Source organism: Acinetobacter indicus CIP 110367 (genome assembly GCF_000488255.1).
Taxonomy (GTDB): Bacteria; Pseudomonadota; Gammaproteobacteria; order Pseudomonadales; family Moraxellaceae; genus Acinetobacter; species Acinetobacter indicus.
In genome coordinates, this window is record NZ_KI530756.1 from 57,672 (window position 1) to 115,342 (window position 57,671).

The 57,671-nt window shown below is 47.6% G+C and carries 55 protein-coding genes, 2 tRNA genes and 1 pseudogene (2 of these 58 cut by a window edge); 27 read left to right on the top strand and 31 right to left on the bottom strand.

All coding sequences use genetic code 11. From position 1 onward, the window contains the following. On the bottom strand, window positions 1-158 hold the 5' end (the start) of the coding sequence (leuC, locus tag P253_RS11580; RefSeq protein ID WP_005182046.1) for a 3-isopropylmalate dehydratase large subunit. It extends 1,276 nt beyond the left edge of the window; 158 of the gene's 1,434 nt are visible here — the first part of the coding sequence; its start codon is at window positions 156-158; its stop codon lies beyond the left edge, outside the window. A gap of 257 nt (window positions 159-415) precedes the next feature. Between leuC and P253_RS11585 the strand changes: the two genes are divergently transcribed. The 3 genes from P253_RS11585 (at window position 416) to ovoA (ending at window position 4,036) form a co-directional block, all read left to right on the top strand. Next, entirely contained in the window at window positions 416-652 is a 237-nt protein-coding gene (locus P253_RS11585; RefSeq protein ID WP_005182043.1) for a DUF2061 domain-containing protein, read from the top strand. Between the two features lie 205 nt (window positions 653-857). Next, window positions 858-1,724: a LysR family transcriptional regulator gene (locus P253_RS11590; RefSeq protein ID WP_005182039.1), complete on the top strand. Its 867-nt coding sequence runs from the start codon at window positions 858-860 to the stop codon at window positions 1,722-1,724. Window positions 1,725-1,861: 137 nt separating this feature from the next. Then, window positions 1,862-4,036, top strand: a complete 2,175-nt coding sequence (gene ovoA / locus P253_RS11595; RefSeq protein WP_016659594.1) for a 5-histidylcysteine sulfoxide synthase — start codon at window positions 1,862-1,864, stop codon at window positions 4,034-4,036. A gap of 76 nt (window positions 4,037-4,112) precedes the next feature. Here ovoA and P253_RS11600 read toward each other — a convergent pair whose 3' ends face one another. Then, entirely contained in the window at window positions 4,113-4,361 is a 249-nt protein-coding gene (locus P253_RS11600) for a DUF2789 family protein (RefSeq protein ID WP_005182035.1), read from the bottom strand. A 183-nt stretch (window positions 4,362-4,544) separates the two neighbouring features. Then, window positions 4,545-5,204, bottom strand: coding sequence for an HAD family hydrolase (locus tag P253_RS11605; protein WP_005182034.1), 660 nt, complete (start codon window positions 5,202-5,204; stop codon window positions 4,545-4,547). A 183-nt stretch (window positions 5,205-5,387) separates the two neighbouring features. Here P253_RS11605 and P253_RS11610 point away from each other — a divergent pair, with 183 nt between their 5' ends. Continuing rightward, complete coding sequence (locus P253_RS11610; protein ID WP_005182032.1) at window positions 5,388-5,870, top strand: RNA pyrophosphohydrolase; 483 nt, start codon at window positions 5,388-5,390, stop codon at window positions 5,868-5,870. A gap of 85 nt (window positions 5,871-5,955) precedes the next feature. Beyond that, on the top strand, window positions 5,956-8,253 hold the full coding sequence (ptsP, locus tag P253_RS11615) for a phosphoenolpyruvate--protein phosphotransferase (protein WP_005182028.1): 2,298 nt from the start codon (window positions 5,956-5,958) through the stop codon (window positions 8,251-8,253). Window positions 8,254-8,266: 13 nt separating this feature from the next. Here ptsP and P253_RS11620 read toward each other — a convergent pair whose 3' ends face one another. After that, window positions 8,267-8,446 (bottom strand): DUF7230 family protein, encoded by a 180-nt coding sequence (locus P253_RS11620; protein ID WP_005182025.1) that lies wholly within the window; start codon window positions 8,444-8,446, stop codon window positions 8,267-8,269. 428 nt (window positions 8,447-8,874) lie between these two features. On the opposite strand from P253_RS11620, the gene P253_RS11625 reads away from it, so the two are divergent. Beyond that, a complete protein-coding gene (locus P253_RS11625) occupies window positions 8,875-9,366 on the top strand; it encodes a macro domain-containing protein (protein ID WP_016659595.1) in 492 nt (163 codons plus the stop codon). A 151-nt stretch (window positions 9,367-9,517) separates the two neighbouring features. Here P253_RS11625 and P253_RS11630 read toward each other — a convergent pair whose 3' ends face one another. Then, on the bottom strand, window positions 9,518-11,170 hold the full coding sequence (locus P253_RS11630) for an acyl-CoA dehydrogenase family protein (protein WP_016659596.1): 1,653 nt from the start codon (window positions 11,168-11,170) through the stop codon (window positions 9,518-9,520). A gap of 80 nt (window positions 11,171-11,250) precedes the next feature. Here P253_RS11630 and P253_RS11635 point away from each other — a divergent pair, with 80 nt between their 5' ends. Beyond that, complete coding sequence (locus tag P253_RS11635; protein WP_016659597.1) at window positions 11,251-11,916, top strand: TetR/AcrR family transcriptional regulator; 666 nt, start codon at window positions 11,251-11,253, stop codon at window positions 11,914-11,916. A 274-nt stretch (window positions 11,917-12,190) separates the two neighbouring features. Beyond that, complete coding sequence (locus tag P253_RS11640; RefSeq protein ID WP_016659598.1) at window positions 12,191-13,711, top strand: catalase; 1,521 nt, start codon at window positions 12,191-12,193, stop codon at window positions 13,709-13,711. 69 nt (window positions 13,712-13,780) lie between these two features. Here the strand turns inward: P253_RS11640 and P253_RS11645 are convergent, their stop codons facing one another. The 8 genes from P253_RS11645 to hcaE all read right to left on the bottom strand — a co-directional run bounded on the left by P253_RS11645 (window position 13,781) and on the right by hcaE (window position 21,528). Further along, a complete protein-coding gene (locus P253_RS11645) occupies window positions 13,781-14,830 on the bottom strand; it encodes an MBL fold metallo-hydrolase (RefSeq protein ID WP_005182011.1) in 1,050 nt (349 codons plus the stop codon). Window positions 14,831-15,013: 183 nt separating this feature from the next. Then, complete coding sequence (locus P253_RS11650) at window positions 15,014-15,922, bottom strand: DMT family transporter (protein ID WP_016659599.1); 909 nt, start codon at window positions 15,920-15,922, stop codon at window positions 15,014-15,016. Window positions 15,923-16,234: 312 nt separating this feature from the next. Next, window positions 16,235-17,464: a 3-phenylpropionate/cinnamic acid dioxygenase ferredoxin--NAD(+) reductase subunit gene (gene hcaD / locus P253_RS11655; protein WP_016659600.1), complete on the bottom strand. Its 1,230-nt coding sequence runs from the start codon at window positions 17,462-17,464 to the stop codon at window positions 16,235-16,237. Window positions 17,465-17,468: 4 nt separating this feature from the next. Further along, the gene (locus P253_RS11660) at window positions 17,469-18,434 is read right to left on the bottom strand and encodes a 3-carboxyethylcatechol 2,3-dioxygenase (RefSeq protein ID WP_005182005.1); all 966 of its coding nucleotides are present in this window, start codon (window positions 18,432-18,434) and stop codon (window positions 17,469-17,471) included. A gap of 67 nt (window positions 18,435-18,501) precedes the next feature. Then, complete coding sequence (gene hcaB, locus P253_RS11665; RefSeq protein ID WP_005182001.1) at window positions 18,502-19,317, bottom strand: 3-phenylpropionate-dihydrodiol/cinnamic acid-dihydrodiol dehydrogenase; 816 nt, start codon at window positions 19,315-19,317, stop codon at window positions 18,502-18,504. A gap of 2 nt (window positions 19,318-19,319) precedes the next feature. Then, a complete protein-coding gene (hcaC, locus tag P253_RS11670; RefSeq protein ID WP_005181999.1) occupies window positions 19,320-19,646 on the bottom strand; it encodes a 3-phenylpropionate/cinnamic acid dioxygenase ferredoxin subunit in 327 nt (108 codons plus the stop codon). Further along, window positions 19,646-20,164, bottom strand: a complete 519-nt coding sequence (gene hcaF / locus P253_RS11675; RefSeq protein ID WP_005181997.1) for a 3-phenylpropionate/cinnamic acid dioxygenase subunit beta — start codon at window positions 20,162-20,164, stop codon at window positions 19,646-19,648. Before hcaF ends, hcaC begins: the two co-directional genes overlap by 1 nt. Continuing rightward, a complete protein-coding gene (gene hcaE / locus P253_RS11680) occupies window positions 20,161-21,528 on the bottom strand; it encodes a 3-phenylpropionate/cinnamic acid dioxygenase subunit alpha (RefSeq protein ID WP_005181982.1) in 1,368 nt (455 codons plus the stop codon). The genes hcaF and hcaE overlap by 4 nt, the downstream gene beginning before the upstream one ends. A 284-nt stretch (window positions 21,529-21,812) precedes the next feature. Between hcaE and hcaR the strand changes: the two genes are divergently transcribed. Further along, on the top strand, window positions 21,813-22,712 hold the full coding sequence (hcaR, locus tag P253_RS11685) for a DNA-binding transcriptional regulator HcaR (protein WP_005181980.1): 900 nt from the start codon (window positions 21,813-21,815) through the stop codon (window positions 22,710-22,712). Between the two features lie 306 nt (window positions 22,713-23,018). Continuing rightward, window positions 23,019-23,695: pseudogene (locus P253_RS11690) on the top strand (DUF1345 domain-containing protein). A 75-nt stretch (window positions 23,696-23,770) separates the two neighbouring features. Here P253_RS11690 and P253_RS11695 read toward each other — a convergent pair. From P253_RS11695 to P253_RS11730, 8 genes are all read right to left on the bottom strand, one after another. Next, window positions 23,771-24,631 (bottom strand): alpha/beta fold hydrolase, encoded by an 861-nt coding sequence (locus P253_RS11695; protein ID WP_005181976.1) that lies wholly within the window; start codon window positions 24,629-24,631, stop codon window positions 23,771-23,773. Window positions 24,632-24,913: 282 nt separating this feature from the next. After that, on the bottom strand, window positions 24,914-26,185 hold the full coding sequence (locus P253_RS11700) for an OprD family outer membrane porin (protein ID WP_016659602.1): 1,272 nt from the start codon (window positions 26,183-26,185) through the stop codon (window positions 24,914-24,916). A gap of 300 nt (window positions 26,186-26,485) precedes the next feature. Further along, window positions 26,486-27,511: an IS30-like element ISAba125 family transposase gene (locus P253_RS11705; RefSeq protein WP_016659603.1), complete on the bottom strand. Its 1,026-nt coding sequence runs from the start codon at window positions 27,509-27,511 to the stop codon at window positions 26,486-26,488. A 350-nt stretch (window positions 27,512-27,861) separates the two neighbouring features. Further along, window positions 27,862-28,881: a 4-hydroxy-2-oxovalerate aldolase gene (gene dmpG, locus P253_RS11710; RefSeq protein WP_005181971.1), complete on the bottom strand. Its 1,020-nt coding sequence runs from the start codon at window positions 28,879-28,881 to the stop codon at window positions 27,862-27,864. Between the two features lie 11 nt (window positions 28,882-28,892). After that, window positions 28,893-29,789 carry an acetaldehyde dehydrogenase (acetylating) gene (locus tag P253_RS11715; protein WP_005181969.1) on the bottom strand — a complete coding sequence of 299 codons (897 nt, stop codon included), beginning with the start codon at window positions 29,787-29,789 and terminating at the stop codon, window positions 28,893-28,895. A gap of 36 nt (window positions 29,790-29,825) precedes the next feature. Beyond that, window positions 29,826-30,623, bottom strand: a complete 798-nt coding sequence (locus tag P253_RS11720; protein ID WP_016659604.1) for a 2-keto-4-pentenoate hydratase — start codon at window positions 30,621-30,623, stop codon at window positions 29,826-29,828. Window positions 30,624-31,160: 537 nt separating this feature from the next. After that, window positions 31,161-31,829, bottom strand: coding sequence for an HAD-IA family hydrolase (locus P253_RS11725; protein ID WP_016659605.1), 669 nt, complete (start codon window positions 31,827-31,829; stop codon window positions 31,161-31,163). Between the two features lie 336 nt (window positions 31,830-32,165). After that, the gene (locus tag P253_RS11730) at window positions 32,166-33,134 is read right to left on the bottom strand and encodes an RluA family pseudouridine synthase (protein ID WP_016659606.1); all 969 of its coding nucleotides are present in this window, start codon (window positions 33,132-33,134) and stop codon (window positions 32,166-32,168) included. Window positions 33,135-33,887: 753 nt separating this feature from the next. Between P253_RS11730 and P253_RS11735 the strand changes: the two genes are divergently transcribed. From P253_RS11735 to P253_RS11750, 4 genes are all read left to right on the top strand, one after another. Further along, a complete protein-coding gene (locus tag P253_RS11735) occupies window positions 33,888-37,286 on the top strand; it encodes an Rne/Rng family ribonuclease (protein ID WP_016659607.1) in 3,399 nt (1,132 codons plus the stop codon). A gap of 170 nt (window positions 37,287-37,456) precedes the next feature. Further along, the gene (locus P253_RS11740; protein ID WP_016659608.1) at window positions 37,457-39,298 is read left to right on the top strand and encodes a long-chain-acyl-CoA synthetase; all 1,842 of its coding nucleotides are present in this window, start codon (window positions 37,457-37,459) and stop codon (window positions 39,296-39,298) included. A 130-nt stretch (window positions 39,299-39,428) separates the two neighbouring features. Beyond that, window positions 39,429-39,504 (top strand) — tRNA-Lys (locus tag P253_RS11745). Between the two features lie 74 nt (window positions 39,505-39,578). After that, window positions 39,579-39,654, top strand: a tRNA-Lys gene (locus tag P253_RS11750). Window positions 39,655-39,780: 126 nt separating this feature from the next. Here P253_RS11750 and P253_RS11755 read toward each other — a convergent pair. Next, window positions 39,781-40,377: a hypothetical protein gene (locus P253_RS11755; RefSeq protein WP_228127902.1), complete on the bottom strand. Its 597-nt coding sequence runs from the start codon at window positions 40,375-40,377 to the stop codon at window positions 39,781-39,783. 288 nt (window positions 40,378-40,665) lie between these two features. Here P253_RS11755 and P253_RS11760 point away from each other — a divergent pair, with 288 nt between their 5' ends. Next, a complete protein-coding gene (locus P253_RS11760; RefSeq protein WP_005181954.1) occupies window positions 40,666-40,932 on the top strand; it encodes a PspC domain-containing protein in 267 nt (88 codons plus the stop codon). 68 nt (window positions 40,933-41,000) lie between these two features. On the opposite strand, the gene P253_RS11765 is transcribed toward P253_RS11760, so the two are convergent. Next, window positions 41,001-42,131 (bottom strand): HPP family protein, encoded by a 1,131-nt coding sequence (locus P253_RS11765; RefSeq protein WP_005181952.1) that lies wholly within the window; start codon window positions 42,129-42,131, stop codon window positions 41,001-41,003. A 480-nt stretch (window positions 42,132-42,611) separates the two neighbouring features. Between P253_RS11765 and glyQ the strand changes: the two genes are divergently transcribed. The 8 genes from glyQ (at window position 42,612) to P253_RS11795 (ending at window position 48,599) form a co-directional block, all read left to right on the top strand. Then, a complete protein-coding gene (gene glyQ, locus P253_RS11770) occupies window positions 42,612-43,601 on the top strand; it encodes a glycine--tRNA ligase subunit alpha (protein WP_005181950.1) in 990 nt (329 codons plus the stop codon). Further along, window positions 43,601-45,670 carry a glycine--tRNA ligase subunit beta gene (gene glyS / locus P253_RS11775; protein WP_016659609.1) on the top strand — a complete coding sequence of 690 codons (2,070 nt, stop codon included), beginning with the start codon at window positions 43,601-43,603 and terminating at the stop codon, window positions 45,668-45,670. Before glyQ ends, glyS begins: the two co-directional genes overlap by 1 nt. Window positions 45,671-45,672: 2 nt before the next feature. Then, on the top strand, window positions 45,673-45,912 hold the full coding sequence (locus tag P253_RS16005) for a hypothetical protein (protein ID WP_228128878.1): 240 nt from the start codon (window positions 45,673-45,675) through the stop codon (window positions 45,910-45,912). Between the two features lie 161 nt (window positions 45,913-46,073). Further along, window positions 46,074-46,268: a DUF6036 family nucleotidyltransferase gene (locus tag P253_RS16010; RefSeq protein ID WP_255209523.1), complete on the top strand. Its 195-nt coding sequence runs from the start codon at window positions 46,074-46,076 to the stop codon at window positions 46,266-46,268. Window positions 46,269-46,272: 4 nt separating this feature from the next. Then, window positions 46,273-46,662, top strand: coding sequence for a hypothetical protein (locus P253_RS15545; protein WP_005181943.1), 390 nt, complete (start codon window positions 46,273-46,275; stop codon window positions 46,660-46,662). A 108-nt stretch (window positions 46,663-46,770) separates the two neighbouring features. Continuing rightward, window positions 46,771-47,160: a hypothetical protein gene (locus P253_RS11785; RefSeq protein WP_005181941.1), complete on the top strand. Its 390-nt coding sequence runs from the start codon at window positions 46,771-46,773 to the stop codon at window positions 47,158-47,160. Between the two features lie 284 nt (window positions 47,161-47,444). Beyond that, entirely contained in the window at window positions 47,445-47,969 is a 525-nt protein-coding gene (locus tag P253_RS11790; RefSeq protein WP_016659610.1) for a hypothetical protein, read from the top strand. Between the two features lie 204 nt (window positions 47,970-48,173). Further along, entirely contained in the window at window positions 48,174-48,599 is a 426-nt protein-coding gene (locus P253_RS11795; protein WP_104470692.1) for a hypothetical protein, read from the top strand. Between the two features lie 98 nt (window positions 48,600-48,697). On the opposite strand, the gene P253_RS11800 is transcribed toward P253_RS11795, so the two are convergent. The 3 genes from P253_RS11800 to P253_RS11810 form a co-directional block, all read right to left on the bottom strand. Beyond that, complete coding sequence (locus tag P253_RS11800) at window positions 48,698-49,654, bottom strand: 2-hydroxyacid dehydrogenase (protein ID WP_016659612.1); 957 nt, start codon at window positions 49,652-49,654, stop codon at window positions 48,698-48,700. A 100-nt stretch (window positions 49,655-49,754) separates the two neighbouring features. Then, a complete protein-coding gene (locus P253_RS11805; RefSeq protein WP_005181929.1) occupies window positions 49,755-49,952 on the bottom strand; it encodes a hypothetical protein in 198 nt (65 codons plus the stop codon). Window positions 49,953-50,052: 100 nt separating this feature from the next. Next, entirely contained in the window at window positions 50,053-51,327 is a 1,275-nt protein-coding gene (locus tag P253_RS11810; protein ID WP_016659613.1) for a hypothetical protein, read from the bottom strand. Window positions 51,328-51,448: 121 nt separating this feature from the next. Between P253_RS11810 and P253_RS11815 the strand changes: the two genes are divergently transcribed. Next, window positions 51,449-52,231: a class I SAM-dependent methyltransferase gene (locus P253_RS11815; protein WP_035363498.1), complete on the top strand. Its 783-nt coding sequence runs from the start codon at window positions 51,449-51,451 to the stop codon at window positions 52,229-52,231. A 13-nt stretch (window positions 52,232-52,244) separates the two neighbouring features. Next, the gene (locus P253_RS11820) at window positions 52,245-52,793 is read left to right on the top strand and encodes a hypothetical protein (RefSeq protein WP_016659615.1); all 549 of its coding nucleotides are present in this window, start codon (window positions 52,245-52,247) and stop codon (window positions 52,791-52,793) included. A gap of 63 nt (window positions 52,794-52,856) precedes the next feature. Here P253_RS11820 and P253_RS11825 read toward each other — a convergent pair whose 3' ends face one another. Further along, window positions 52,857-54,059 (bottom strand): TIGR03862 family flavoprotein, encoded by a 1,203-nt coding sequence (locus tag P253_RS11825; RefSeq protein WP_016659616.1) that lies wholly within the window; start codon window positions 54,057-54,059, stop codon window positions 52,857-52,859. Between the two features lie 2 nt (window positions 54,060-54,061). After that, window positions 54,062-54,712 (bottom strand): class I SAM-dependent methyltransferase, encoded by a 651-nt coding sequence (locus P253_RS11830; RefSeq protein ID WP_171066723.1) that lies wholly within the window; start codon window positions 54,710-54,712, stop codon window positions 54,062-54,064. 84 nt (window positions 54,713-54,796) lie between these two features. Here P253_RS11830 and P253_RS11835 point away from each other — a divergent pair, with 84 nt between their 5' ends. Both P253_RS11835 and P253_RS11840 read left to right on the top strand, forming a co-directional pair. Continuing rightward, window positions 54,797-54,970 carry a DNA gyrase inhibitor YacG gene (locus P253_RS11835; RefSeq protein WP_016659618.1) on the top strand — a complete coding sequence of 58 codons (174 nt, stop codon included), beginning with the start codon at window positions 54,797-54,799 and terminating at the stop codon, window positions 54,968-54,970. A 181-nt stretch (window positions 54,971-55,151) separates the two neighbouring features. After that, window positions 55,152-55,331, top strand: coding sequence for a hypothetical protein (locus P253_RS11840; RefSeq protein WP_005181916.1), 180 nt, complete (start codon window positions 55,152-55,154; stop codon window positions 55,329-55,331). A 69-nt stretch (window positions 55,332-55,400) separates the two neighbouring features. Here the strand turns inward: P253_RS11840 and P253_RS11845 are convergent, their stop codons facing one another. From P253_RS11845 to P253_RS11855, 3 genes are all read right to left on the bottom strand, one after another. Continuing rightward, window positions 55,401-56,045: an MBL fold metallo-hydrolase gene (locus tag P253_RS11845; protein WP_016659619.1), complete on the bottom strand. Its 645-nt coding sequence runs from the start codon at window positions 56,043-56,045 to the stop codon at window positions 55,401-55,403. Window positions 56,046-56,048: 3 nt separating this feature from the next. Next, complete coding sequence (gene hemH, locus P253_RS11850) at window positions 56,049-57,077, bottom strand: ferrochelatase (RefSeq protein ID WP_016659620.1); 1,029 nt, start codon at window positions 57,075-57,077, stop codon at window positions 56,049-56,051. Window positions 57,078-57,143: 66 nt separating this feature from the next. Continuing rightward, window positions 57,144-57,671: the 3' portion of a DUF4062 domain-containing protein gene (locus P253_RS11855; protein ID WP_016659621.1), read on the bottom strand. Its footprint extends 501 nt past the window's final position; the window shows 528 of its 1,029 coding nt (coding positions 502-1,029); its start codon lies off the right edge, out of view; it ends in the stop codon at window positions 57,144-57,146.

The following is a 57,671-nucleotide window of genomic DNA, read 5'->3' on the forward strand; positions in this document are numbered from 1 at the left end:
GCCAGTTGCAAACCTTCAAAGGCCTGTGGAGAGGTAACTTCATGCAACAAATGACGGTCGATGTACAATAAAGCCGAACCATCATCACGCTGTTTTACCAAGTGGTCATCCCACAATTTGTCATATAATGTTTTTGCTTTTTGGGTTTCGCCTGCCATGTCGATGTGCTCCACTGGACTGGGTAATTCTGTCATTAATTTCGATTATAACCACACAATTACATAAATCTAATTTATCATTTTTATTAGTTAAAAAACTTTATGGAATAAATATAATTGATTTTTGCTCAGATTAACATCTGATTAAAAATTCAATTTTCCGATTGAATTTTACAAAATATTCGTTTTTACAAATTAATTCGTACTGACTATGATGATGTTATCAGCACTGAATTGTAGATACGAGGAACATCATCATGGCGCATATTCAAAACTTTGTCGCAAACAACCAGCGAATGTTTAAAAAGACTTTTAGCTACTATGTGATGCACATTACGGTGGCCATGCTTGTCGGCTATTTCGTTACCGGCAGTCTGTGGATGGCCATTACCTTAAGCTTATTGGAACCAACAGTACAGGCGGTGGCCTATTTTATTCATGAACGCATGTGGGAAAAGAAAGCACAAGACGGCACAGAGGAAATCACCGCCTAGCCTATTTTTCGCCCGGTGTTCCTCCCAAAAGATCATCTTCAGGATGATCTTTTTTATTTTAATATAACTTAAATTACTGTTTTTAAAATATTTATATTCAAGTTATGGTTGTTGAACTTCAATTTATAGAAAAATAATCTTTGATTAATTCTAAAAATTTCTAAATAATAATTTTAAGCATAAAAAATCTTTATAGGTGATTGCGATGAATCTTGCAGCATTTGAAGCTTTTGTAAAAGTCATGGAAACCGGTTCGATTTCTCTGGCCGCCGATCAGCTGTTTATTACCCAGCCCGCAGTCACCAAACGGATTCATAGCCTGGAAGAATATTTTGGGGTCAAGCTGTTTGAGTCGGCCGGCCGTGGCGTGCAGGCAACCCATGCTGCGCATTCGCTGTTACCCAAAGTCAAAAACTGGCTAAATGAACTGGGCGATATTCATCATACTTTAAGCCATGAACAGGGCCAGGTGCAGGGTCGCCTGAAAATTGGCACCAGTCATCATATTGGCCTGCATCATCTGCCCGATCATTTGCGTCGCTATGTCCAAGATTTCCCCGATGTCACCTTAGATGTGCATTTTGTCGATTCGGAACAGGCGCATGAACAGGTGCTGGCCGGTGATCTGGAACTGGCCTTTTTAACCCTGCCACCGCAAGGTGATGACCGGCTGCAATATGTCACCATCTGGAATGATCCGCTGGTGTTTGTGGCTGCGCCTTTTCATCCGCTGGCCCAGCAGAAAAGACTGAAACTGGAAGATTTAACCCAGTTCCCGAGCCTGCTACCAGCAGCACAGACCTATACCAGCCAGATTACCCTGGCCGAGTTTGAAAAACAGGGCGTGAAGCCAAAAATCACCATGAGCAATAACCCGCTGGAATCCATCCGCATGCTGGTGTCGATTGGACTGGGCTGGTCAGTGTTACCGAAAACCCTGATTAATCAGGACTTGCAACAGCTGGATATTAATCTGGAAATGAACCGCCAGCTGGGCATGGTCTGGCATCCGGGACGCACACAGTCCAAAGCGGCGCAGGCGCTGGTTAACTTTATGCAGCAGCCGGACTAGGTTCATCGACCGGCCGCATCCTTCTGTACAGTTACTGAACAAAACAGCACGCTGCTCCAAATTGGCGTAATTTGAAAAGACAAGGTGCCCGTACAAGACACCAGGATCTTTATAAAAAATGATGCAGGAGCAGAGCGATGAACCAGACCACTTCCCCGCTTGCCTATTCCCCTTCGTTCAGTTCAGCCCAGGCGCTCCAGCAGCGCCTAGCCGGCAGTGCACAGCCTTTACAGCCCAGTCCACGGCTGGATGTCACACAAGCCGATACGCTACGTGCCACCCTCAAGCAGTATTTTCTGCAAACCTTTGACTGTTATGAATCATTGTTTAGCTGCCTCAACGGCGATGAGGCCTTTTATCACAAGCCGATTGTGCTGCGCCATCCGCTGATTTTTTACTATGGCCATACCGCGACATTTTTCATCAACAAACTGCTGCTCAGCAAACTGATTGAACAGCGTATCAATCCACATTTTGAATCCATCTTTGCGGTGGGTGTGGATGAGATGAGCTGGGATGACCTGGATGACAGCCGTTATGACTGGCCGACACCCGCGCAGGTCAAACACTACCGCGATCAGGTGCGTGCCACGGGGCTGGAAATTATTGAAAAGGCACCGCTGAGCACGCCAATTGACTGGCAGCATTCGTGGTGGTCGATTCTGATGGGCATTGAACACGAGCGGATTCATCTAGAAACCTCCTCCGTGCTGATTCGCCAGCATGCCCTTGACTATGTCCAGACACAGCCACCATGGCGGCCAAATATCCTGACTAACACCGCACCAGAGAATGCGTTGCTTCCAGTGGCAGCCGGCCGGGTACAGCTCGGTAAGGAGCGGCACGACCCGGTTTACGGCTGGGACAATGAATATGGCCAATATCAGGCAGAGGTAGCGGCGTTTGCGGCCAGCCGCTATCTGGTCAGCAATCAGGAATTTCTGGCCTTTGTTGAAGATGCCGGCTATCAGAACGCAAACTATTGGGAAGATGAAGGCTGGCAATGGCGCAGCTTTGCCCAGGCCAAATATCCGACCTTCTGGCGTAAACACGGGCCGGACTGGTCACTCCGGCTGCTGACCGAAGAAGTACCAATGCCGTGGGACTGGCCGGCGGAGGTGAATTATCATGAGGCCAAAGCCTTTTGCCACTGGAAAGCGAAGCAAACTGGTCAGCCAGTACGACTGCCCACCGAAGAGGAATGGTATCGGCTGGTACAGCTGGCTGGCGTAAATGAGCCGTCTGCACCTGCCAATCTGGCGCTGGCCTATGGTGCTTCCTCCTGTCCGGTCAATACCTTCCCGCATGGCGATTTTTATGACCTGCGCGGCAATGTCTGGCAATGGACCGAAACCCCGATTTATCCATTTCCGGGTTTTGTGGTGCATCCGATTTATGATGATTTCAGCACCCCGACCTTTGATGGCCGGCATAATCTGCTCAAAGGCGGTTCCTGGATTTCTGCCGGCAATGAAGCCGAACTGGCCTCACGCTATGCCTTTCGCCGGCATTTTTTCCAGCATGCCGGTTTCCGTTATGTGGTTTCTGATCAGGAGCCGCTGGCGATTCAATCACAATATGAAACCGACCGGCTGGTGTCTGAATATCTGGAATTTCAGTATGGCCGTGAATATTTTGGCGTGGCCAATTTTGCCCAGACACTGGTGCAACTGGCCCTGACCCAGCTGGCCGACAGACCACGACGTAAAGCACTGGATATTGGCTGTGCTACCGGCCGCGCCAGCTTTGAACTGGCCCGTTATTTTGATGAAGTGGTCGGGATTGATTTTTCAGCGCGCTTTATCCAGAACGGCGTCAAACTGGCACAGGGCGAAACTCTGCATTACAGCATCTGCACCGAAGGTGAACTGGTAGGCTATCATGCCTGTGATTTAGCCCAGCTTGGACTGGCGGAGGTCCGGGACAAAGTCCAGTTTTACCAGGGTGATGCCTGTAATCTTAAAGCGATTTTCAGAGGCTATGATTTTATTCTGGCAGCCAACTTAATTGACCGGCTGCATCATCCGGCGCAGTTTTTAAGCCAGATTCATACACGGCTGAATATGGGCGGCATTCTGATGCTCAGCTCACCCTATACCTGGATGGAAGAACACACTGTCCGCAGTGAATGGCTGGGTGGCTTTAAAAAAGATGGCGAGAACTGGAGCAGTCTGGATGGCTTAACAGCCTTGCTAGAGCCGCATTTCCGTTTAATGACTGAACCGCAGGACATCCCTTTTGTGATTCGGGAAACCCAGCGCAAGTTTCAGCATACCTATGCGCAGGTCAGCTTCTGGGAACGGATTGCCTAAATGGATAGAAAAGAAAGTGAGGGATCAGGCCAAATTCCGGATTTGGCCTGATGATCTGGAGATTTGAACGAACGATTTAACGGCGAGGCACAGAGTCTTCATGCAGCGCTTCATTCAGCTGGTCGACCGTAATGGCCCACTCCCCATCCGAGGCAATTTTTTCAGCTAAAAACTGACGTTGACCATCACTCCAGAATTCTGCATCCATAATATGAATTTCCGCCGCCAGTTGATGCTGGCCGATAAAATCTTGAATCGCCTGCTCGCTGGAGTCCAGGCCCAGTTGTTCAAACAGATTGGTCATTCTTGGTCGGGTTTGGCGCATGCGTGAATCTCCCTGTTGTTGTTCTTGTCTTCACCATAGCATATAAAACTGCAAATCCTAGTGCTGTTAAAAAAAATTCACCTTTTCATAAATTTGCAAGATAGATGACAACCAGCTCAGACAAAAAACAGGGCCAGTTATAGCGGCCCTGTCTGCTGATCTTGGTGTAGATGAACTGCGCTTTTATTCAGCAGCAATCGACCAGTCCTGAATCTCCCAGCCCTGCTCGACCGCCAAGGCCCGCAGACGATCATCCGGATTCACCGCAATAGCGTGGTCTGCATATTCTAGCAAGAAACGGTCATTGATTGAATCTGAATAAGCCCAGGATTCGGTCACCTCACGTCCGGCCAGCCACTGTTCCAGACGTACCAGTTTGCCCTGCTGATAACAGGCAGTATTGATGACCTTACCGGTATATTTGCCATCGACCACTTCGGCATTGGTGGCAATGATTTCGCTAATGCCAAATTCACGGAAAATTGGCGCAGTAATAAAATCCGAAGTCGCGGTAATGCCGACCAGTGCATGTCCGGCCTCACGATGACGCTGAATCGCCTTAAAACCTTCCGGGCGCATTTGTGGACGAATCACTTTTTGCATAAACAACTCATGCAGTTCGGTCAGGTAGTGTGACTCGTGCTGGGTCAGAAATTCGAATACAAATTCGTTATAGGCAATCGGGTCAAGCTGGCCAGCTTTGTAATCTTCATAAAATTTATCATTCATGGCGCGGTGATGAACCGGATCGACCAGACCTTCATTGACTAAAAACTCACCCCAGGAATGATCCGAATCTGTATTTAACAAGGTGTGATCGAGATCAAATAGCGCCAATTTCATGAAAATACTCGTAAAAACTGAAATTTAAGAAAAAATTTGTAAATCTATCTCCGCTAGTCGATAGAAATTCGTTAAGATCATAGCAATTTTAACATTTTTAAACTTTGCTTTTTTTCGTGTTGGATACAGAAATAAAAATCCCCGGAAGCAAAGGCATAATTTACAGAATATTTAGGTAGCCAAATGATCGACTCAGAAGGTTTCCGACCCAATGTCGGGATCATTTTGGCAAACGACTTTGGACAGGTTTTATGGGCAAAACGCATTGGACACAATGCATGGCAATTTCCACAAGGAGGTATCCAGCATGGAGAAACCCCTGAGCAGGCACTTTATCGTGAGCTGAGAGAAGAAGTTGGCTTACTGCCCGAACACGTTCAAATTATCGCACAAACGAAAGGTTGGCTGCGTTACCGTTTGCCGCACCGTTACATCCGGCCCGATTCCGATCCGGTATGTATTGGTCAAAAACAGAAATGGTTTTTACTCAAACTCACGGCCTCGGCCCAGTTGATTCAGCTCAACCTGTCCGATCCGCCCGAGTTTGATCAATGGCAGTGGGTCAGTTACTGGTACCCACTGGGTCAGGTCGTGAATTTCAAACGCGATGTGTACCGCAAGGCGATGGTGGAATTATGTCATCAATTGCCATCTAAGAAAGCCTGAAAAAAGCTGTATGATCATGCAGATTTTTTAAACGACTCTTGCTATAAAGAGAACAGAACTGGAACGCTGATTTGGAGCAGACTTTATGTCGAATATGCAACTGGATACTCTAAGACGCATTGTGCAGGAAATTAATGCGTCCACCAGTTTGCATGAATCGCTCGACATTATGGTCAATCAGGTTGCTGAAGCTATGCATGTCGATGTCTGCTCCATTTACCTGCTTGACGAGCGCAACCAGCGTTATCTGCTGATGGCCTCTAAGGGCTTGAATCCTGAAGCGGTCGGCCATGTGTCTCTGCATACCGGTGAAGGTCTGGTGGGGCTGGTCGGCCAGCGTGAAGAAATCGTCAACCTGGACGATGCACCGAAACATGAACGCTTCCTGTATTTACCGGAAACCGGCGAAGAAATTTATAATTCCTTCCTCGGCGTGCCGGTCATGTACCGTCGTAAGGTCATGGGCGTACTGGTGGTGCAGAACAAGGAATGTCAGGACTTTAGCGAAGCGGCTGAATCCTTTCTGGTCACGCTCTGCGCCCAGCTCTCTGGCGTGATTGCGCATGCGCATGCCGTTGGCAATATTGATGTCTTTCGTAAACCCAGCAATCTGCCGGCCTACAAAACCTTCCAGGGCGTTTCCGGCTCGGGCGGGATTGCGCTTGGCCGCGCGGTCATTCTCTATCCACCAGCAGATTTGGCGGCGGTACCTGACCGTGAAGCCGATGACATCAGCGAAGAGCTGAAACTGCTCGACACTGCGCTGGATGCCGTGCGTCAGGAAATTCAGGCGCTGGATGACAAAATGCAGGATGCACTGATGGCCGAAGAACGCGCCCTGTTTAGCGTGTTCCTGCGTATGCTGGATGAAAATGCCCTGCCGGCGGAAATTAAAGAACTGATTCGGGATGGTAATTGGGCACAAGGTGCGGTGCGGATTGTCATTGACAGCCACATTGCCCAGTTTGCCCAGATGGAAGATGACTACCTGCGCGAACGGGTCTCCGACTTAAAAGATCTCGGCCGGCGTATTCTGGCCTATTTGCAGGAAGCCGATGCCAGCCATCGTGAACTGACCGATGAAAGTATTCTGATTGGTGAAGAAATCTCGACCGCGGCACTGGTGGAATTACCGGTCGATAAAATTGCCGCAATTGTCACCACCGAAGGCGCCATGAACTCACATATGGTGATTGTCGCGCGCGCACTGGGTATTCCAACCGTGGTCGGGGTGACTGAACTGCCGATCAACACCCTCGATGACGTAGAAATGATTGTCGATGCGCATCAGGGCCGGGTGTTTATTAATCCGCCACGGCGTTTACGCACCCGCTATAAAGAAATTCAGAAAGAAGAAGAACTGATTGCCAAAGACCTGAAACAGTATGAAACCAAGGACGCCGTTACCCCAGACGGCGTGACGGTCAAACTGTATGTCAATACCGGTCTGATGATTGATGTGGTACGCGGGGTACAACGTGGTGCCAAAGGGGTCGGCCTATACCGCTCTGAAATTCCGTTTATGCTGCGGGACCGTTTCCCGGGCGAAGAAGAACAGCGTGCCATTTACCGCCAGCAGCTAAGCCACTTTGCCAACAAACCGGTGGTAATGCGCACCTTGGATATTGGCGCAGACAAAGACCTGCCGTATTTCTCGATTGAAGAAGAAAACTCAGCACTGGGCTGGCGCGGGATTCGCTTCACCCTCGATCATCCGGAAATTTTTTCTTCGCAAATTCGCGCCATGCTCAAAGCCAGTATCGGCCTGAACAACCTGCACATCCTGCTGCCAATGGTCACCAGCGTCAATGAAGTCGAAGAAGCACTGTATCTGCTAGATCGTGACTGGCATGCGGTACAGGAAGAAGAACAGGTCAAGATCAATAAACCGCGTATCGGGATTATGGTAGAAGTGCCAAGCGTGCTGCTACAGATTGATGAGTTCGCCGAACTGGTCGATTTCTTCTCGGTCGGCTCCAATGACCTGACCCAGTATCTGCTGGCAGTGGACCGTAACAATCCACGCGTGGCCAACGTCTATTCGCATTTCCATCCATCAGTGCTACGCGCACTGACCCGTCTGGTCAAGGAATGTCACAAGTACGATAAACCGGTCAGCATTTGTGGTGAAATGGCCGGTGATCCGCTATCTGCGGTGCTGTTGATGGCGATGGGCTTTAATACCCTGTCGATGAGTTCGAGTAACATTCTGCGCGTGCGTAAAGCGATTTGCCATGTGCCGATGAGCGAAGCACAGGAGCAGCTGGAACGGGTGCTGAAAATGAATAATTCGCTGATGGTGAAAAGCTGGATGGAATATTATTTTAAAACCCATGGTCTGGGCGATATGGTCAAGGCCTCTACCCGGATTGTTGGCGCTTAAGCCATATTTTGATTTAAATCAGACAGAATGAATAAGGGCGATAATCATCAGAATATCGCCCTTGTTTGTGTTTGCTATAGCCGCGTTTGGCATTCTTTTTCCGGTCGACAAAAACCTGGCTCTTGTTGACCTCATGCATATATTTGGCCACGAAGTTATGCTGAATCACTTCTGGCTGTTTTTTCTTTGCCATCACTTTATCCTTCCGGTTCATGATTTGAATGCAGGTGTTCCTGCGCTGTATTGATGGGTACATTTGCGCAAAATTCAAGCGCATTTTAGCCTTAAAACTGCGTTTTGCTTCCCGTCGACATCCCTTTGGAATGGGGAGTCAATCATACATTTTTTTGGACAATTCAGCAGCAATTTTGCGACAGTCATGTAACAATAAAAGAAACGGTATAGAAAAATTTTGCAGTGTTTTTCTGAACATTCTTCAGTCAAAAAATGAAAGTAGATTCAGCTGCTCTGCCCCTATAATTATACCACAAAATCTTATATTTTTTATTATTTTGCAAAGACTTAGAAGTTATATAGCACGCTAGAAAAAACTTCCTGATGGGCTAAGATGAAGCTAGAAGATCAATTCAAACAGCCTCTTCCAAAACAGGAGTTCACAGCATGATTTATGAAGTTTCTGGAGATATTTTATTGAGCCAAGCCCGTGCCATTGCCCACGGTGTTGCCCCAAATGATAACTTTGCCACCGGACTGGCTTTAAGTCTGCGCGAACACTGGCCGGCGCTGTATAAAGACTTCCGTAACTATTGCCATATTTACCATCCTAAAGCGGGTGAACAATGGACCTGGGTCAATGCCGAAGGTCAGCGCATCATTAATCTGATGACTCAGGAAGCGGCCTATGACAACGGTTCCAAGCCGGGTAAAGCATCGACAGAATACGTCAACCGCACCCTGAAAAATCTGAAACAGCTGGTTGAAGCCGAGAATATTGAAAGTCTAGCGCTGCCACGTCTGGCCACCGGTGTCGGCGGTCTGGATTGGGAAGAAGTCCGCCCGCTGATTTACAAGCATTTAGAAGACCTGAATATTCCGGTTTATATCTACACCCTGTACCAGAAAGGGGTGAAAGCAGACGAACCGGCGCATTAAGCCAAGCTCGTTTGATCGTTAGCGTGAGACTGATGCCGGGATCACACGGCTGCGCAACTGCAGACCGCCATGCATCCAGTCCGATTTCCCCGCTTGGCTGAAGTCAAGCGGGGAATTTTTCTATCAGGATACGCTCTATCACGCGTGATGTTTAAACCGCCAGCGCACGTTCTAACAGCCGGGCAACATCGACCTGGGCCGGGTCTAACATGCCCACCACCTGACCATGCAGGGTCTGATAACGGCTCTGGATAAAGGCCTGTGCCACAAAATCAGGTGCATGCTGGTTTAAGATGACCGCCTGTGCCAGCAGCACCAAACGGCTTACCAGCGTACGTGCCATAAACTGCAAGGCTTGTGGGTCTGTCTGCTGGAACAGCTGCATCAGCGCCTGTAATTCCTGCTGTAACAGCGGCTGCTGTTGCACACCGTCGGCCAGCGACTGCAACAGGACCTGCATGGAGGCCGGATCACGCTGTATCGCTCGTAGCACATCCAGACACATGACATTGCCCGACCCCTCCCAGATACTATTCACCGGAGCTTCTTTAAAAATACGCGCCATGATGCCAGTGTCGACATAGCCATTGCCGCCAAAGACCTCCATCATTTCGCCGCTCAGCTCGACAGTACGCTTACACACCCAGAACTTGGCAGCCGGGGTCATAATCCGCTTCCAGGCCTGCGCCAGCGGCGTATCCAACTGGTAGCACTGCGCCAGATAAAAGCCCAGCTGCACCGCGGCTTCGGTTTCCAGTGCCAGATCAGCCAGCACCGCCTGCATCAGCGGCTGTTCAGCCAGCGGCTTGCCAAAGGCTTTGCGTTGCCGGGTATAGGCAATACATTGCACCAGCGCCTGGCGCAACATGGCACTGCTGCCGACCACACAGGTCAGGCGGGTATAATTGGCCATTTCAATAATGGTGGGAATACCACGGCCAGCTTCGCCAATCATGATGCCCCAGGCCTCATGAAACTCGACTTCCGAGCTGGAATTGCTGCGATTACCGACCTTGTCTTTTAGACGCTGGATATGAATCGTGTTCTTGCGACCATCTTCCAGCCAGCGCGGGACAAAGAAGCAGGCCAAGCCATCCTGTTTGGTTTTAGCCACCACCAAATGCGCATCGCACATCGGCGCCGAGAAAAACCATTTATGCCCGGTCAGCAGATAGGGCTGGCCACGACCCGCTGCCCCCACCGGAGTGGCGATGGTTTCATTGGCGCGTACATCGGAGCCGCCCTGCTTTTCAGTCATGCCCATGCCCAGCCAGATTGATGTTTTCTGCGCCATTGGAATATCCCGCGCATCATATTCATTCGACAGCAGTTTATCGCCGAACTGTTGCCACAGTTCAGGTTCACGCTGAATGAGCGGAATACTGCCCAGGGTCATGGAGGCAGGACACAGGTTGCCACATTCGACCTGACCACTCAGATAAAAGCGCGCCGCCCAATCGACCCAGGCAGATGCGGACTGAGGTTCAATAAAGGGATGGGCATGGGTCTGAAATTCCCGGTTCAGCGCCATCCAGTAATGCCAGGCTGGATGGAACTCGATCACATCCTGACGGCGGCCGCGAGCATCAAAGGCCTGTAACTGCGGGGTATGGCTATTGGCTAAATGGGCAGAATGATAAGCCTCTGCCGATCCGGCCTGCTGACCAAGGGCGCTAAGGCGTGCCTGATCCTGACTGCCATAGCGCTGCAAGATTTCCTGCAATACGCGGTCACTCGCAAACAGATTATAATCCTGACGTTCATCAAACTGATTCTGAATAGAATGGGTCATCCATGCCTGCATCGTTCATCGTTCCTGATTGATTATGATGATAGGCTTTCAGTATAAAGAATATTCACCCACAGCATGTTCAGTTTTCAGTCATGACCTCCCCCTCTGTACAGCTGCGGCGTAAGCCTCGCCAGTCCCGGGCCAAACAGACCCAGCAGGCCCTGCTGGACAGTGTTGTTCGGCTTTTGCAGCAGCAGTCACCCGCACAGCTGACCATCCGTGAGATTACCGAACTGGCCGGGGTCGGTCTGGGCACCTTTTATGAATACTTTGCCCAGAAAGAAGATTTGCTGGCCTGGGTAATCCACCAGCAGATTATCCAGCATGCCGGGGCGCTACGCAGTTATACCCAGCCACCACCGCAGTTATCCACAACTGGTGATATTTGCAGCGATATACAGGCCCTGCTGTGCTTTCAGCTTGACCGTATCCGCAGCGAACAGCGGCTGTGGGCCAGTGTGTTTTTACTGGAACGCAGCCTGTCGAGCGAACAGGCCTATCAAAAGCATTATCAGCTGATGCTGGACAGCTGGCAGCAGATTTTAAGCCGCTATATACCTGAAACCCACGAACGCTTGCGCTGTGCCGAAAACCTGCATCGCATCAGTTATGGCTTTATTTCACAAACCCTGTTAATCCAGCCCACATTTCAGGACTGGCCGCAACTGCAGGCCGATATTGAACTGGCCATCCAGCCATTTTTAGCCCGGCTCATCTCAACAAAATCCGACCAAAACACTCAGAAATCAAAACTTTAAGCTATCGATTATTCCTTTGAGCACTAATCGTTTTATCTATTTGAAAAAGTGTTATATTCGGTTTAAATTAAATGAGAACCAAGTTGCATTTTTATGTTTTTTATCCATCGTCATTCTGCCCAGCCAGCTATTGCAAGGTAGATTTCAATGATAAGCTGGGTTTATTTTTTATATTGATGACTTTGATAACGGTTAATTTCATGGGATGTCACCTGCCTGGAGAATCCAGCCCGTGTCCAACGTCAGCACATGAATACAATAACGGAGAACGATAATGACCCAAGACTTTAAAAAATGTCCGGTCACCCACCTCACCACCGATGCCGGTGCTCCGGTGGTCGATAACCAGAACAGTATGACCGCCGGTGCCCGTGGTCCATTGCTTACCCAGGATTTATGGCTCAATGAAAAACTGGCGAACTTTGTTCGTGAAGTGATTCCTGAGCGTCGTATGCACGCCAAAGGTTCAGGTGCATTCGGAACCTTTACCGTGACTCACGACATTACCCAATATACCCGCGCCAAAATTTTCTCTGAAGTCGGCAAGAAAACCGAAATGTTTGCCCGCTTCTCGACAGTGGCCGGTGAGCGCGGTGCAGCCGATGCCGAACGTGATATTCGCGGTTTTGCACTAAAATTCTATACCGAAGAAGGCAACTGGGATTTAGTCGGTAACAACACACCGGTGTTCTTCTTTCGTGACCCGCGCCAGTTCCCAGACCTGAACAAAGCGGTAAAACGTGACCCGAAAACCAACGTCCGTTCCGCCAACAACAACTGGGATTTCTGGACCCTGTTACCAGAAGCGCTGCATCAGGTGACCATTGTCATGTCAGACCGCGGTATTCCAGATGGTTATCGTCATATGCATGGTTTTGGCAGCCACACCTACAGCTTCATTAATGCCAACAATGAACGTTTCTGGGTCAAATTCCATTTCCGTACCCAGCAGGGCATTAAAAACCTGACCGATGCCGAAGCCGCAGCACTGATTGGCCAGGACCGTGAAAGCAGCCAAAATGACCTGTTTAATGCAATTGAACGTGGCGATTTCCCGAAATGGACCCTATTCGTGCAGATCATGCCGGAAACCGAAGCGGAAACCGTACCTTATCATCCGTTTGACCTGACCAAAGTCTGGCCAAAAGGTGATTATCCATTAATTGAAGTCGGTGAGTTTGAACTGAACCGTAACCCAGAAAACTATTTCCAGGATGTGGAACAGGCCGCTTTTGCACCAAGTACTCTGGTGCCGGGGATCAGCTATTCACCAGACCGTATGCTGCAAGCGCGTTTAATTAACTATGCCGATGCCGCACGTTATCGCGTGGGGGTAAACCATTCCCAGATTCCGGTAAACGCAGCCCGTTGTCCGGTCCACTCTAACCGCCGTGATGGTCAGGGCCGTATGGATGGCAACTATGGCGGCTTGCCACACTATGAGCCAAACAGCTTCCAGCAATGGCAGGAACAGCCACAGTACCGTGAACCACCACTGAAAATCCGTGGCGATGCCGATTTCTGGGATTATCGTCAAGATGACAGCGATTACTTTAGCCAGCCGCGTGCCCTGTTCAACCTGATGAATCCTGAACAGAAACAGGCGCTGTTTGACAATACTGCGCGTGCCATGGGCGATGCCTATGACTTTATCAAGTACCGTCATATCCGTAACTGCTTTATGTGTGACCCGGCCTACGGCGAAGGTGTAGCCCAAGCCTTGGGGATGACCGTGGCAGATGCTCAGGCCGCTCGAGCCACCGACCCTGCGCTGGGTCAGCCAGGCGTGCTCTAAGCCTCTACACAGAGAGTTCAAGCCATAAAAAAACCACCTTCGGGTGGTTTTTTGTTGCAGGATTTAAACTTAAACAATCAGCTTCTTGCCTTCGCGAATGCAATAAAACGGATTCATCAGTTTTGAGGATTTACGCATGGCATTTTGCAAATCGACTTCCGGCTGTTCACGGCCTTCATCGGTGAGCTGGAAGGTACGGTAATGAATGGCCAGCGAACATTTGGAATGCAGGTCTTTATGCGCCTGAAAAGCATCTTCCGGATTCATGTGCATATAGCGCATCAGGTCCCGTGGCTCATAGGCACCAATCGGTAATAGTGCAATCCGCGGTGCGCCAATACGGGCATGGATTTCCTTAAAATGCGAGGAATAACCGGTATCTCCGGCAAAGAAGCAGTGATCTTCACCATGCAGAATCGAGAAGCCACCCCAGAGGGCACTGTTCTGGTCGCGCATACCACGGCCTGAACCATGCTGCGCCGGAATATAGACCAGTTTTAATTCATTAAATAGCGCCGATTGCCACCAGTCCATTTCCACCACATGAAAGTTTTTTGGCAAATACCAGCTGTTGCCCAGTCCGGTATAAATTGGCATGGCAAAACGGGCATGTAACCAGCGCAGGGTGGCCAGATCCATGTGGTCATAATGGTTATGGCTCAACAGCACCGCATGAATGGTCGGTAACTCTTCCAGGGCAATTCCAGCCGGGCAAATCCGTTTCGGACCTCTGCCCTGCTGCGGTCCGGCATATTCACACCAGACCGGATCGGTCAGGAAATTATAGGGGCCAATCTGAATCAGAACGGTAGCATGCCCTACAAACCAGATCTGCCAGTCATCCAGGCTGGCATTCGGACGTTCCTGCGGAATCGGACGCTTGCCTTCAGCGGGCTGCTCTGGTGTGTTTTCTGCGGTCCAGCTATTGCGTTTACGCTGTAACAGCCATTTCAGCAAATCACTGCGGCTACGCCCTTCGGGTGCCGGCACCGGATTGAAAAACTGGGCACCGTTATAATGCCGGGAAGGTAAAAACTGCAAAGCAGGCTGACGCCAGGCGTGTGACCAACATGTTTCGGTTGGTAGCTGAAAATGCTTAGGTTCCGCGTTTTGATTCATGTCAGTCCGATAAAAATTGAAGCACGTAGAGCAAATCCTGTGATTTATTAAGTCTTCATTACACAGGACAGCAAGTGCCGATGCAATATGCATAGTATCCAAAATTGTGGAATATTTTGTTTTATGTTTTTGTTGTTTTTAGCAAAAGCCAAAACAGCAGGAAGCGCATGGCTTCCTGTGCTGTCACCATTTAGAAAAATACTGACGCTGCCAGTCTTTCCAGAAATACATCACAATGCCCAGCATCACCACCGCAATCCCGGCCACCGCATGTGCACTGATATGCTCATGATTCAGAGTCGCTCCGAGTACCAGTGCAATAATCGGGGTCATCACATTGCTTAAAGAGACAGTGGACGCAGCCAGACGGCGAATCAGCCAGAAATAACACAGCATCGCCACAATCGAAGACATGATCATGGTAAACAAAAAGCCAATCATGGTTTGCATGCCCGGCCATTCGGTTGGCATATGTGACCAGATGAATGGCAACATCAGCATTGAACCCAGTGCCGAGACCAGCAAGGAACCGGTGGCCTGTGACATCGGACTCAGTGGTGCATTAATCTGCTTGACCCAGAAAATCGAGCTGATATACGACACCATGCTAATTAACATCAGCACAATCCCAATCGGGTTGATCTTGCTGTCTGCCGAGTCGGCAAAGACATAACTCAGCCCGGCCACCGCCACCGCCATGCCCAGCCATTGCAGGGCCACCAGTTTCTGGGTTTTTAAAATCACATGGCCAATTAAACCGGCAATAAGCGGGGAAAAACCAAAAATCAGCGCCATTAAACCCGAAGTCAGGTAATTGGCTGCCAGATAAATAAACAGCTGCGCACCAATCAGGTTCAGGCTGCCCGCCACATAACTTTTGAGTGAGGTTTCATCCAGCGGCAACGGATCACGCATCAGTTTCAGTAAAAACAGCGCAATCAGCGAAGCCCCGAAATAGCGGATAATCAGCACCCACATGGGATGGACTTCTTCCACACTCCACACAATCGCCAGCGGCGTGGTGGCCCAGATCAGCACCAGCAAGGCATAGATACTGGCGGTAACGATCATGGGAGATGAGTTTGAACTCATAGACAACTCAACTAAATTTGAAAACCATAAAATGAAGGCATCTTTATTCAAACCCATCTTGAAATAATGAGAATGACGACCTGAATGTCACCACGGAACGAAGAGAGACGCCCAAACAATGAAAAGAGTTTTGCCCTGCGAACTCAAAAATAAATTTTGAGGATTCTTATCAGCTTTAAAAAGTAAGACCTACCGACACAAAGTCATGTACAAATCACCATGCACATTGTGCTCATGTCTCGACATTAAAATAAAACAGCCATAAAAAAGCAGACCAAAGTTACCCAAGGTCTGCCCTGCCGTATCGCCGGATTATTTTACCAGCTTACGAAGATCCTGACTCAGATCGAGATATTTGTCAGCCTCAAAAGCCGCCTGTTTGCTGATCAGCTTTTTCAGGTGACGCATATCTTTGGCTGCATTCACGGTAATCCCGCCAACGATCACGCCATCGGTGACACCAAACAATACGAATGATGATTCAGCACGCAGTTCAGGTTTAATCTCGCCACGCACATGCCATTCAGCCGCTGCCATATCACCAACAAACTGATAGTTGATGTCCAGCTGATCGGTCCAGAACCAGGCCGGGTTTGCCGCTGGATGTTCAACGCCCATCACGTGACGCGCGAAGATACCCGCTTGCAGGTTGGCATTTTCCCAGGTTTCAACGCGGCGGTGGTTACCACAGTCACGCAGTTGCGTGGCCACGTCACCGGCTGCATAAATATCCGGATTTGAGGTCTGGCAGTTTTCATTGACTTTAACCGCAAAGTCCGCATCCAGACCGGCTTCAACGGCCAGCTGTGCATTCGGGATAATCCCGATCCCATAGACCACAGCATCTGCACGCAGCTCTTCACCGCCTTCCAGTGTTACCACAATTTCTTCGCCATCCAGCTTGCATTCTGCAATCTGGGTCGACAGGCGTACATCAACACCGGCCAGTTGTTGCTGCTCCAGCAGGAACTCGCTCAGGATGCGTGGTGATGAACGACCCATCACCATTGGACCCATTTCAATCACGGTCACTTTACATTCTTTAAAGCGTGCGCTTGAGGCAAGCTCCAGACCGATGACACCGCCACCAATCAGGATGATACGGCGGCCCGGCTGTAATACCGGCACCAGCGCTTGTGAATCTTCCAGGTTACGCAGGGTGTACACGTGTTTACCCAGCGCATCGAAGTTGGGTAAACGACGCGCTGCACCACCGGTGGCCAGCAGTAACTTGTCATAAGCAACGACATCACCGTTTTGCAGTTCAACCGTTTTTGCCTCGGCATTGATTTTGGCCACACCGTTACCACGGATGGTTTCAACGCCCAGTTCCGCCAGTTTTTCTTCTGACAGAATTTCGATTTTGGTTTCGGCTGGTTTGAGAATCACATCTTTAGACAAAGGTGGACGCTCATACGGCAAATGGGTTTCATCCCCGATCAGGGTGATTTTGCCTTCGTATTTGTTGCCACGTAATTCCAGAATTGCGCTGGCACCGGCCTGACCTGCACCGACAATCACGATGCTGTTTACATTGCTCATTCAGTTAACCTTTTAATTCTGCAGAAACGATACCGAAACCGGCAATCCACTCGCTGATTTCTTCATAGCAGTGGGTGGTCATGTCATATTCGCCCAGCTCATGCAATGCAGCAAATGCCGCCATCCATGAACGGACTTCCTGACCGCCACGGCCGCCATCACGACGGATTTCCGCTTCAGTCATGGCTTCCAGTGCTGCGAAATCTGCCTGCTTGAATTTCTCCAGCAAAGCGATATCCCATTCCGCATTCAGCGGGACTGCCACAGAAGTATCCCCCGCGGCCAGCTTCTGACCCACGGCAATAATTTTTGCCTGACGGGCTTCACGGGCTTCCGGGGTCGGGTTACGACCGGCAATCAGGAATTCTTCCACTTCTGGTGGTACCGAACCCATTTGCGGGGTTGGTGGATCGTGAGACAGACCACCCGTACCCAGAACCAGTACGCGTTCGTTTTCAAGATTCAGTGACTTGATAAACTGACCGACCGCACGACCTAAAGCGATGGTACGTTTGGTGGTTGGCATTGGTGCAGCTGCACCATTAATGAAAACTGGAATAGTAGGATAACGATCGAGCTGACCACCACACAGGAAATGTAATGGCTGGGTCACACCGTGGTCGGCCTGCATACGATACGAATAGGCCACATCCACGCCTTCATCGAGGACACGGCGAACCAGATTGAGTGCAGTTTCTTCAGGCACATCAATCTTGTTGTTGTCTTTACCATAGTCCCAGTCACCTGCTGCAGTGGCACGAATACCCACACAGAAACTTGGCATCAGGTCATAGAAGAAACCATTGAAATGGTCTGGACCAAAGGTAATGATCAGGGTTGGATCGTAGGCTTTGACTTCCGCAGACAGTTTTTCAAACGCCTGACGAACAGCTTGTTCTTTGCGTTGTTCTTGCGGAGTGGCAAACTCCATTAAAGGACTGTGCGATGCACAAATAAGTTTAACGGCCATGTGTGACTCCTAAACGGAAGGCAGCCAAAAGGCTGCCGGGTTAGTCCATTATGTTTTAAGGCGTGAATTACTCGTCAAAGAAACCGGCACGTGGTTGACGTAAACCACGAATGCCCAAGCCACATTCCGCGTTAATCAGCACGCCGGTCAGTGGACGGTTGTTTTGACGTGAAGCCAGCAGCACATATGAACCGGTCATATCTTCTGGTTCTGGCAAGAAGTTCAGTGGCATACCACGGGCAATTTTCTCAGGATCACGTGCATCGAGCAGGCCAACATTTTCCTGACCGAGTGATGCCGCGCCTTTGATATTCACATTCATGGCAGACGGTGCCACGGCATTGACACGAACTTTTGGCGCTAATTCATAGGCCAGTTCTTTCATGATGCCTACACCGGCATGTTTGGATGCGGTATAAACAGGACCACCGCCCGATGAATACAGCGCAGAGTTTGATAAAGTGAAGATAATTGAACCTTCAGACTTGATCAGTTCGTCTAGCGCTGCTTTGGCACCCAGGATCAGCGACTTGGTATTAATGCCCATGATTTCATCAAAGGCTTTATCCAGTTGCTCACCCGAGGTGTTGACGATATCGGCATAGTGATCCCAGATACCGGCATTACCCACAAAACAGTCAAGCTTGCCAAAACGCTCAACGGTCGCTTGAACAGCACGGACATTGTCTTCATAGTTGGCAACATCACCAGCGATTGCAAGAATTCGGTCACCGAAGTGTTCCTGTAAAGCATCAACTTTAGACTGAGAACGCTGAAGAACGGCCACCTGTGCTCCTTCTTCTAAAAAACGCTCAACCAAAGCCCAGCCTAAACCCGAACCACCACCAGTGATGAGTGCAACTTCGCCTTTTAGCCAACCCATGATTACTCTCCTGCCATCTCTACGTATAACGCGCCATCTTCAACAATCACTGGGAATGTCTGGATTGGATCTGTTGCTGGCAAGCATAGTGCTTGACCAGTTTTCAAACAGAAACGTGCAGAGTGCAGCGGACATTCAACTGTACCGTCGTCTTCCAGATAACCTTCAGACATCGATGCATTACCATGTGAACAGCGATCATTCATTGCGAAGAATTCACCGCCATTGTTGAATACTGCCAGCGCATCGATACCGTTTACGCCGCAGTCCACTTTCAATGCTTCGCCTTCGTCAAGCTCGTCAACTTGGCAAACAAAAATCTTATTCATTAGAAGAACACACTCAGGTTATGTGAGTTATAGGTAACTTGGTCAAGCGTGATCTTACGGTTGAAGATCTGGAAGCCTAAGCCGCCTTCAACTTTACGGATCTTGTCATGACGCTTACCACAGTAAATCGTAACGTCTTTCTCTTTTTGGGTACGGTACAGTAAATAAGTCACGTACACATCGTATTCGCCTTCTACTTCAGACGCTTCAACAATCACGTTAGACACCATGTGAGTCGTACGTGATGGAGGCTCTTCTGCCCAGGCCATACCGGTTTCAAGACGGGCAACACGACGTTCCAACAGATCTTTCGTATCGTTGAACACCCAAGTCGTCGGTGGTTCAACCGAACGACGACGGTCACGGGTTTGTGCGTTTGGTGTGGTACGTAGCGTATAAGAAATATCTTCAGCTAGCGTGTCTAACCACTCGCGGAATTTCCAGTCATCAAGAAGCTTGGCTTCTTGATACAGGAACTGACTGATCTGGTGATGAAGTTCTAAGCTGATTTGACTCATTTCATAAGCTCCTTCTCGTATTCGTCAGCCGCTTTTTCAACGTCTTCCCATTTTTCATGGATCAATAAATCTGCCCAGCGACGGTACATACCGCGTGCTGCAGTTTCAGAGAAAATGTAGTTGGTGATGCCCGGGATACCATCTTCACGTACTTTCTCGTTGCCTTTACCCATCTCAACGATCAATTTGTTTTGACGTGCTTTATAACCACGTAAAACTTTCTGAATCTCGATCCAGTTCTCAGAGTCATCTTGCTCCAGGAAGCCGGCAGGACCGAATGCACGCGTTGCAGAGCGTTCAAACGCTTCTTTCACTTCTTGAGACGCTTCAGCATCGGCAATACAGAATGCCCAAACTTCAGTTTTGTTTGGACCACGTGGGTGCCATACGCGAAGTGTTGCAGTACCGTTCAACCAAGACAGTGTCGGGAACATGGTGTTGTGACCTGCAAGACGCAGCGCACGTACTTCACCTAGACGCTCTTTTACTTCTTCATACGTTTCGCGGAAGTAGTTGGCCACTTCACCGTCAACCCAAACGTTTGCATCTGGTTTCTCTGTGAAGAAGAAGCCTGAACCGTGACCACGTGAACCGTATTGCAGTGCATCTTTTGCAGTTTCCCAAACTGGACGAGCCGTTTGAGCAGCACCTAATTTCTTGGTTGATTCGTCGTCTGGTTTCGCGCCAAGTACCTGAATCGCAGATGCGTGAGAGAACAGGGCGTGGTATTGGTCAGATGCAAACTGTTCAGCTGCAAATTTCCAGTTACACTCGATTTCCCACTTGTGTACACCACCGATGATTTCAGTACCACCTGGACGACGGTCTACAACGCCATCAAGATACCAAGCGATATCACCCATGTATTCTTCTAGATCTGGTGTGGTTTCATCCCAGCAGCCGAATACCAGGCCTTTGTAAGACTTCACACGGTTTACTTCAACCAGACCCCATTGCTCTTTACATGCACCATGCGGGTAAGCACGATCTTCAAGCGGGATGTCTTTTAAAGAACCGTCAATACCGTAAGACCAGCCGTGGTATGGGCAAGTGAACGCACGGGTATTACCACAGTCTGCGAAGCTTACGCGCATAGAACGGTGACGGCATTGGTTTAAGAATGCTTTGATCGAGCCATCTTTTTGACGTGCCACAATGATCGGATCTTCACCCATATAGGTATTGAAGAAGTCGCCCGCCTTAGGAATTTGGCTTTCATGGCAAAGGAATAACCAGGTACGACCAAATACACGTTCAAGTTCTAACTCGTAGATATCTGGATCAGTATAGATAGATGGCGTAATACGTCCATTTTGTGCATCGACTAAAGCGTCGATTTCGCGCACATCAATTTTTCCACTCATTGAAAGCTCTCCTGTGACCGACACAACGGCACAAAATAAATAGACTCAACTTTGCATGGATAATGATTTTTTAGCGGGGTTTAGTGAAATATTTTTTTTGTTTTAATTAAGATATTTTATCAATTACTTATCGCTTATTTCTCTTTATTAAAGCATTAATAAAATTTGAAAGCCTATTTATTTCCTAAATGGCAGAATAATCTTCACCTAATAGTTGATTATAGATTATACTCTTAAGACATGATAGTTAGACATTTTTTGAATTAATATTTTGGAATGGGTTTATGGAATTACGTCACCTTCGCTATTTCATTACCGTGGCTGAAGAACTGAACTTCAGTAAGGCTGCCTTGAAGCTCTACACAGCCCAGCCTTCTTTAAGTCAACAGATTAAAGACCTCGAAGAAGACGTTGGCGTAAAACTGTTACACCGGACCAAACGTAAGGTCGAACTGACAGAAGAAGGCGCAGTGTTTCTGGAACAGGCGCGCTTAACCCTGGCTCAGGCCGATAAAGCCGTGGCTATGGCGCGTCAGGTGTCCCAGGCCAAACAGCAGATGCTACGCATTGGCTTTGTACCGGTCGCGGAAATGAAGATTTTCCCGTATGTATTACCGAATCTGCGCGTACAGAACCCCGATCTGAAAATTGAATTGCTCAGTATGAACAACAATGATCAGATGAAAGCCATTAAAAAAGGTGAACTGGACATCACCTTTACCCGTCACAACTTTAACAGTGATGAAATTGAAAGCCAGTTCGTGCTGCGCGAACCACTGATTTTCATTTTGCCAAAAGACCATCCACTGGCCAAATACGAACGTATTCCGGTCAAAGCCCTCAACGGTATTGATTTTATTATTCCGGCCGCCGAGCAGTCGCAGAATCTGCACGACATGATTCTAAACTTTGCCAAGACCAATGGTATTGAATTTAATATTGTGCAAAAAGCCGACAACATCCTGTTCAATATCAACTCGATTGGTATGGGACTGGGTTGTACCATTTTGCCGGGCTACATTGCCCCGCTGACCATGAACAACACCATCATCCGTCCGCTGGATATCGAACTGCCTTATCTGGACCTGTATGTCAGTTACCGCAAAAACAGCAACTCGCCATCGGTCGACAAGTTTATGGAACTGCTGACCCGGGTGTTTTACCTGGATATTAACCGCGATTAAGCCACGCTTTGGCTGACTGCCTGTAAGCATCATTATTTCGAGACTAAATAATGGTGCTTTTTTTATGGCCAATTTGCCGACTTTTTAATCAGATTAGACTTAAGTCGCAGGCTTTTTTGCACCATTTTTTATCATTTTTGCACTTTTACGACTTTTTCTCTGCTAGCCGCACAGATTTATTTTCAGCCGCAAACTACAACTTAAGTCTAATAAGCTAGACTACAGTGAAGTGCCGCTATGTTCTGCCCCTGAAGCAGGATGCTAGGCATGCTTTTATCTGTCATGGGCCAGATCAAAGGAATAAGAATGATAAAAACACCGTTTAGCCATATTAAAACCGGGATGCAGTCTCATCCTTATTTTTTATCAGTTTTCTGATCACCACGGTGCTGTACGGTATTTTTCAGTGCTTGAGCCCGTGGACCTGGTCGACCTGCCTGCTCATCAGCTGGAATATTGCCGTGTCCGGCTATCTGCTCTTTACCCTGCTGAATTTCTGGCACAGTGATCATCAGCATATTCTGCAACGCGCCCAGCAGCAGGATGCCAGTAAATGGCTGATTCTGTTACTGCTGTTTCTAACCCTGGTGATGTGTTTTATTGCGATTATTGTCGAGATCAACTTATTTGCCCAAACCGACTTTGCACGCATGGGGCATTTTCTGCTGGCGATTACCACTATTTTATGTGCCTGGCTGTTTATGCATACCATTTTTGCGATTCACTATGCGCATGACTATTATCTGGCGCTGCAACAGCATCAGGCAGGTGGGCTGGAGTTTCCGAAAACCCCTTACCCGACCTATCCGGATTTTCTCTATTTTAGTTATGTGATTGGCACGTCGGCACAAACCGCCGATGTCAGCATCAGCTCACGCGCGATGCGTATCCTGAACACGCTGCATATTGTGCTGGCCTATATGTTTAACACCACTATTCTGGCGATTTGTATTAATCTGGTGGCCAGCTTTATTCAGCACTAAACCGGTTGAGCCAGAAATTCCGCCCATAAAAAAAGGATGGCCTGTCACCATCCTTTTTTCGCTTTTATCACCGGCTTATTTTACGCCGTGCGCCGCCAGGTAGTTTTTAATAACTGTGTTGAACTCATCGGCTTTTTCAACTTGTGACCAGTGACCACACTGGCTGAAGATGTGTGCATCTGCATTTGGCACCACATTCAGGATGTCCCAGGTACGGGATACTGGAATCACCACGTCTTGAGTACCATGAATCAGAAGTACAGGTACGGTGATGTCTTTCATTTTTTCGAAGTCTAACGGGAATTCGAAACGGTCACGGTCACGCGCACCCACCACGTCCATTAAACGGTCAGATGCATAGTCATTTGCAGCCGAGTCAAAACGGACTTTCACCAGTTCGTCTGTAATCAGGTCTTTGTTCACCACGAACATAGACAGTGTCTTACGGATACCTTCTTCAGTCAGTACTGGGTTCGCGTGCGCTTTCAGTGCCGCAGTTTGCTTGGCACCACCGGTACCCATAGACACGATACCCAGAACGCGCTCTGGATAATCCAGTGCCAATTGAAATGCCAACCAGCCACCTAAAGAGTTACCCACCAACCAGGTTTTCTCGATACCTAAAGCATCTAAGGTACGGATTGCGTGATCAACCCAGGCACGGATCCCGTATTGGGTACCCGGTGCAACAACGGTTTGACCATAACCAATGGTATCAATCGCGATACAACGTGCCTGTTCACCAATTTGTGGCAGGTTTAACCACCAGTTGGCCGCTGCAGATACACCCGTACCTGAACCGTGCAAGAACAGAATTGGCGTACCTTCACCAATTTCATGGTAATGGGTGAGTTCGCCTTCTGCGGTTTCAATCCATTTATCTTCTAAGCCAAAGAATGAATCTGTTGTATAGTCAGGGATTTGGACAGTGCTCATACTTACTCCTCATACAGTCTTTAGCTTGCGTTTCCCTCAATCTTGGAAGGTCTGGACGTCAAGTGACTCGTTGAACATGCGTTTTCTATAGGCTTATATTAACCGCTCCTGCGCTTTCAACTGATACAAAATTACGATTTTAAGCTACAAAAAAACGATTATTTAAGCCATTGTTTTTAAACATTTTAGTTAATTTTAAATCCTTATTTTTATTAGGACTTTCATCTGTTTTTATATAAAAAAGAGCAGCTGGAGGTGCAGCTGCTCTTTGATCTTGACCAATTAGAATGTATAGGTATAGGTCGTCGCGATACGGTGTTCTTCTAGATCGTTACCACCTGAGATATTGTCATAGTTGGTATCAATAAACATGTAGTTGAAACCTAAACCTTTTAGCTTACCTTCTGGTACCACATAGTTCACAATCAGGTTGTTTTCATTTTCTTTGCCACGCGGTTCGCCTGCACCATTATCGACATCCCAACCACGGAAATGACGTGCAGTTGCGGTTAAACCTGGTACACCCACATCAGCAAAGTTATAGGTATAACCCAAGCTCCATGATTTTTCATCTTTACGGATAAAGCTTGCCACCGACCAGTTGTCTAGATAAGGCTGTGGTACCCAACCACCCAATGTCGGGAACATTGGCGCTTTGTTACCATGCTCTCCAAACATTTGCTGGTAGCCTAATTGTACTGTGTGCATACCATGGTTGATTTTTGCACCTGCAGACACGGCCTGGCTGTCAATCTTGCCATACAGCTGGTCACCCGATTCGCTGTTGTCAAAATAACGTACATGGGTGTCTAACTTGGTGTTTTCAGCCAAGGTCGTTTTATAGTTTACAGCGGCATAATGCTGTTGGTAGATGTTGGTGACATCTGCATACCAGTAACTACCCCCCACTTTTGGGGTAAATTGGTGGTCAATCCCGGCAATATACATACCGTCATCTGTACTGACTGCTGTCGCAAAGTTGTTTTGCGGAAATAAGCTCAGGTCATGATATTGATTTTCATAACGTGCATTAATGCCATCAATATAAGCCAGAGTTAACTTGGTATCTTTCAGGTCTTTCGACTCTAACCAGGCACCACTATAAGTAGTCAGTAATTGGCGTGATGGATCAAAGAATACTACTGGTGACATTGGTAATAGATCACCAACCTTCAACTCTGTTTCAGATACTTTAACTTTTAAGGTTGCACCAACTTTACCAAAATGATCTTTAGATTCTTTGCCATCGTGAGGTAACACCCAATCCGGATTTTGATCACGACCATTGAGCTTAACTGCATGTTGAACCAGTACATCTGCTCCAATTTGCACGCCACCACCAATATCATGATAACCAGACTTGGCATCCAAAGTTACCGCCTGTGACCATGAACCAAAGTTCAATTCTGGTTTATCTTGATACTGACGATCTAAATAGAAATTTTTAAATTTAAGTTGAACATTGCTGTCATCAATAAAATCTGCATATGTAGCAGAAGTTCCTAAAGTTGCTGTCGCAGCAAGCATTGCTATCCATAATTTTTGACGACGCATGGTAAGTTTTCCCATTCAGCAGATAAAAACAATGCCGTCATCATGCGTAAGCATAATCAAATAGAAAATCCGACCACAGTATTAAACATTTATCGGTTTGGGCATTTTTTTGATTTCACAGCGCTTTTTTTATTTTTTTAAGATATTTCACCAATCATTTCCCTGCTAAATACTCTCCACCCTGTAAATATAAACCCCTGTTATTCATATTATTTTTCACTGTATTTTTTATTTATTCTGAGTTTTTAGGCTTTATTTATTGATTTTAACATTAACACTTTAACTAATAGCTTGGCGAATTCAAACATGAGGTGCGACAGTTTGAAAAGTCTTATGATAATCAACAAGCTGAGCAAACTTCTCTAATGGTGTAAGCCAATCTAACGCTTTTCTAGGACGAGTATTCAGTGACATGGCAACTTGATTTAAATAATGCTGATCTGCCTGATTTAAATCAATTCCTTTAGGTAAATATTGCCTAATTAAACCATTCATATTTTCGCATGTGCCTTTTTGCCATGGTGAATGTGGGTCACAGAAATATACATCTATGCCTAAATCTTCTTCGAGTATTTTATGTTCTGACATCTCACGTCCACGGTCATAGGTCAACGTTTTACGCAGTTCTGCAGGTAAATATTTCAGAGCTTCAGTTAAAGCCTTGCGCACTGATTCTGCCTTTGCATCAGGTAATGTTGCCAAGATACAGAGCCGTGTATTTCGTTCAATAAGTGTTGCTATCGAACTTTTATTGTCTTTACCTTTAATTAAATCAGCTTCCCAATGACCCGGTATTTTTCTTTCTTGAACTTCGGCTGGGCGCTCATGAATAGTTTTAATATCCTGTAATATAGAATCTTTTTTAGGTTCACCGTTAGCTTTTCGCTTTTTATTTTCATGACGCAGACAGGATAATAAGTCTTTTTTCAACTCACCCTTTGGTAATGCTCGTATAGTTGAGTAAATCGTTGTATGGCTTACATTCATTGTTTGATCCAAATCAGGAAATGTCTTTAAACGCTTCGATATTTGCTGAGGAGACCATAAACAACGGATCGCTTCAACAATAAATTTCCAGAGGATTGAATCGATTTTGAGTTTTCTGTGACCACGTTTACGTCTAGCGAAGGTGTTATCAGAAGCATATCGAGCTTGATAAACGTCATTGATGCTATTTCTTTTAAGCTCACGATAGATCGTACTAGGATGTCTTTTAATGAGTTCAGCAAATTTTCTGGCTGAAAAGCCTTCTTTTCTTGACTCAAGCATTAATGCAGTACGATCTTCAAAGTTAAGATGATGGTATGACAATTTTATATACTCCATAAACCCTTTAAATTAATTAGGTGGTTTATGTCGCACTTCAAGTTTTACTCTGCCCTTTTAACTATCAGTATTATTTATAAAAAATTTAATATTTAAAACAATTCAGCTTTTCCCCTAATTTAAATCCCTTAGCTTTCCATTCCTCCTTCTCCATCCTTTTAAAATAAATCTCGGCTGATCATTTAACAGATTTTTTATATAAAAATAAGATGCATCTTAAATGTATTGAGCTGTGTGCTTTTAAATCCGGATTTATTTTAAAGTGATCGTGAGTCAATCAATCACACCAATAAAAAAGCACCCCAAATATATTTGGAGTGCTTTGTTTAAGCCAGTTTTAAAATTAAAACTTAAGCTTGCATTTCACGTGCTTTAGACATGGTCAACGCCAAGTCTTCAATCATGTCTTCCTGACCACCGACTGTACCACGGCGACCCAGTTCCATCAGGATTTCACGCGCAGACACGCCATATTTCGCTTCAGCGCGTTTTGCGAACAACAGGAATGAAGAGTAAACACCCGCATAACCTAAAGTTGCCGCATCACGGTCTGCACGAATTGGGTTGTGCATCATTGGAATCACAAGGTCTTCAGCAACGTCTTGTACTTTGAACAGGTCAACGCCTGTATCCATACCCATACGGTTCGCTACAGCAATGAACAATTCAAGTGGTGTGTTACCCGCACCCGCACCAAGACCTGCAGAGGCCAAGTCCACACGTACTGCACCTGCTTCAACCGCAGCAACCGTATTTGATACACCCATACCTAAGTTGTGGTGACCGTGGAAACCGAGTTCGATGCTTGGGTCAAGGTGTTGACGCAAGTGACCCACGCGGTCTTTCACGTCTTGAGGAAGCATGTAACCTGCTGAGTCTGTGACATAAATACAGTTTGCACCGTAAGACACCATCTTCTGCGCTTCTTCTAAAAGACGCTCAGGAGAAGCCATGTGAGCCAGCATTAAGAAGCCCACAGTGTCCATGTCGAGTTTACGAGCAGCAGTGATGTGCTGTTCAGAACAGTCCGCTTCTGTACAGTGTGTTGCAACACGAATCGTTGATACACCAATTTCATGCGCCATTTTCAAATGATCAACTGTACCGATACCAGGAAGAAGCAGTGCAGACACTTTCGCATTCTTCATACGTGGCACAACAGCAGACAGGTATTCTTCGTCAGTAGCAGCAGCAAAACCGTAGTTGACTGATGAACCACCAAGACCGTCACCGTGGGTCACTTCAATTAAAGGTACGCCTGCATCATCTAATGCTGTTGAAATGGCAATCATTTGCTCAACAGTGGTTTGATGGCGCTGCGGGTGCATACCATCACGTAAAGTCATATCATGAACAATAATCTTAGACATGAGGTTGCTCCTTAAGCTTCAGCAGTGTTGAAAACGTGTTCAGCAAACATTTCTGCAGTACGTGCAGCAGCCGCTGTCATAATATCCAGGTTACCTGCATATTTCGGCAAGAAGTCACCTAAACCTTCGACTTCTAAGAAGATCGAAACACGGTTACCGTCAAAAATAGGACCGTTTACCAGTTTGTAACCTGGTACATATTTTTGCACTTCTTTAATCATCGCATGTACAGATTCAGTGATCGCAGCTTGATCTGGCTCACCTTCAACTAAACAATGTACTGTGTCACGCATCATCAGTGGTGGCTCAGCTGGGTTAATGATGATGATCGCTTTACCTTGTTTCGCACCACCAACTTTCTCAATTGCACCTGCAGTAGTACGGGTAAATTCATCAATGTTTTTACGCGTACCTGGACCAACTGATTTCGTCGATACCGTTGCAATGATTTCGCCATATTCAACCGGTTGAACGCGAGAAACCGCAGCAACCATTGGAATGGTTGCCTGACCGCCACACGTTACCATGTTGACGTTTGGCACTTCACCAGCCGCAAGCAATGCTTCCAGGTTGACAGGTGGTACGCAGAATGGACCAATTGCAGCCGGTGTTAAGTCAATCATTAACACGCCAAGTTCATTGAGCTTGCGGCTGTTTTCTGCGTGTACGTATGCAGACGTTGCATCGAATGCAATTTTGATGTCATCTTCGATTACGTGAGGAAGAAGACCATCTACACCTTCAGCCGTGGTTTTTAAACCCATTTTCGCTGCACGCGCCAGACCTTCAGATGTAGGATCAATACCCACCATCCATACTGGCTCTAACCATTCGCTGCGTTGTAATTTGTAAAGCAAATCAGTACCGATGTTACCTGGACCGATCATTGCACATTTAATCTTTTTCATGAATGTACTCTCTTAAAATTCTGATCAGGTTGGGGCTTATTCAGCAGCGAATGCCGCTGTAACTGAACCAAAGCCTTCAATTTCAACTTTGAATTCATCGCCTGGTTGCGCCACAACCATTGGCCCTAACGCACCTGTTAAGATGATGTCGCCTTTTAACAATGGACGCCCACGACGTACCATTTCATCTGCCAGCCAGACTGCAGCATTCAATGGGTTGGCTAAACAGGCTTTACCCACACCTTGAGAAACCACTTCTTCACCGCGGGTCATGACCATCTTGCAATTCACAAGATCCAGGTTTTCCAGTTTTACCGGTTGAGAACCCAGTACAAACGCCGCTGAAGATGCGTTGTCTGCCACAGTGTCAATCAGGCTGATTTTCCAGTTTTCAATACGGCTATCCACCACTTCTACTGCTGGCAGTGCGTAGTCAGTTGCACTGATAATGTCAGCATAGGTGTGTTTTTCTTTGGTCAAATCTTCTTTAATGACCAGTGCAATTTCTGCTTCAACTTTCGGTTGAATCAGCAAACCTGCAGGAATGGCTTCACCATCACCATAGGCCATATCTGCAAACAACATACCGAAATCTGGCTGATCAACACCCAGTTGTGCCTGAACTACCTTCGAGGTCAAACCAATTTTGCGACCTACTAAACGGCGGCCTTCTTTCAACGCGTGTTCGGTATTTACTTCTTGAACTGCGTACGCGATATCTACATCAGCAGATTCACCGCCTAATTGTGGGCGAATCGGTGCAATCGCAGTTTGTGATAATTCAGCATCTCTTAACGCTTGAGCAACTGATGCAACAACAGCAGAATTCGACATCAATGTTTCCTTAAACTGCAAAAATTGGGCTTATGCTGTTGACTAGATTTTCCGGCATGCAGCTGAACATCGGCCGATATAGGGGGGACTGATCAGAGCGGCAACAGGCTGTTGCTGCCGATCTCTAGCAAACGCGCATAGATATAAACTGATTTAGAATCGGAAAAATGGACTTTTTATGCCAATACTTATTTTATTTTTTACAATAGCTAGAACCTATAACACAGCCACAACTCAACCGACACGAAGCCCCTGATAGCTATAGATTTCCGAGTATTTCTATCCACTTTTTAAGAAAATCTGGATGAGAAGTTTCAGCGCTTAAGGCTTCGGTATTAGACGATTTTATCAGCAGCTTTTAGAGGCAATAAGGCTGCACAGTGTTTATACAGCCTCTAGAACAGAAAAAGAAAGACGAAACTTTGCAATCACGCAACATGCCCAGGCAGAGATCAATATAAGAAGGAAGAAAATAAACTCTTGAATAAAAGAAGAAGCGGCAAGAGGTTCACTTCTTCTGAAAAGATGCTCTCCCACCTAGATGGCCTGTTTCATTTGTACCTGCTGTAACAGGAACTGATGCAGGCTGCTGACATCCCCGGCAATTTTTAGCGGTTGAAACAGCTGTAACACTTCGACCGTATGTACCCCATAGCTGACACCCACACGCGGCATGGCAATAGCCTGCGCCATTTCCAGATCATAAGAGGTATCGCCGACCATAATTGCCTGCTCAGGGCGCACCCCGGTTTCTGCCAGAATTTCTTCTAACATTAAGGGATGCGGTTTAGAGCGGGTTTCACTGGCGGCACGGGTCGCAGCAAACAGATTCATACTTTGAGTCTGCTGCAATACACGATCTAGGCCTTTACGACTTTTACCGGTAGCCACCGCGAGTTTTACCCCGGCATTCTGTAAATCATCCAGCATCGCCGCCACACCATCAAACCAGACATCGGTTTTGGAGTTGGCTACATAGTGCTCGGAATAGCACTGTAAAATCTCGCCATGCAATTCCGGCACCATCGGGAACAAACGCTGCGCCACTTCAGGCAGGCCCAAACCGATAATGCTTTTGGCTGCTTCATCGGTTAAGGGTTGCTGAAACTGCTGTGCAGCGAACTGTAAACTCGCCACAATTTGACCGACTGAATCAAACAAGGTGCCATCCCAGTCGAAAATGATGAGTTCTACAGCTGTGTTCATATATGGTTTCCTCGATTTGATTCAGTTTAAATCCACCCCGACCCTCCTTTAAAAAAGAGGGAGAGCTTCATTAGAAAATAACTTTTATTGCAAGATCACAACAGATATTAATTACCCAACGGCGACATCCATGTCACCTTTCACACATTTCGGATGCAGATATCATTTACTATCGCAACGCTCCCTCTCCTTTCTTAAAGGAGAGGGTTAGGGAGAGGATTTTTCCGAAATTTAATCTCCCCCTTTCGGAACAATGTTCCTCATCTTTAATTTTAATAAAGAGGGAAATTTCCCACTTAAATAAAGCAAGACGAACGAGAATTAAAAAGCCAAAGATTACTCATCATCTTCTGCAAGCGTTACCACCTTATCCGCCTTCTGCGCTCTTAACTGCGCCACCAGACTCTGCATATCTTCAGGCAATGGTGCTTCAATGGTTGGATAACCCGGAATCTCCAGACGCATGGCGTGCAAGCATAAACGGCGTGGTTTAGGCCCGCGATATTCGGTTTCATGACCGTATTTTTCATCGCCCACCAGCGGATGGCCAATACTCAGACCATGCACACGAATCTGATGGGTACGTCCAGACAGCGGCGATGCATAGACCAGTGTGGCATGCATAAAGCGCTCTTGCACATTCCACTGGGTTTTCGATTCTTTACCTTCTTTAGACACACGCACGCGACGTTCGCCATTGGCCAGCTCATAACGATGTAAAGGTGCATCAATCAGCTGTTTGTCCAGCGTCACCTGTCCTTTCACCACCGCAGCATAGGTTTTACGGATTTTGTGTTCGCGCAGCATGTCCTGCAAGGTTTTTAATACGCTGCGTTTTTTCGAAATCATCACCAGACCCGAAGTATCGCGGTCAATGCGGTGAATCAGCTCCAGATATTTTTTCCCGGTGGCGGCGCGCAAGCCTTCAATCAGGCCATAGGCCACACCACTGCCCCCATGCACGGCAATGCCCGATGGCTTGTTCACCACCATCAGCCCTTCATCTTCATAGATGACCCGGTTCAGCAAGCCTTGAGCAACTTTGTCCGACACCGGCGCCGGGGTATCATCTTTCTGTTCAAAACGGATTGGAGCAACCCGGATCTGATCGCCAATATTCAGCTTGGTTTCGGCTTTGACCCGTTTTTTATTGACCCGCACCTGACCTTCACGAATCAGACGGTAAATCCGGCTTTTGGGCACGCCTTTTAAACGGCTAAACAAAAAGTTGTCAATCCGTTGCCCCGCTTGATGCTCATCGACTTCAAACCAAGTGACACTTTGCCATTGTTGGGTAGAATTCATACAGTTACGACGACCTAAAAAAATACTAAAATTGATTAAAAACTGATCACTTAGGCTATGCTTTACACAAGAAACATAAGCTTAGCCCATAGGCAGATGATGCAAGGTTTGATATAGTCAGCGCACGGAAACCATCGTAAGTGGGTAAAAGTTGGGTCATTTCGGTTTTTACTGAAGTTGATTATTCAATCAAACACTCCACTAAACACGTAAAGGTCCCAAAAGAATTATGCCGACGCCGAAGGCTTATTATATCGGCAAAACTGCAAACTGTTGCGTTTAATTGTACTTAAGGTACATAAATCAGTTTGCCTGAAAAAATATGTCGCCAACCTCAAGTTGGTTTTTAAACGTAAACTGATACACATCAGACTAGTCGTTCCCTGATGTCGCATTCAGGCTACAGCGTTGATACATTGGATCTGCACAAATTGTAAAGATACGACGATAATTCCGTATCAAGACACTCGACTAAAAGAAGGGATGATCTTTGAGCAATGTGACAGTGAAAGTTACTCACATCCAATGTACCGCTCGTCCGCCAGTGAAACGACCAGGTGACTTTAATCGTTTAAAGATTGAAGCCGTATTGACATCATCAATACGTGAATCATCCACCGAAACCCGATTATCAGGCCGGTAGAGAAACGTTCAGACCGCTGTATTTGAGATCTGAACCATGATCCGTGATGTTTGATGCTCGCTACGTATAGAGCGATGTTTTGCTGTGTATCACTATAAGGTGTTACACCCATGAAACGTATGTTGATTAATGCAACACATGCTGAAGAAATTCGCGTTGCACTTGTCACTGGTCAGCGTCTTTACGATTTTGATTTAGAAAATCGTACCCGTGAACAAAAAAAATCAAATATCTATAAAGGTCATGTGACTCGCGTAGAGCCATCTTTAGAAGCTGTATTTGTTGAGTATGGTGCCGGTCGTCAAGGTTTCCTGTCGATGCGCGAAATTGCCAACTCTTACTACAAGGCCGATCCTCGTCAAACTTCAAATATTCGCGAACTGATTACTGAAGGCACCGAACTGCTGGTTCAGGTAGAAAAAGAAGAGCGCGGCAACAAAGGTGCTGCCCTGTCGACCTTTATTTCACTGGCGGGCCGTTACCTGGTCCTGATGCCAAACAACCCGAAAGGGGGTGGTATCAGCCGTCAGATTTCCGGTTCAGTGCGTGAAGAACTGAAAGAAATGCTGGCCTCTTTAAACGTGCCACGCGGTATGAGCGTGATTGTACGTACTGCCGGTATTGGTCGTTCTCAAGAAGAATTACAACTCGATTTACAGCATCTGCTAGATCTGTGGGCGCAAATTCAAAGCACCTCAAGTTCTGGTCCATCGCCAATGCTGGTGCATCAGGAAGCCGGTGTCGTCACGCGTGCCATTCGTGACTACCTGCGTGATGATGTGGCTGAAATCCTGATTGACTCAGAACAGGCCTATAACGAAGCTTATAACTTCGTAAAAGCGGTGATGCCACGTCAGCTCGACAAGTTAAAAACCTATACCCTAAATGAACCACTGTTCGCGCATTTCGGTATCGAAAGCCAGATTCAAACCGCCTATGAACGCGAAGTCAAACTGCCTTCAGGTGGTTCAATCGTGATTGACCAAACCGAAGCATTGGTGTCAATCGACATTAACTCGGCAAAATCAACTCGTGGTCAGGACGTTGAAGATACCGCACTAAACACCAACCTGGAAGCTGCTGAAGAAATTGCACGCCAGTTACGTTTACGTGACATCGGTGGTCTGGTAGTAATCGACTTTATCGACATGACCAAAGACCGTAACCAGCGTATGGTGGAAGCCAAGCTGCGTGAAGCAACGCAAAGCGACCGCGCGCGTATCCAGTTTGGTCAATTGTCACGCTTTGGTTTAATGGAGATGAGCCGTCAGCGCTTACGTCCATCTTTAGAAGAAGCGACCGGTTATGTTTGCCCACGTTGTCATGGTACCGGCATGGTACGTGACTTACGTTCTCTCTCACTGTCGATTATGCGTAAAGTGGAAGAGATTGCGCTACGTGAGCGTCATGGTGAAGTTCAGGTTGAAGTACCGGTTGAAATTGCAGCATTCTTATTGAATGAAAAGCGTCACAGCCTGGTTTACCTTGAACAAACCTCAAATGTACGTGTAACGGTATTGCCGCACCCGCATTTAGAAACCCCACATTACGAAATCTCTTACAATCCGGAAGGCTTTGCCCCAACCAGCTATGAACGCACAGCAGCCACCCGCTTAAGCGAACAGGAACTGGGTTATGAAGCCTCTGAATGGCATTTAGAAGAAGAACAGCACGCTCAGCATGCAGCTGCGCCTGCAGCACCGCAAAAGGAACAGAAGCGTCCAGCCAAAGCTCAAGCCGCTGCGCCTGCACAAGTGGCCCCTGCTACCGCTGCACCAAGTGCTAGCCCATGTGCATGGTTAGAAAACCTGTTTGTGCAAAAACAGGCCAACACGGTTGATCAGTCACGTAGCGCCAACAATGCGGCTGCAGCGATTGAGCAAATGGTCAATAATGGCGCAGTTAGCCGTGGCCAGTTCGGTCAGATTGCAGCTGCGGCGCCTGCGGCTGCACCAGCAGCAGCCAGCAATGCTTATCTTGCCCCATCAACTGTGGCCAAGCATGAGCGTGATCACGCTGAAAAACCGGCTGAACGTGAAGAAAAATCATCACGTCACAACAACAAAAAGCGCAGCAAGCACAAAGAGCCGCGCGAGCAAAACAGCCAGAATGACAACAGCCCAGCACAGCATCAGGTACACGAAGAAGTGGTGCAGCTGTCACGTCAGGAGCAACGTCAGGAAGCGCGTGAAAACAAACGCAACTCCCGCCGTCAGCACAACAACAATGAACAGACGCAAAACGAAGCGCAACAGCAAGATGCTGTGCCACGTCGTGACCGTCGTAACCAGCAACGTCCAGAGCGTCCAAATCGCCACCGCGATGCCAGCGTGCTGAATGACACGGCTGCACCGGCAGCAGTTACAGCAGCACCAGCCGCTGAAGCACAAGGCCTGAAAGTGGACCTGGTGGATGCACCACGTCAGGACGTGATGCCAACTGCTCTGGTGGTGAATGTTGATGCTGCACAAAGTGAAATTGTCGCGCTAAACCAGAACGCAGCCGCTGCACCTGCAGCAATTGCTGAACTTCCGGTTGCGACCAGCACTGAAGCAGTAGAAGAAGCACCAGTACCAAAAGAAGAAGTGGCACCTGCGGCAATTGTGGCTGAAGAGCACAAATCGCAACCGGTGAAACGCGCCAGCAACGATCCGCGTCAGCGTCGTCGCCAGCAACGTGAAGGTCGTGCGCAACAAAACCAGCCGCCAAAGCTGTCACCATCTCAGGTTCCAGCCTTGCAGCAGTACACGGTAGGCAGCCTGATCCGTCATGTGTATGGTGAAGATTGCTCGGTACTGATTGAGCAGTTTGGTTTAATCCCAACCTTTAACCGCGCCCTGCAAAAGTTCACTGAACAATATGCAGCCAGCCTGGTCGCTCAAGCACCTGCGGCAGAAAGCCAAAAGCAGCCTGTGACCCGTGATGTTGAAGTCAGCAAAGCTGAGCCAGAAGCAGAACCTGCTCCTGTGCTGGACCTGACTCCACCAGCGCCAGTCAAACGTGTGGCCAATGATCCGCGTGAGCGTCGTCGTTTAGCCAAACTTGCTGCCGAGCAGGCGCTGGAACAGGCCAAACAGGCCCATGCCGACGAAGCAGAAAAAGCACCCGCTAACGATGCACCAGCAGAAACTACGGCGGACGCTCAAGCAGCTGAAGCAACAGAAGCCACTGCTGCAAGCAGCACAGCAGCACCTGTAGAAGCGACTGCCGAGCCAGCAGCAACTGAAGCAGCACCAGCGGCTGAAACCACTGCGACTGAAACTGAAGTGGCGACTGAAGAAAGCGCTGCAGCCGAAGCACCGGCTAAAGAAACAGCGAAAGCTGAAGCAGCGCAACCAGTACAGGCTGAACTGCCAGTTGATGCAGCAGATGCCAGCGAAGCACCGGCAAATGCAGAAGCTGAAGCTCCAGAAGCCGCAGCAGACAAGGCCGAGAAAGAAAAACCGGCACGTCCGCGTCGTCCACGTGGCCGTCCACCAAAGAAAGCCAACACCTCAACTGAGTCATAATTTGCTTTTTTGCAGGTGAATAAAAAAATCCAGTCATTTCGGTGGCTGGATTTTTTTTGTTAATTTGTCAGATTAGGTTGATTACACTACAACGAAACGATTAAAACCTTAAAGTGCAATATTCATGCGCTAGAACTACAGATTGGATGTCGAGAATAAATAGGATTCATATGAGCCATACAACACAACATGATCTTATTGGTCTGGCCGATGTCGCCGCCAAAATTCCAAAGTTTATCGGCAAAGTCCCGAATCTTATTCAGGGTCTGAGTCAAGCCTATTTACGAACGCCATCCACCCCTGCCGGTCTGGGCATTGCCTTTGAAAAAGCGGTCAAACGTAATCCGCATGGTCTGGCTTTAATGTTTGAAGAGCAGCGCTTTAGCTACAAAGCCCTGAATGAATGGGCCAACCAGATTGCCCACTATTATCTGTCACAAGGCGCACGCAAAGGCGATGTGATTGCGGTAATGCTGGAAAACCGCCCGGAACTGATCGCGACTGTCATCGGTCTGGCCAAAATTGGCGTCACCATTGCACTGGTAAACACCTCACAGGTCGGCAAGGTGCTGACCCATAGCATCAATCTGGTCAAACCGGTCGCGCTAATTGTTGGCGAAGAATGCCGTGCTGCGGTAGAGGAGATTCGTCAGGCGCTGGATTTGCCGGCAGATCGTCTGGACTGGTTTGCCGATCAGGAAACCCAGCGCGATGCCGGCAAAGCTCCGAACGGCTTTAATAATCTGGCCGAAAAGATCGACCATTTCCCGAAATTCAATCCGCCGACCACACATTCGGTCCAGGGCAAAGACGGCCTGTTTTATATCTATACCTCGGGAACCACCGGCCTGCCGAAAGCCGTGGTGTTCACCCATAGCCGCTGGACCCTGGCTTACGGCACCTATGGCCATGTGCTAAATCTGAATCCAAAAGATGTCATGTATGTGACCCTGCCGCTGTATCATGCCACTGGTATTGTGGTGTGCTGGTGCGGCGTAATTGCCGGTAGCGCAACCCTGGCAATTCGACGTAAATATTCCACCTCCAGCTTCTGGAAAGATGTACAGAAATTTAATGCCTCCGCCATTGGTTATGTCGGCGAGCTGTGCCGCTACCTGATGGATGCACCGCCATCTGCGCTGGATCAGGACCATCGTGTTACCAAAATGATTGGGAACGGTATGCGCCCGAACATTTGGAACAAGTTTAAACAGCGCTTTGGGATTGAAGAAATTCTGGAGCTGTATGCCTCCAGTGAAGGCAATGTTGGCTTTAGCAACATCTTTAACTTTGACAATACCGTTGGCTTTTCTCCAACCCCCTATGCGATTGTGGCTTTCGATAAAGAAAAAAATGAACCGGTCCGGGATGCGCGCGGCTGGTGCCAGAAAGTCAAAAAAGGTGAAGTTGGTTTATTGATTGGCAAAATTACCCGCCGTTCGCCGTTTGATGGCTATACTGATCCGGAAAAAAACAAGGCGGTGATTTTAAAAGGCGTTTTCCAGCGTGGCGATCAATACTTTAATACCGGTGATCTGGTACGAAATATCGGCTTCCGTCATGCCCAGTTTGTTGACCGCCTGGGTGATACCTTCCGCTGGAAAGGCGAGAATGTCTCCACCACCGAAGTGGAAAATATACTCTGCGATTATGACAAAATTGCCGAAGCGGTGGTCTACGGCGTAGAAATTCCAGAAACCAATGGTCGGGCCGGAATGGCGGCCATTACCTTAAATGCCGATGCTACACTGGATGAACATGACCTGCAGCAGATGGTGAGCCAGTTTAAACAGGCCCTGCCCGGCTATGCGGTTCCCGTATTTTTACGGATTCAGGCCCAGGTTGAAACCACCGGCACTTTTAAATATCAGAAAAACAAGCTCAAAGAACAGGCATTTAATCCGGCAGCTACCACGGATCGTTTGCTGGTGTTGCTGCCCGGTGCAGCGGCTTATACTGATCTAACCCCGGAAATTTTCGAGCAGATTCAAACCTATCAATACCGCTTCTAAGCCCAAAGTTGTCTATTTTTTGATTCCCTAGCATGAATTTGTTTCATTTATAATCAAACATAGACAACTTTTTTATTTTTTACTTGCGCTCAAACGAGATCTTGCTACAATACGCTCCATCAAATGATATGGGTCGTTAGCTCAGTTGGTAGAGCAGCGGACTTTTAATCCGTTGGTCCCGCGTTCGAGTCGCGGACGACCCACCATCTTTCCTTAGGAACTCTGCAAAAACTCCAGTTCTTGCATCTTAAAAAATAAGCAGCTTATTTTTTATTCCTCAGGGTCGTTAGCTCAGTTGGTAGAGCAGCGGACTTTTAATCCGTTGGTCCCGCGTTCGAGTCGCGGACGACCCACCATTTATCTTCCAGAATAAATATCCTCGCTTCCCTACTCTGCATTGCACATTTATATGCTGGCCTGCATTGCATCTGCGCTACAACCTTAATATTGATATGGATGAAAGAACGCTCGATCTGCTTTTGCTAATCGGCCGACTTTTCCAGATAATAAGCATGTGCCGGTAAAGGATTACGGGAAAAATACTGCTGATTTACCGTCGATACTGTGGCAATTTTTTCTAAATCCATGCGTAGATTCTGCGTGTCATCAATATCATAAAAAATTTCCACCCCATTACTGCGATGCACAATAATCTGGTGTGCGGCTTCATCATACATCCAGTAATCCAGATGATAATTCATTTGTGCACCGGCCATGACCCGGCCAAGATAGACAATGGAACGATGTGCGGTGCCATCAGGCAATAAAGTCAGAATAAAATCGGCTGTACCGGTCTCACATTTGACATAGGCATCTTCACAGCTAATTTTTACCTGATACCGGCCGACATAGGCCAAGGCCGCTTCCGGCACCACGGCTTTATCGGCATCTTTTGCAGATGGAAATACCGGTTGGCCAGCCACTTCACTCAGGCGTTTACTTGGCACATCTTCCGTCACCTGCAGGTCTGCCACGGGTGTAAACGGCTGTGCCTCCTCTCCTTCTTGACTGTTAAACGTCGGGTCACAAGCGGCCAAAGACAGGCAACAGATTCCCCATAACCATTTCGAACAATGCACAGCCAATATGGTGTCTCCCGGGTATCAATAAAAATAGCCACCGTATGCCTTTGCATCAGGTTGATGGGCACACAGCGAAGCTATTGAAATTATATGAATTTTCACCCAAATCTACAGTTTTTGTAGACCTGTTTCAAGATTTTAAAGCGCAATATTTATACCGTGTCATTTTATTTACATAAATTAATGATTTATAGCGCATTGACCCTTTAAAAACGGAAATAGGTCGCCATTTTTATTTTATAAGTTGTTGATTGACTCACCATTTTATTTTTTAAGGAGACCTCAATGGCCAATGTTGGTTTATACCGCTCTAACCGCTCAAACATGATTGCAGGTGTAATGGGTGGTATTGCCGAACGTTTTGGTTGGAATGCAAATTTACTCCGCATTATTTTTGTGTTGGTATCCATTATGAGTGCCGCCTTCCCGGGTATTCTGGTGTACTTGGTACTGTGGCTGGTGATGCCGAAAAAGAAAGCTGAAATTGAACACGTGAATGGCTATCGCAATCCGGTACGTACCATTCATGAAGATCAGAACAGTTACCGTTAATCTTCATTTTTCTTGCACAGTTTAAAGCTACGGTGGACCCCTATTACCGTAGCTTCTTTTTTCTGGCTTTAACTTTCCGTAGTTTTGCTGCGTAGCCAGATCAGACGCTGGTTCATGGCGGCAATCATATCGGCGCGGCTAATAATCCCGACCAGCTGCTGCTGTTCCACCACTGGAATATAGTTAAACGAACGTTCCACAAAATACGGGACCAGATCGGCAATACTCTGATGTGGTTTTACCGTCACCACCTTGCGGTTCATAATGTGTTTGACCTGATGCTGCCATGACATCCGCACATCAGTAGCATGTTTAAACCATTCCACCACTTCATACAGTGCCAATGTGCCGACCAGTTGCTGCTCGGCATTTACCACCGGCAAGCTCATTAAATTGACCTGCTTGAACTTGTCTAGCGCGAGCTGGATATCATCATCCTGCTGCAAGGTAATCACATCATGGGTCATGATATCTTCACAGCGCCATTCCTGCACGTTTTCATCCTGCATACGCGCATTGGCCTGATATTGCGCTTCCAGAATAATTTTCTGCAAGTCATATTCACTAATGTCCAGCAGCTCGGTCTGATGCTCCAGCACATGATGAATATCTTGCGGCTGAATGGTGACTTTCTGGGTTGGGGTCGGGTCTTGCGAACGCAGGTTCAGCTGGGCCTTGTGTGGATATTGCTTGCCAGTCAGTCGGTTAAACATCATTGCCACCAACAGCAATAACAGCGAATTTAACAGCACCGGATAAAAGATAAATAAATAGCCCAGTTCACTGACCGCCTCACCGCCCAATACTGCGGTAATCGCCACAGCACCACTCGGTGGATGCAGCGAATCGGTCGACATCATTAAAATAATAGATAAGGCCACCGCCACACTAAAGGCTTCGGTCAGATTCGGAATATACAGCGCACAAGTCACACCAATAATGCCGGCAATAGTATTGCCAATCACCATATTCCACGGCTGTGCCAGCGGACTGGCCGGCACCGCAAACAGCAATACTGACGACGCACCCATCGGCGCGATATACCAGGCATTAATATCGCCCAGAATCCATAAGCTGATCAGTGAAGATAGACTCAAGCCCAGCAAAGCACCCAATCCGCACAACAGACGTTCTTTCAGCGGCAGTAATTTGAAATTGGGTTTTAAGATTTCTAACCATTCAGATTGCGGATGAAACACGGGAATCCTTTGTGATTTTGGCGACGGCCGCCATTATAAAATGAAGCAGCTTATAAGATGTATTCATTCTATATCTTATAATTATGAATTTTTCTGTTGAGATGTATATCAGTATAGGCACACTGAATCATCCTCTTTTTAGAAAAAATTGATAAGCCCTTCATTTTAAAAACATCGTTTTTGCGTATACACCGTTCAGCGCAGATGATTGCGCTGTATACACCAGATGAAACCAATCTTTGAGAAAAATGACTGAAATGACAATGCTGGGTTTTCCCCGAATCCTACAGATCAAAATCCGGTTTTTGTGGATAGACGGATCAATCTAACGCCGGTTTCTCTACTGATTTTTTACGGCGATTTTTCGGTTAGGCTTCGCTTCCTGATCAAAGCGCCAGCATTGTATGGATAACCTTTGCTACCTCCCGCCAAAATCCTTATAATTGAGCACAATTTTTCTCTAATTTTAAGTGGATGACCATGAGTCGCGCCATATCGCATATTGATACTTTCCAAGGCTTAATTCTTGCCTTACAAAATTACTGGGCGGAGCAAGGCTGCGTCGTGTTGCAGCCTTACGACATGGAAATGGGTGCAGGAACATTCCACACTGCGACCTTCCTTCGCGCACTGGGTCCTGAAACCTGGAATGCGGCTTATGTGCAACCATCACGCCGTCCGAAAGATGGCCGTTATGGTGAAAACCCGAACCGTTTGCAACACTACTACCAGTTCCAGGTGGTATTAAAGCCAAACCCGGACAACATCCAGCAGCTGTATCTGGATTCTTTAAAAGCCATCGGGATTGATCCTTTGGTTCACGACATCCGTTTTGTCGAAGATAACTGGGAATCACCAACACTCGGTGCTTGGGGCTTAGGTTGGGAAGTTTGGCTGAACGGTATGGAAGTCACGCAATTCACTTATTTCCAGCAAGTCGGTGGTGTTGAATGTTATCCGGTCACGGGTGAAATCACTTACGGTTTAGAACGTCTGGCGATGTACCTGCAAGGTGTCGACTCAGTTTACGATTTGGTTTGGACCAAAGGTCAGTTCGGTACGGTGACCTATGGCGATGTATTCCATCAAAACGAAGTAGAACAATCGACCTATAACTTCGAATATGCGCCAGTCGACAAACTGTTTGAACTGTTCGACTTTTACGAAGCAGAAGCCTCTCGTTTGATGGAAGCGAAACTGCCACTTCCTGCCTATGAGCAAGTGGTGAAAGCATCACACAGCTTTAACCTGCTTGATGCGCGTGGTGCGATTTCTGTGACTGAGCGTCAGCGTTATATTTTACGTGTCCGTACATTGGCGCGTGCCATTGCACAAAGCTACGTGGCCGCACGTGCAGAGCTTGGTTTCCCAATGGCAGAACCGCATTTACGTGATGAAGTTCTGGCACAGTTAAAAGCACAGGTTGAGGCGGAAGCCGCGCAAGCAGAAAAATCAGCGGAGAGCAAATAATGTCTAAACATACTGTTTTATTTGAACTTGGCTGTGAAGAACTTCCACCAAAAAGCCTGAAAAAATTACGTGATGCGTTACAGGCTGAAACGGTTAAAGGCTTAAAAGATGCAGGTCTGGCTTTCGATTCAATTGAAGCTTATGCTGCACCACGTCGTTTGGCACTTAAAATTGTCAATGTAGATGGCGCGCAAGCCGACACTCAAAAACGTTTTGACGGCCCTGCAAAACAAGCAGCGTTTGATGCTGAAGGCAATCCAACCAAAGCTTTAGAAGGCTTTATGCGTGGTCAAGGCATTACGGTTGATCAAGTATCGACTTTCCAAGCAGGTAAAGTTGAAAAAGTGTGTTACTTAAAAGATGTCAAAGGTCAAAGCCTTGATGCGCTGTTACCGCAAATTTTACAAAATGCTTTGGACAACCTGCCAATTGCGAAACGCATGCGTTCTGCAGCCAGCCGTACTGAATTCGTTCGTCCGGTAAAATGGGTGGTGTTGCTGAAAGACAACGATGTGGTTGATGCAACCATTCAAGATCATAAAGCTAGTAACGTGACGTATGGTCACCGTTTCCATGCACCTGAAGCGATTACGCTGGCCAATGCAGATGCATACTTAGATGCACTTCGTAGCGCTTATGTGGTTGCGTCTTTTGAAGAGCGTCAAGCGATCATCGACCAGCAAGTAAAAGCACTTGCTGATGAAGTGAATGCCATTGCGATTGTGCCTGCGGATCTTCGTGACGAAGTCACTGCACTGGTTGAATGGCCTGTTGCACTACGTGCCAGCTTTGAAGAACGCTTCCTTGCTGTTCCTCAAGAAGCGCTTATTACGACCATGCAGGACAACCAAAAGTACTTCTGCCTGGTGAATAGCGATAATAAACTGCAACCGTACTTCATTACGGTGTCAAACATCGAGTCGAAAGATCCGTCACAAATTATTGAAGGTAACGAGAAAGTCGTTCGTCCACGTTTGTCGGATGCTGAATTCTTCTTCCTGCACGACCAAAAACAACCGCTTGCGTCTCGTAAGGAGAAACTGGCGAATATGGTATTCCAGGCAGAACTCGGTACGCTTTGGAACAAATCTGAACGTATTGCCAAACTTGCTGTTGCGCTTGCGCCAATTACAGGTGCAAATGCGGCTGACGCTGAAAAAGCTGCCCTGCTGGCAAAATGTGACTTAACCTCTGAGCTTGTGGGTGAATTCCCAGAACTTCAAGGCATCGCGGGAACTTACTATGCACGTCTTGAAGGCGAAAATGATGAGGTGGCTGAAGCACTTGGCGAGCAGTACTTGCCTAAATTTGCAGGTGATGTTTTACCGAAAACCAAAACAGGTACAACCATTGCGCTTGCAGACCGCTTAGATACGCTCACCGGTATTTTCGGTATTGGTCAAGCGCCTACAGGTTCGAAAGACCCGTTTGCCCTGCGTCGTTCTGCAATTGGTATCTTACGTCTAGTGACTGAAAACGAGCTTGATGTTTCAATCGAAGATTTGATCAAACTTGCTTTAGCTGCGTATGGCGATGTACTCAAAGATCACGATAAGACTTTAAACGATGCGGTTGCATTCCTTGAAGGTCGTTACCGTGCCAAATATGAAGACCAAGGTGTGGCTGTTGACGTGATTCAAGCCGTTCAAGCCTTGTCACCAAAATCACCGCTTGATTTTGACAAGCGTGTCAATGCGGTCAATCACTTCCGCGCATTGCCTGAAGCGGCTGCACTTGCTGCTGCGAATAAGCGTGTTGCCAATATTCTTGCCAAAGAAGCGGCACCAGCTGGTGAAGTGGTTGAAGCGAATCTGGTGGAAGATGCTGAAAAAGCATTGTTCGCTGAACTTGCAAAAATCACGCCTGTAGTTGAGCCATTATTCGCTGCCAAAGACTACACTGGTGCGCTCTCTGCACTTGCTGCACTGCGTGCGCCTGTAGATGCGTTCTTTGACGGTGTAATGGTGATGGCGGATGATGCTGAATTAAAAGCAAACCGTTTACGCTTGCTTGCTCAGCTTCGCGCCTTATTTACCAAAGTGGCGGATATTTCGGTGCTTCAACACTAAAGATGAGTATTTATAACGACTCACCTATCACCCTTGCAATCCTCAAGCTCTTTCAAGAGCTTGAGGATTGGATTTCAATGAATCATCAATATCTTCCTCATGGTGCCGTTAAGGCATTTATTTTTGGTGGCTGTGCGTTTCACATCCACACCAATGCTCGAGGTAGCAATGATATTGATGCTGAAATCCAATCGATCAGCCAATTAAAAAAAAGAAGATATTTTCTTATTTCTAGAAAATAATGATATTGAATATCTGGATCATAATAATCTTGAAACAAATTTAGAATTTGACAGTGGATTTAATACCAGCCTTGCCTCCATCGATCCTGATTACAGGGAACGAGTTATCCCCTTAACCGCTGAAAAGTATCGTAGAGGTCTATCTCGTATCTGGCGTAGATTTGGCTGTTTCTAAATTGGTACGCTTGTCTGACAGAGACATCGAAGATATTCAAGCATTATATACAAGAAACAAGTTTTCGCTTGAGCAGTTCAAAGAAATAGCAAATAATGCTAAAGACTATTACGTTACACCTGAGCAATTAGATTCTAATATTCAATATATGATTTCGCTTCTTTCAGACCTGGGAGATTGACACAATGAATCAGCTGGAATTTGAGCATGCTTTAAAAGCACTATTAAAGCAGCCATTGAATTCTGCAACATTCGAGCAGGTTAAACCCGTTGCTGAAGCATTATTATATTCAGAACTACTACCTGCTGTGAGTTCCAGTTTAAACCCCTTAGAAAAGCGCCGACTGTTTTTTCTATTAGAAAAATTCCGCAGATACTCATGCTCAAGTGTTTCTAGACGCCAACAACTTAAAGCACTCTCCCAAGCCTTGAATGTCGTTCCATTGCCGAGCACTCATGATACAAGAAGATTAGTTGACCCTCTGGCAAAACGTGTAGGCCTCAATGAAGATTTAAATCATTTAAAACCTCAATTACTGACCTTACAAACACGCCACTACTCACTTTACAGTTAATTCTCTCCTCCTTCTCTTAAGTACCACTATTCTATAGGTCATACCTATAGGCTTTTCCTTCCATATTCCCTATACTCAAACTGAAAACACTCAACAAGAAAGAAGCTTATGAAACTTAAAACTTTAATTTTATCTGGTCTAACTTGCCTTTCTCTGGGTGCATGTACCTCTGCGCCAGTCATTCCACAACTACAAGCGGGGGTATTACAAGAAGTCCAAAATCTTGAGGTCTATCCAGACACCACGCATAACTCGGCCAAACTGACCAAGTTTATTGATAAATGCGTGATTGAATTTAGAGGGCAGCTCAAAGCCGGCCGCTCAATTGAACAATGGGCATTTAAAGGCAACACCCTCATTTCAGCCGGTTCAGCTACCTTTGCCCAAGATGGCACCAGCACCGCCCATAATTTTGATCTGCATGATGCCACGGTACAGAAAAACTTCCTGACTCTGCGCGATCATTTCCATAAAGATGCCTTGGCGCAATGTAACTAAAAATTCAAGCATCATGCCTGCAAAAGGTATGGTGCTTTTCCACATTTTTCAGAAAAAATAACCTGAAAAATAAATAGATTTTTCATCATTCAAATTATATCTGCTATACCAACTGGTATAAGACTTCGCAGCCAATCCCCAGTTTACAAAAATGCCTGAATTGTTAAGCAGTTGTAGCAAGATTGTGGATGTTTTTGCATAAAGCATATCGGCGCATATTTTTCTCCTTAAGATAGGCACCGCTCACAGCATTGCGTCTGTGGCACACATGCAAGGAAAATCCTATGAAGAAAACTCTCACAACAATATTCATGAGCAGCGCCCTACTCGCGACATCTTCACTGTATGCCGCGCCCGCACTTCAGGCCAATGTCAACGCATCGGCAGCTGTGCAGACGCCACAGGCTGGTGGACTTTTAAATAATGTAGTGCAAGGTACGCAGCAGACCTTACACAGCGCAGGCGAGCATGTCGGTCAAGGATTACATAGCGTAAAAACCACGACCCAGAACACCTGGCAAAACACCAAACAGTTCAGCAATGAAAAAGCCGAAGCCGGCAAAGAAAAAGCCGCAGATTTAAAACAGGCGGCCTATGAACGCTCAAGCGAACTGAAACAGTCTGCAGCCGAGAAAGCCGCAGCAGCCCGTGAACATGCCGCAGATCGTACGGAAAAAACCAAAAACAGCCTGAAACAGAAATCGGCACAGGCACAACTGCACAGCAATGCGCAGGTTGATGTCGATACGCCTGTGGCCAAAGCCAAAGTCAGCAGTAAAACCCATACCGCGGTTGGCGCTGCACAATAATCAAAATGAGAGAACCAAGCCTGCAACCCTGCGGGCTTTTTTAATTTTGTGGTTGAGTTTCAAGACAATTCAGCAGATGCTCAACACAGTAACAGGAATCTTCATGATTTCTTCATGCCTTCAGTTTAGGCTTAGGCTTTCCATTCTCTTTTAGCAGGGGTCATGATTATGCATAAAATGAAATCCGTATTGGCTGTTGGCCTTATGCTCATGGGCACTGCAGTCTGGGCACAAACTCCACCAGCAGAAGCGAATAGCAGCACCAAGCTCCAAGCCCCGATTCAGCCGTATGCAGATAATCCGAATTTACTGCATGTCTGGGCCTATAAAGCACAGCAAGGTGTTTTAAACGCGGCAGATCGGGTTGGTGAAGTGGCAGAAAAAGGTGTGCAAAAAGTACGGCCTTCGGTGCATCAGGCCTGGGAAAATACCAAAACCTTAACCAGCAACACCACGCAACAGGCCAACCAGAAAATTCAGGACACCAAAGAAGCTTTAGGCGGCGCACCGCAACAGCCGGTACCAATTGTACAGGGCAGCTTGAGTCAGCCAGATACCGCTCAACCGGCGGCATCAGTACCTGCTGAAACCGGTTCAGGGGCCACCAGCTATGCCGTGACCGAACTTTAAGACGGGAGTGAGCGAGAGCCTCATCATCACTCGCCTTTTCATTCCACCCAAAAATACGGACCTGAATGCGTCCGTATTTTTTATTGCTTGATATCTGCTTAATTGACCTGACGGATCGGTTGGCCCTGCTGAAACGCGATCACGTTTTCTACCATTTGCTGCACAATCCGCTGCCGCGCATCTACACTGCCCCATGCACTATGCGGGGTTAAAATTAAATTGGGAATAGCTGGGTCTAACAGGATATTGCCCTGCTTGGGTGGCTCGACACTCAGCACATCCATCGCCGCACCGGCAATTTGTCCGGACTGTAAGGCTTCGGCCAGCGCCGCTTCATTGACAATACCGCCGCGGGCACAGTTAACTAAAAACGCGCTATGTTTCATGGCAGCAAACTCAGCCGGCCCGATTAAATCCCGGGTATCTTCGGTCAGTGGACAATGCAGGCTTAAAAAATCCACCTGCGGTAACAGCTCGGCAAAAGGCACCCGCGACGCAGATTGTGGCCGGTTGGCGAGAGCAGCAATTTTGACCTGCATGCCGAAGGCTTCGGCTAGCTTGGCCACTGCCTGCCCCAACTCACCATAACCGACAATGCCCAGCGTTTTTCCAGCCAGCTCGACAATTGGATAATCCAGCAGACAGAACTGGCTAGAACGCTGCCACTGGCCCTGTTGCACCGCCTGATGATAAGGCACAAAAGAAGTAGCCAGATTTAACATCAGCATTAAGGTATGTTGCGCCACTGCGGCCGTGCCATAACCCTGACAGTTACACACCACCACACCCTGGCGGCGTGCCTGTTCCAAATCGACATTATTGGTACCGGTGGCTGAAATCAGGATCAGTTTAAGCTGCGGGCATTGCTGTAATGTCGCGGCATCGAGCAGCACTTTATTGCTGATAATCACCTCGGCAGATTGCACCCGTGGCAGCAGCTCTGCAGGCGAAGTGGTTGGATACAGCGTTAACTGCTGCTGAAAGACAGCGTTTAAGTCTTCTAGCTGTAAATCATCCTGATCCAGCGAGGCAAAATCCAGAAATATGGCGTTCATGTGGTGCATCCTCTCATCATGGCGTGAAGAAATTAAAGCACACTTGTAGCGCTGCGCGTCAGTTCAAAAATGGGATGCCCACAAAAAAACGCCCATGAGTTCATGGGCGCTTGCTGTGATAATTGCGTAAAGAAAAGCGGATTTGCCGAATGACATAAATGGTTAAAGCCAATACCAATAACAGGCCACTGCCGAACACCATATAGGCTGAATAATGCACCGTTTGTGCCGAAGCAACGGACGGAACAGCCCAACCCAGCAGGCTCAGTACCACAACAGACAGAGGTCGAATGGTCATAACACTACCCTACTTTTATCCACTGGTTGTTCTACATCCATCTTCATCTTAGCCTGAATATAAAATAAAACAAGGACTTCGGGGTCAGTGCAGTTTTGGCTTACAGCACCACTTCGGGCTGGGTCACAAATTTGGCACTTTCCGGGCTATCATCGACAAATTCATTGCCGCCAAATTCATCACTACTTAAATTCAGCTGTTTATAACTCAGCACATAATAATCGCTGTATTTTTTAATCACGATGGGGTGCATACCGGCGCTGAGCTCATCCTGTTCCTGAAACAGTTTCATGACCTGACGATCATTCATGGCCACAATATAACGCTGGTCATTCAGCCAGATTTGTACCAGTCCATTGCCCTTGGCATAAATCGGAATCAGGAATTTATGGTTTAAGGCCACAGCACTGGCAGCATAGCTTTCGATCTTCTGGCTAATGACATTAAATACCAGCCCATGGCCAAAACAGTCCATCAGCTGGCGGCGGCTTTCCTGCGGCAGGTTAAACTGAATCCCGAGTTTATGCAGGTCATGCTGATCGACCTGTTTATTGCTGAGCAGCGAGCGAATCAGGTTCTGCTTGAGCTTGGCATCAAAAAAGCCGCTGTCCAGTTGCAGTTCGTTATTTTTCAGGATTTGCCCCAGCGCATGTTTGTGCCGTGGCAACAGGTTTTCAATCAGCTTGCGATAGTAGAACTTGCTGTTCTTTTTGACCTGACGCATCTTCTGGTAAAAATGTGCCGGATCAAAAGGATGGCTAAGAAAATCATTGAGCAAATCGGAACTGGCCAGCACCGCAATCGCATCATGTCCGGTAAACGGTAAATGCAGGGTCTGCAGCGAAGGCAGTACCGCCTGCAATTTTAAATACTGGGCGCGGTCTTCGGCATAGTGCGGATCATAAATCACGATATATTCGCGCTCAGCCGAAACATCTTGGGGCTGAATACGCATGTCAGCATTGTGCTGCGGATGGAAGAACATATTGTAGCGCGTGTCCAGAATATCTTCCGGATCAATCGAATATTGCGGCACCAGTGCCACCACACGTTGCAAATCAAGCAGGTTGGAATATTTGATGGCCGCATAACCACCCATCGAACCGCCATAGCCAATACGCTGCTGAAACGGCGCAATGGTGGCGGCAATTTCATTCAGCATCGCGCGCATCGACTGCTCGGGAAACCAGGATTTCTCCTTTGGCATGATGCCAACCACATTATAGCCGTGTTTGCTCAATGACTTTTCAGCATTAATGGTCAGGCCTTTGGCGCGGGTAATTAAATCGCCAAAAGAAAAAATCAGCGCCTCTGAATGACCGGGCATCCAGATGACGCGGATATGATCGTCTTCAAAAATTATGTGTTTATCCATTCCCACACCAGAGCTGCACAGCCCTCTATCAAGATTCAAAATAACAAATAGACCGTATGCCGACGACTAAAAAGCGAATATGTTATTTTATAGATGCCCGGCAGATAAAAAAGCGCAAAATATGACACAATTCCTCCATCCTGCAGCAGAACAAGGCTTTTCCACAGCCGCCGAACTTTATCAACAGGTCCGACCAAGTTATCCACAAGCGCTGGTTGCATGGTTAAAAAACCAGCTTAAATCTGATGCTGCACCGGTCTGTGTCGACCTGGGTGCCGGTACCGGTATATTCCTGCCGATTCTGCAACAGCTTAGCCCGCATGTGATTGCTGTTGAGCCGGTGGCCGAAATGCTGGCACAACTGCAGCAACACTATCCTGATGTGCAAAGCATTCAAGCCTATAGTCATGCCCTGCCACTGCCTGATGCCAGTGTCGATGCCGTCTGCTGCGCGCAGTCCTTTCACTGGTTTGCCAATCTTGAAACCCTGAACGAAATTTACCGGGTGCTGAAACCGGGTGGTCAGCTATTGCTGATCTGGAATCAGCGTGACACCAGCATCGACTGGGTCAAGGCACTGGCCGAGCATATAGCACCGCTGGAAGGTGATACCCCGCGTTTTCATAGCGGCCAATGGCGACAGGTCTTTTCGGCTGCAACCGGCTTTAACGCTAACGCAGAAGCTACTTTTCAGCAATGGCAAAGCGGTACAGTTGAACAGGTGGTGTCAAAACGCCTGCTTTCTACCAGTTTTATTGCCGCGCTGCCTGAACATCAGCAACAGCAGCTGAAACAGCAGTTCGAGCAGATGGTGCTGCAATATACAGGCAAACAGCCGCAGCAACAAATTGACTTTCCCTACCTCACCCATGTGTATAGCTTTACAAAAATTACAGAACAATAAGGATGAACCTGTCATGTCCAATCTGATCAAACCTTTATCTCTGGCCTGTCTGCTTGGCAGTGCACTGCTGCTGAGTGCCTGCGAGCGCAATCCATCACCAGAACCGAAGCAGGAATTAAGCGCCGAAGATCAGGTGCTGCAGGAACTGAAAAGTGAGCCGGTACGCACTTTCCCAAAAACCGAGCAGGACTTGCATGACCTGCAGCTACTAACCGACTATGAACAGCGCTTTGGCCAGATGAGTGAAGACATGGAAGTTGAACTGATGCAAATGCAGCAGCAAGGCACGCTGAATGATGGCTTTGCACGAAGCCGGCAAGGTGACAATATCCAGTCGGCACTGAATATGCTGAAAGCGCTGGATTTAAAGACCGAACAGGGCCGCTATATTCAGGGTCTGATGTATGAATATTGGGATCATCAGGCCCAGCTGCATGCCCAGCAACCAGCTTCAGCTGCATCGGAGAGTGCACCAGACAGCGTTAAAGGTCTGGGGAAATTTATTCATGCCCAAGAGCAATTAGAACACTGGCGCGACCAGTATCCACAGCTCGACCAATAAATAACATCTATCATTTCAGGGCCTAAATAGCCCTGATCTTTACAGGGAGAATGCCGGTGAGTTTTACTGCCCTGTAGCGAGATAGGCATGTACACCTTCCCCAGCTGCCCGTCCGGTGGCAAAACAGGCCGTGAGCAAATAGCCGCCGGTGGGTGCATCCCAGTCCAGCATTTCACCGCAGCAAAATACCGCCGGATGATCCTTCAGCTGTAACTGCGGGCTGAAGGCACTGCGCTTGATTCCGCCGGCACAGCTAATCGCTTCTTCAATCGGGCGAAAACCCGTTAATTCAATCCGCAGCTGTTTCACCTGTGCCGCCAGCGCCTCCGGCTGATGCCATAAGCTTTTATCGACCAGTTCACGCAGCAGACTGCTTTTGGCTGCATCTAAACCGGCTTTACGCCAGACATTGCTAAGTGACTGCTTTTTACTGGGGTGTAATTTTTTGGCCAGCTGCGCCTGGGACTGCTCGGGCAGTAAATCCAGAAACAGCACCATGCGCTGCTGCTGTTTCAGCTGTGCACGTAAGGCCCGGCCCTGCTTATAAATCAGGCCGCCTTCCAGTCCATAATGGGTCAGGACAATATCGCCGACACTGCGCGTATGCGGTTCCACCCAGGTCTCAACCCGTTTTAAAGGCTGACCAAACACTGGCTGCATAAAGCTGGACCACGGATACTCCACCCCGGCATTGCTGGCCTGAAATGGTTCAATCTGCTCTGGACGGAGCCAGTCCTGCCAGGCGCCATCACTGCCCAATTGCGACCACGACAGCGCACCGCAGGCCAGCACAATCGCATCAAATGCTTCACTACGCAGTTGCCCATGTTTTAAGTCCAGAATCTGCAGCTGTTGCTGCTCAAGGCCTTTGACCTGCTGGCGGTAATGAAACTGCACCCCATTATCCGCCAGTCGTTTTAACCAGGCCCGTAATAGCGGTGCAGCTTTCATCTCCACCGGAAATATCCGCCCGGATGAACCGACATAAGAGCGAATGCCCAAGCCTGCCATCCAGTCCTGAATCCAGCCAGCATCCCAGCGCTGAATCCACGGCGCCAGCCAGTCGGCCTGATCATAACGCTGAATAAACTGCGGCACCGCTTCGGCATGGGAAATATTTAACCCGGTTTTGCCGGCCATTAAAAACTTGCGTGCTGCCGAAGGCTTCTGCTCATAGACATGCAGGCTATAGCCATACTGGCTGAGCACCTCAGCCGCCATCAAGCCGGCCGGGCCTGCCCCGATAATGGCAATCCGCTTGGACATGCTTATTCTTCCACTGCCTGCGCTGGCGACTGGCCCTGAAGCGGCTGAAAATCATCAAAACGGGTGCGATACCCTTCCGGTTTGCGAATAATCAGTTGCTGGCACAATTCACCGCGCTGCAAATATTTAATTTCAAAATGGGTCCGGGCAGAATCGGCGGCAATCCGCTGTTTCTCAAACGGTAGTTTCCATAGCGCCAATAATTGCTGTTCAGCTTCGGCAATATATTCAGGGATATTACTGGCCAGGGTAATCTGTCCATTCGGTTGCAAACGTGACAGCAAAAACTCAAAAAATGGCATGTTCAGCCAGCGCTGGGCCGGATTATGCGGCTCCGGATTCGGATATAAAATAAAGCACTGCTCGACTTGCGCTGGATATAGCGCATGTACAATCCACGGTAAGGCATCGGCATGGACTGGCTGCAGATTGGCATGCGGTTCTAATCCATGCTGCTTTTGCATGGCCAGAAACTTTTCCCGGGTGCGCTCAATCGCATACAGGGTTTGCTCAGGATGTTGCCCACTGAACAACAGCGCGTGCTTGCCTTTGCCTGCACCAATTTCGATACAGACAGGAGTATTGGCAATGGCTTGAAAGTCACGCGGAGCATGCATACGCTGGGCTTGAAATTGACGAATGGGCATAATCAGATCAAACTTATAAAAAACCGCACAAGTCTACCAAGTGCAGCTGTTTTTGCCTAATCTAATCCGGGATTTTATCAGGAGACCCGCATGCCACGTACATTCCCTTGCCCACGTTGTGGTGAACCTTCTATCTGGGAAGGCAATGAATTTCGCCCTTTCTGTTCCGAGCGTTGCAAGCTGATTGATTTGGGCGCCTGGGCCAGTGATGAATATCGCCTGCCGACTCAGGATGCTCCCTCGGTGGATAATCCGGAAGACTAAAACGAGTTACGCGGTTTTACAAAAAGCTGCTTTTACTGGAAAGGTGTAATAAAAATCCTACACATTTAAAACTTCTTTGCGCAAACAGGACACACACTTAAAAATTTTACTGCAAAACGTTACCCTATTCGCATTCGGTTCTTTTTTAAATGGCCTCGAGATTCTAATTATCGAGCCCTGTATGCCCACGCTCCTGAAAATTCTTTTTTTCGCCTTTCTGCTTGCCGCAATCTTAATGCTGGCGGTCGGTTTATATAGTCAGGATACGCTGCTGATTGGGGTGGCGGTATTATTTGCCTTGATGGCCTGGCTGGTGGGAATGGAAGCGAAAAAACAGCTGAATGACCCGTTTCGCAAATAAACGGCAATCAAAACGGCGTTATAAAAAAGTCAGCACTGTGCTGACTTTGGTTAGGGTGATATTTGCAGATTAGCCGGCCTGCCCCGCCACAAAAGGATTGTGCTGTTTTTCAAAACCAATGGTACTGATCGGACCATGCCCTGAAATAAACTGGGTTTCATCGGGCAGGCTAAAACATTCACGCTGGATTGAATCCAGTAATTGCTGATGATTCCCACGCGGGAAATCTGTCCGGCCAATCGAGCCTTTAAACAGCACATCACCGGTCCAGAGCAAACCGTAATTGGCATTATAGAACATCACATGACCTGGGGTATGTCCCGGTGCAAAACGCACTTCAAACTGTTCATTGCCGAGCTGCAGCTGCTCACCGCCTTCCAGCCACTGATCCACCTCGACCTTTTCAGGAATCGGGAAACCATAACGCGCCGATACTTCCTGAATCATGTCCAGCCAGAACGCATCTTCCTTATGCGGGCCAATGACCGGCACATTCCAGCGTTTTTTTAAGGCACCGACAGCACCGGCATGATCCAGATGGCCATGAGTTAACCATAAGGCTTTCACAGTTAAGCCCAGTGCTTCGACTTCTGCCTGCAGCTTGTCCGGTTCACCGCCCGCATCAATCAAAATGGCGTCTTTGCTTTCTGCATCCCAGACGATGGAACAGTTTTGGGCAAATGCCGTGACCGGCACAATTTTGACTTGTAACATGGGTTAAGCGTCCTGTTGAAAATGGGCAAAAGTCTGTTTCAGCGCATCCAGATTAGCCTGAAGCAAGGCATTCAGCAATTGTAAATGATCATCCCGCTGGTTGAGTGCCGGAATATAGGCATAGTGTTCCCCGCCCGCCTGCTGAAAGATCTCGGCATTTTGTATCGCCAGTTCTTCCAGCGTTTCCAGACAGTCGGCAGAAAATGCCGGACTCATGATCTGGACCGATTTGACTCCCTGCTTGCCCCATTCTTCGAGCAGCACATCGGTATAGGGCTTGACCCATTCCTGCTTGCCAAAACGTGACTGGAAGCTGATCGCCCATTGATCCTCATTTAAACCCAGCGCCTGCGCCACCAGTTGAGCGGTTGTGCGACTGCGCTCGGCATACGGGTCGCCTTTATCGGCATAGGGCTGTGGAATACCGTGAAACGACATCAGCAGTTTTTCCGCCGGACCATGCTCGGCCTGAAATTCACGCACACTCTGCGCCAAAGCCTGAATATACAAAGGATGCTGATAATAATCACGGATAATGCTCAGCCCCGGCAAATTGCGCTGCTGCGGAATCCATTTGGCTATAGCATCATACAGTGGTGCGGTGGAGGTTGCGGAATATTGTGGGAATAACGGCAGGACAAGGAGATGATCTTGCGGCTGCTGGGCCAGCTTTGCCAGCAAAGCGTCGATGCCCGGGTTGCCATAGGTCATGGCTGGCACAATATTCAGCTCAAATTCCGGGTAGAGCGGAGTTAAGGTCTGTCTGACGGCATCAACTTGCGCCTGCAAAATTTCGCGCATGGGCGAATCCTGATTCCAGACCATTGCATAGGCATGTGCCACGCGTTTGGGACGAAACGGTAAAATAAACAGCCTTAAAATGATTTGCCACAGCAGTTTGGGAATTTCAATCACCCGCTGATCAGACAGGAACTGTTTCAGAAAACGTCGTACCGCAGGCACAGTCGGTGCATCCGGTGTGCCCAAATTGGCCAGAATAATGGTGATTTTCGGTTTCGCAACAACAGACATTAGGCTCTCAGGAATCATCAGGGAACGCGTTTACTTTAACAGCTTTCCCGTCTGTTACTAAATGAATTAATGCGTCGATTTATATTGAAAAACACGATCATTATCAAGCAGGTTACTGTCCAGCAACTTCTGCCCTTTGGCTGTAGTCTGCCATAGCATACGCTGGCGTTCATCCCGGCCGGCCTGCACAATCCAGTCATTCTGGCGCATCTGCATTTTAATGGTATGCAGGGCACGAATATTGATTTGCGCCCGTGCCACCGCATGCGCACGCGGCATTTCACGCCGCGCATCAGTCAGACCGGTATCATTTAAATATTCATTCATGCGTTTGGAAAAATATTCTTCCGGGGTCGGATGAATAAAGGTCGAGCCTAAAATACTGAACAGCTGCGCCCAGGTCAGCTGTTTTTGTACTTTCAGTTCTTTAAAATTACCATCCTGATAGGCATGCATCCGGTATTCAAACTGGAAAGCTTCATGCATGGATACTTTGGGCAGGCTTAAGAATGGATCGGCTTCGGTCTTGCCAAGTTCATTTTTTAACTGGGCCACTTTGGCCTGTAGCTGCTCGATTTCATCATGCAGGGCCTG

Excerpts from the sequence above, each read along its gene's own strand:
- hemH (WP_016659620.1), bottom strand. The coding sequence starts at position 57,077 with ATGTCTGTTGTTGCGAAACCGAAAATCACCATTATTCTGGCCAATTTG.
- P253_RS15545 (WP_005181943.1), top strand. The coding sequence starts at position 46,273 with ATGAATCAGCTGGAATTTGAGCATGCTTTAAAAGCACTATTAAAGCAG.
- P253_RS11700 (WP_016659602.1), bottom strand. The coding sequence starts at position 26,185 with ATGCGTCGTCAAAAATTATGGATAGCAATGCTTGCTGCGACAGCAACT.
- P253_RS11635 (WP_016659597.1), top strand. The coding sequence starts at position 11,251 with ATGACCTCCCCCTCTGTACAGCTGCGGCGTAAGCCTCGCCAGTCCCGG.
- P253_RS16005 (WP_228128878.1), top strand. The coding sequence starts at position 45,673 with ATGAGTATTTATAACGACTCACCTATCACCCTTGCAATCCTCAAGCTC.
- P253_RS11610 (WP_005182032.1), top strand. The coding sequence starts at position 5,388 with ATGATCGACTCAGAAGGTTTCCGACCCAATGTCGGGATCATTTTGGCA.
- P253_RS11800 (WP_016659612.1), bottom strand. The coding sequence starts at position 49,654 with ATGAACGCCATATTTCTGGATTTTGCCTCGCTGGATCAGGATGATTTA.
- hcaR (WP_005181980.1), top strand. The coding sequence starts at position 21,813 with ATGGAATTACGTCACCTTCGCTATTTCATTACCGTGGCTGAAGAACTG.
- P253_RS11805 (WP_005181929.1), bottom strand. The coding sequence starts at position 49,952 with ATGACCATTCGACCTCTGTCTGTTGTGGTACTGAGCCTGCTGGGTTGG.
- P253_RS11730 (WP_016659606.1), bottom strand. The coding sequence starts at position 33,134 with ATGAATTCTACCCAACAATGGCAAAGTGTCACTTGGTTTGAAGTCGAT.
- hcaC (WP_005181999.1), bottom strand. The coding sequence starts at position 19,646 with ATGAATAAGATTTTTGTTTGCCAAGTTGACGAGCTTGACGAAGGCGAA.
- P253_RS11810 (WP_016659613.1), bottom strand. The coding sequence starts at position 51,327 with ATGGATAAACACATAATTTTTGAAGACGATCATATCCGCGTCATCTGG.
- P253_RS11660 (WP_005182005.1), bottom strand. The coding sequence starts at position 18,434 with ATGGCCGTTAAACTTATTTGTGCATCGCACAGTCCTTTAATGGAGTTT.
- ovoA (WP_016659594.1), top strand. The coding sequence starts at position 1,862 with ATGAACCAGACCACTTCCCCGCTTGCCTATTCCCCTTCGTTCAGTTCA.
- P253_RS11630 (WP_016659596.1), bottom strand. The coding sequence starts at position 11,170 with ATGCAGGCATGGATGACCCATTCTATTCAGAATCAGTTTGATGAACGT.
- P253_RS11835 (WP_016659618.1), top strand. The coding sequence starts at position 54,797 with ATGCCACGTACATTCCCTTGCCCACGTTGTGGTGAACCTTCTATCTGG.
- P253_RS11785 (WP_005181941.1), top strand. The coding sequence starts at position 46,771 with ATGAAACTTAAAACTTTAATTTTATCTGGTCTAACTTGCCTTTCTCTG.
- P253_RS11795 (WP_104470692.1), top strand. The coding sequence starts at position 48,174 with ATGCTCATGGGCACTGCAGTCTGGGCACAAACTCCACCAGCAGAAGCG.
- P253_RS11825 (WP_016659616.1), bottom strand. The coding sequence starts at position 54,059 with ATGTCCAAGCGGATTGCCATTATCGGGGCAGGCCCGGCCGGCTTGATG.
- P253_RS11650 (WP_016659599.1), bottom strand. The coding sequence starts at position 15,922 with ATGAGTTCAAACTCATCTCCCATGATCGTTACCGCCAGTATCTATGCC.
- P253_RS11705 (WP_016659603.1), bottom strand. The coding sequence starts at position 27,511 with ATGGAGTATATAAAATTGTCATACCATCATCTTAACTTTGAAGATCGT.
- P253_RS11640 (WP_016659598.1), top strand. The coding sequence starts at position 12,191 with ATGACCCAAGACTTTAAAAAATGTCCGGTCACCCACCTCACCACCGAT.
- P253_RS11605 (WP_005182034.1), bottom strand. The coding sequence starts at position 5,204 with ATGAAATTGGCGCTATTTGATCTCGATCACACCTTGTTAAATACAGAT.
- hcaF (WP_005181997.1), bottom strand. The coding sequence starts at position 20,164 with ATGAGTCAAATCAGCTTAGAACTTCATCACCAGATCAGTCAGTTCCTG.
- P253_RS11740 (WP_016659608.1), top strand. The coding sequence starts at position 37,457 with ATGAGCCATACAACACAACATGATCTTATTGGTCTGGCCGATGTCGCC.
- P253_RS11815 (WP_035363498.1), top strand. The coding sequence starts at position 51,449 with ATGACACAATTCCTCCATCCTGCAGCAGAACAAGGCTTTTCCACAGCC.
- P253_RS11735 (WP_016659607.1), top strand. The coding sequence starts at position 33,888 with ATGAAACGTATGTTGATTAATGCAACACATGCTGAAGAAATTCGCGTT.
- P253_RS11695 (WP_005181976.1), bottom strand. The coding sequence starts at position 24,631 with ATGAGCACTGTCCAAATCCCTGACTATACAACAGATTCATTCTTTGGC.
- P253_RS11590 (WP_005182039.1), top strand. The coding sequence starts at position 858 with ATGAATCTTGCAGCATTTGAAGCTTTTGTAAAAGTCATGGAAACCGGT.
- P253_RS11620 (WP_005182025.1), bottom strand. The coding sequence starts at position 8,446 with ATGGCAAAGAAAAAACAGCCAGAAGTGATTCAGCATAACTTCGTGGCC.
- P253_RS11845 (WP_016659619.1), bottom strand. The coding sequence starts at position 56,045 with ATGTTACAAGTCAAAATTGTGCCGGTCACGGCATTTGCCCAAAACTGT.
- dmpG (WP_005181971.1), bottom strand. The coding sequence starts at position 28,881 with ATGTCTAAGATTATTGTTCATGATATGACTTTACGTGATGGTATGCAC.
- hcaD (WP_016659600.1), bottom strand. The coding sequence starts at position 17,464 with ATGAGCAATGTAAACAGCATCGTGATTGTCGGTGCAGGTCAGGCCGGT.
- hcaB (WP_005182001.1), bottom strand. The coding sequence starts at position 19,317 with ATGGGTTGGCTAAAAGGCGAAGTTGCACTCATCACTGGTGGTGGTTCG.
- ptsP (WP_005182028.1), top strand. The coding sequence starts at position 5,956 with ATGTCGAATATGCAACTGGATACTCTAAGACGCATTGTGCAGGAAATT.
- P253_RS11820 (WP_016659615.1), top strand. The coding sequence starts at position 52,245 with ATGTCCAATCTGATCAAACCTTTATCTCTGGCCTGTCTGCTTGGCAGT.
- glyQ (WP_005181950.1), top strand. The coding sequence starts at position 42,612 with ATGAGTCGCGCCATATCGCATATTGATACTTTCCAAGGCTTAATTCTT.
- hcaE (WP_005181982.1), bottom strand. The coding sequence starts at position 21,528 with ATGAGTGGAAAAATTGATGTGCGCGAAATCGACGCTTTAGTCGATGCA.
- P253_RS11645 (WP_005182011.1), bottom strand. The coding sequence starts at position 14,830 with ATGAATCAAAACGCGGAACCTAAGCATTTTCAGCTACCAACCGAAACA.
- P253_RS11840 (WP_005181916.1), top strand. The coding sequence starts at position 55,152 with ATGCCCACGCTCCTGAAAATTCTTTTTTTCGCCTTTCTGCTTGCCGCA.
- P253_RS11790 (WP_016659610.1), top strand. The coding sequence starts at position 47,445 with ATGAAGAAAACTCTCACAACAATATTCATGAGCAGCGCCCTACTCGCG.
- P253_RS11625 (WP_016659595.1), top strand. The coding sequence starts at position 8,875 with ATGATTTATGAAGTTTCTGGAGATATTTTATTGAGCCAAGCCCGTGCC.
- P253_RS11720 (WP_016659604.1), bottom strand. The coding sequence starts at position 30,623 with ATGTCGAATTCTGCTGTTGTTGCATCAGTTGCTCAAGCGTTAAGAGAT.
- P253_RS11725 (WP_016659605.1), bottom strand. The coding sequence starts at position 31,829 with ATGAACACAGCTGTAGAACTCATCATTTTCGACTGGGATGGCACCTTG.
- P253_RS11715 (WP_005181969.1), bottom strand. The coding sequence starts at position 29,789 with ATGAAAAAGATTAAATGTGCAATGATCGGTCCAGGTAACATCGGTACT.
- P253_RS11760 (WP_005181954.1), top strand. The coding sequence starts at position 40,666 with ATGGCCAATGTTGGTTTATACCGCTCTAACCGCTCAAACATGATTGCA.
- P253_RS11585 (WP_005182043.1), top strand. The coding sequence starts at position 416 with ATGGCGCATATTCAAAACTTTGTCGCAAACAACCAGCGAATGTTTAAA.
- glyS (WP_016659609.1), top strand. The coding sequence starts at position 43,601 with ATGTCTAAACATACTGTTTTATTTGAACTTGGCTGTGAAGAACTTCCA.
- P253_RS11600 (WP_005182035.1), bottom strand. The coding sequence starts at position 4,361 with ATGCGCCAAACCCGACCAAGAATGACCAATCTGTTTGAACAACTGGGC.